Annotated in this window: 39 protein-coding genes, 1 tRNA gene and 1 pseudogene; 27 read left to right on the plus strand and 14 right to left on the minus strand. The window is 41.0% G+C overall.

Annotated features, from left to right (window positions below; all coding sequences use genetic code 11):
* Nucleotides 1-769: 769 nt before the first annotated feature.
* The 6 genes from ychF to lolB form a co-directional block, all read right to left on the minus strand.
* Nucleotides 770-1861: a redox-regulated ATPase YchF gene (ychF, locus tag B2R65_RS13425; RefSeq protein ID WP_004588829.1), complete on the minus strand. Its 1092-nt coding sequence runs from the start codon at nucleotides 1859-1861 to the stop codon at nucleotides 770-772.
* Between the two features lie 33 nt (nucleotides 1862-1894).
* A complete protein-coding gene (gene pth, locus B2R65_RS13430; protein WP_024033868.1) occupies nucleotides 1895-2479 on the minus strand; it encodes an aminoacyl-tRNA hydrolase in 585 nt (194 codons plus the stop codon).
* Between the two features lie 18 nt (nucleotides 2480-2497).
* Nucleotides 2498-3112: a 50S ribosomal protein L25/general stress protein Ctc gene (locus B2R65_RS13435; RefSeq protein WP_004588831.1), complete on the minus strand. Its 615-nt coding sequence runs from the start codon at nucleotides 3110-3112 to the stop codon at nucleotides 2498-2500.
* 151 nt (nucleotides 3113-3263) lie between these two features.
* Nucleotides 3264-4211 (minus strand): ribose-phosphate pyrophosphokinase, encoded by a 948-nt coding sequence (locus tag B2R65_RS13440; RefSeq protein WP_004588832.1) that lies wholly within the window; start codon nucleotides 4209-4211, stop codon nucleotides 3264-3266.
* Between the two features lie 90 nt (nucleotides 4212-4301).
* Nucleotides 4302-5159 (minus strand): 4-(cytidine 5'-diphospho)-2-C-methyl-D-erythritol kinase, encoded by an 858-nt coding sequence (gene ispE, locus B2R65_RS13445; RefSeq protein ID WP_286743424.1) that lies wholly within the window; start codon nucleotides 5157-5159, stop codon nucleotides 4302-4304.
* Nucleotides 5160-5161: 2 nt separating this feature from the next.
* Complete coding sequence (lolB, locus tag B2R65_RS13450; RefSeq protein WP_286743426.1) at nucleotides 5162-5749, minus strand: lipoprotein insertase outer membrane protein LolB; 588 nt, start codon at nucleotides 5747-5749, stop codon at nucleotides 5162-5164.
* Nucleotides 5750-5832: 83 nt separating this feature from the next.
* Between lolB and hemA the strand changes: the two genes are divergently transcribed.
* From hemA to B2R65_RS13520, 14 genes and pseudogenes are all read left to right on the plus strand, one after another.
* Nucleotides 5833-7089 (plus strand): glutamyl-tRNA reductase, encoded by a 1257-nt coding sequence (hemA, locus tag B2R65_RS13455; RefSeq protein WP_004588835.1) that lies wholly within the window; start codon nucleotides 5833-5835, stop codon nucleotides 7087-7089.
* A 7-nt stretch (nucleotides 7090-7096) separates the two neighbouring features.
* Complete coding sequence (gene prfA / locus B2R65_RS13460) at nucleotides 7097-8182, plus strand: peptide chain release factor 1 (protein WP_004588836.1); 1086 nt, start codon at nucleotides 7097-7099, stop codon at nucleotides 8180-8182.
* A gap of 2 nt (nucleotides 8183-8184) precedes the next feature.
* A complete protein-coding gene (prmC, locus tag B2R65_RS13465; protein ID WP_248534271.1) occupies nucleotides 8185-9024 on the plus strand; it encodes a peptide chain release factor N(5)-glutamine methyltransferase in 840 nt (279 codons plus the stop codon).
* Between the two features lie 57 nt (nucleotides 9025-9081).
* Nucleotides 9082-10023, plus strand: a pseudogene (locus B2R65_RS13470) (DUF3369 domain-containing protein); the annotation flags it as partial.
* 315 nt (nucleotides 10024-10338) lie between these two features.
* Nucleotides 10339-10713: a SirB2 family protein gene (locus tag B2R65_RS13475; protein ID WP_064384853.1), complete on the plus strand. Its 375-nt coding sequence runs from the start codon at nucleotides 10339-10341 to the stop codon at nucleotides 10711-10713.
* A 321-nt stretch (nucleotides 10714-11034) separates the two neighbouring features.
* On the plus strand, nucleotides 11035-11862 hold the full coding sequence (locus B2R65_RS13480) for a tetratricopeptide repeat protein (protein WP_286743430.1): 828 nt from the start codon (nucleotides 11035-11037) through the stop codon (nucleotides 11860-11862).
* Nucleotides 11863-11876: 14 nt separating this feature from the next.
* Nucleotides 11877-13130: a DUF819 family protein gene (locus B2R65_RS13485; protein WP_138611405.1), complete on the plus strand. Its 1254-nt coding sequence runs from the start codon at nucleotides 11877-11879 to the stop codon at nucleotides 13128-13130.
* A gap of 9 nt (nucleotides 13131-13139) precedes the next feature.
* Entirely contained in the window at nucleotides 13140-13994 is an 855-nt protein-coding gene (kdsA, locus tag B2R65_RS13490) for a 3-deoxy-8-phosphooctulonate synthase (RefSeq protein ID WP_054983446.1), read from the plus strand.
* A gap of 128 nt (nucleotides 13995-14122) precedes the next feature.
* Nucleotides 14123-15019: a transcriptional regulator GcvA gene (locus tag B2R65_RS13495; protein ID WP_004588843.1), complete on the plus strand. Its 897-nt coding sequence runs from the start codon at nucleotides 14123-14125 to the stop codon at nucleotides 15017-15019.
* A 2-nt stretch (nucleotides 15020-15021) separates the two neighbouring features.
* On the plus strand, nucleotides 15022-15657 hold the full coding sequence (locus tag B2R65_RS13500) for an alpha/beta family hydrolase (protein WP_286743436.1): 636 nt from the start codon (nucleotides 15022-15024) through the stop codon (nucleotides 15655-15657).
* Nucleotides 15654-16022, plus strand: coding sequence for a DUF423 domain-containing protein (locus B2R65_RS13505; protein ID WP_286743438.1), 369 nt, complete (start codon nucleotides 15654-15656; stop codon nucleotides 16020-16022). Before B2R65_RS13500 ends, B2R65_RS13505 begins: the two co-directional genes overlap by 4 nt.
* 17 nt (nucleotides 16023-16039) lie before the next feature.
* Nucleotides 16040-17125 carry a 23S rRNA (cytidine(2498)-2'-O)-methyltransferase RlmM gene (gene rlmM / locus B2R65_RS13510; RefSeq protein ID WP_286743440.1) on the plus strand — a complete coding sequence of 362 codons (1086 nt, stop codon included), beginning with the start codon at nucleotides 16040-16042 and terminating at the stop codon, nucleotides 17123-17125.
* Between the two features lie 17 nt (nucleotides 17126-17142).
* A complete protein-coding gene (locus B2R65_RS13515) occupies nucleotides 17143-20457 on the plus strand; it encodes a PKD domain-containing protein (protein ID WP_286743443.1) in 3315 nt (1104 codons plus the stop codon).
* On the plus strand, nucleotides 20458-20988 hold the full coding sequence (locus B2R65_RS13520) for a hypothetical protein (protein ID WP_286743444.1): 531 nt from the start codon (nucleotides 20458-20460) through the stop codon (nucleotides 20986-20988).
* 49 nt (nucleotides 20989-21037) lie between these two features.
* Here the strand turns inward: B2R65_RS13520 and cysZ are convergent, their stop codons facing one another.
* Nucleotides 21038-21751, minus strand: coding sequence for a sulfate transporter CysZ (gene cysZ / locus B2R65_RS13525; protein WP_004588849.1), 714 nt, complete (start codon nucleotides 21749-21751; stop codon nucleotides 21038-21040).
* A gap of 386 nt (nucleotides 21752-22137) precedes the next feature.
* On the opposite strand from cysZ, the gene B2R65_RS13530 reads away from it, so the two are divergent.
* The 4 genes from B2R65_RS13530 (at nucleotide 22138) to B2R65_RS13545 (ending at nucleotide 26622) form a co-directional block, all read left to right on the plus strand.
* Entirely contained in the window at nucleotides 22138-24402 is a 2265-nt protein-coding gene (locus B2R65_RS13530) for a sensor domain-containing phosphodiesterase (RefSeq protein ID WP_286743447.1), read from the plus strand.
* 158 nt (nucleotides 24403-24560) lie between these two features.
* Entirely contained in the window at nucleotides 24561-25031 is a 471-nt protein-coding gene (locus B2R65_RS13535) for a GNAT family N-acetyltransferase (RefSeq protein ID WP_004588851.1), read from the plus strand.
* 268 nt (nucleotides 25032-25299) lie between these two features.
* Nucleotides 25300-26169, plus strand: a complete 870-nt coding sequence (locus tag B2R65_RS13540) for an MYG1 family protein (RefSeq protein ID WP_024034175.1) — start codon at nucleotides 25300-25302, stop codon at nucleotides 26167-26169.
* A gap of 120 nt (nucleotides 26170-26289) precedes the next feature.
* Complete coding sequence (locus B2R65_RS13545; RefSeq protein ID WP_029772735.1) at nucleotides 26290-26622, plus strand: YnfA family protein; 333 nt, start codon at nucleotides 26290-26292, stop codon at nucleotides 26620-26622.
* 44 nt (nucleotides 26623-26666) lie between these two features.
* Here B2R65_RS13545 and B2R65_RS13550 read toward each other — a convergent pair whose 3' ends face one another.
* Nucleotides 26667-27272 carry a TetR/AcrR family transcriptional regulator gene (locus tag B2R65_RS13550; RefSeq protein WP_064384866.1) on the minus strand — a complete coding sequence of 202 codons (606 nt, stop codon included), beginning with the start codon at nucleotides 27270-27272 and terminating at the stop codon, nucleotides 26667-26669.
* A gap of 2 nt (nucleotides 27273-27274) precedes the next feature.
* A complete protein-coding gene (locus B2R65_RS13555) occupies nucleotides 27275-28138 on the minus strand; it encodes an alpha/beta hydrolase (RefSeq protein WP_029772733.1) in 864 nt (287 codons plus the stop codon).
* Nucleotides 28139-28390: 252 nt separating this feature from the next.
* On the opposite strand from B2R65_RS13555, the gene speA reads away from it, so the two are divergent.
* Both speA and speB read left to right on the plus strand, forming a co-directional pair.
* Nucleotides 28391-30304, plus strand: a complete 1914-nt coding sequence (speA, locus tag B2R65_RS13560) for a biosynthetic arginine decarboxylase (RefSeq protein WP_054983439.1) — start codon at nucleotides 28391-28393, stop codon at nucleotides 30302-30304.
* A gap of 3 nt (nucleotides 30305-30307) precedes the next feature.
* Nucleotides 30308-31231 carry an agmatinase gene (gene speB, locus B2R65_RS13565; protein ID WP_029772730.1) on the plus strand — a complete coding sequence of 308 codons (924 nt, stop codon included), beginning with the start codon at nucleotides 30308-30310 and terminating at the stop codon, nucleotides 31229-31231.
* A 52-nt stretch (nucleotides 31232-31283) separates the two neighbouring features.
* Here speB and B2R65_RS13570 read toward each other — a convergent pair whose 3' ends face one another.
* From B2R65_RS13570 to B2R65_RS13580, 3 genes are all read right to left on the minus strand, one after another.
* Nucleotides 31284-31649 carry a DoxX-like family protein gene (locus tag B2R65_RS13570; protein ID WP_348735728.1) on the minus strand — a complete coding sequence of 122 codons (366 nt, stop codon included), beginning with the start codon at nucleotides 31647-31649 and terminating at the stop codon, nucleotides 31284-31286.
* A 181-nt stretch (nucleotides 31650-31830) separates the two neighbouring features.
* The gene (locus B2R65_RS13575; RefSeq protein WP_029772728.1) at nucleotides 31831-32853 is read right to left on the minus strand and encodes a M48 family metallopeptidase; all 1023 of its coding nucleotides are present in this window, start codon (nucleotides 32851-32853) and stop codon (nucleotides 31831-31833) included.
* A gap of 9 nt (nucleotides 32854-32862) precedes the next feature.
* Nucleotides 32863-33972, minus strand: coding sequence for a YjgN family protein (locus B2R65_RS13580; RefSeq protein ID WP_286743461.1), 1110 nt, complete (start codon nucleotides 33970-33972; stop codon nucleotides 32863-32865).
* A 162-nt stretch (nucleotides 33973-34134) separates the two neighbouring features.
* Here B2R65_RS13580 and B2R65_RS13585 point away from each other — a divergent pair, with 162 nt between their 5' ends.
* The 7 genes from B2R65_RS13585 to msrB all read left to right on the plus strand — a co-directional run bounded on the left by B2R65_RS13585 (nucleotide 34135) and on the right by msrB (nucleotide 42998).
* A complete protein-coding gene (locus tag B2R65_RS13585; protein WP_055253075.1) occupies nucleotides 34135-34866 on the plus strand; it encodes an RNA methyltransferase in 732 nt (243 codons plus the stop codon).
* Between the two features lie 67 nt (nucleotides 34867-34933).
* A complete protein-coding gene (locus B2R65_RS13590) occupies nucleotides 34934-38329 on the plus strand; it encodes a chromosome segregation SMC family protein (RefSeq protein WP_286743464.1) in 3396 nt (1131 codons plus the stop codon).
* A gap of 72 nt (nucleotides 38330-38401) precedes the next feature.
* Complete coding sequence (gene zipA / locus B2R65_RS13595; RefSeq protein ID WP_004588864.1) at nucleotides 38402-39157, plus strand: cell division protein ZipA; 756 nt, start codon at nucleotides 38402-38404, stop codon at nucleotides 39155-39157.
* A 72-nt stretch (nucleotides 39158-39229) separates the two neighbouring features.
* Nucleotides 39230-41248 carry an NAD-dependent DNA ligase LigA gene (gene ligA, locus B2R65_RS13600; RefSeq protein WP_286743468.1) on the plus strand — a complete coding sequence of 673 codons (2019 nt, stop codon included), beginning with the start codon at nucleotides 39230-39232 and terminating at the stop codon, nucleotides 41246-41248.
* 9 nt (nucleotides 41249-41257) lie between these two features.
* Nucleotides 41258-41764 (plus strand): DUF2919 domain-containing protein, encoded by a 507-nt coding sequence (locus B2R65_RS13605; RefSeq protein ID WP_004588866.1) that lies wholly within the window; start codon nucleotides 41258-41260, stop codon nucleotides 41762-41764.
* 11 nt (nucleotides 41765-41775) lie between these two features.
* On the plus strand, nucleotides 41776-42216 hold the full coding sequence (locus B2R65_RS13610) for a hypothetical protein (protein ID WP_024034163.1): 441 nt from the start codon (nucleotides 41776-41778) through the stop codon (nucleotides 42214-42216).
* A 341-nt stretch (nucleotides 42217-42557) separates the two neighbouring features.
* Complete coding sequence (gene msrB / locus B2R65_RS13615) at nucleotides 42558-42998, plus strand: peptide-methionine (R)-S-oxide reductase MsrB (protein ID WP_004588868.1); 441 nt, start codon at nucleotides 42558-42560, stop codon at nucleotides 42996-42998.
* Between the two features lie 55 nt (nucleotides 42999-43053).
* Here msrB and B2R65_RS13620 read toward each other — a convergent pair whose 3' ends face one another.
* Nucleotides 43054-44694, minus strand: coding sequence for a response regulator (locus B2R65_RS13620; RefSeq protein ID WP_024034162.1), 1641 nt, complete (start codon nucleotides 44692-44694; stop codon nucleotides 43054-43056).
* Between the two features lie 381 nt (nucleotides 44695-45075).
* Nucleotides 45076-45168: transfer RNA gene (locus tag B2R65_RS13625), tRNA-Leu, on the minus strand.
* Nucleotides 45169-45595: the final 427 nt, after the last annotated feature.

Genomic DNA, 45595 nt, shown 5'->3' on the forward strand with positions numbered 1-45595 from the left:
TAACCAGCTGAGCTACTTAGCCATCTCTTTTGTTATCACTTCATCGCTGAGTGCGGGGCGTATTATGCTGATATGACCCAAATCCGTCAACACCTTTTTTGCAAAAAAACACTTAACAGGGTTTGTTTGCAGGAAAATTAAGCTAAGAGGCTAAATTTTAATAAATTTGCTGTTTTTTTAGCTGTAAATCAACTGTCAAAGTACACTAAGTAATAACAACTTAAAACCGTTAATATAAAAACTGCTGAGTATTTATGTAGTCGCTTTGTGATCAAGTTGTATTAAAACCGAGTTTATTGAGTATTTTAGCTATTGAATGAAGTTATGATACTTAACAACCAGGCTATGCAATCATTTTAAGTAGGCATAACTTGCGCTAGTTGCGTTAAAAATTACATATTAATCACCGCGTGGGGGTAGTTGTTAGGGCAATTTGCTTATTACTGATGCGTATTTATCACGTTAAATAAAGTATTTAGCTTAGCTCGTGAGTATAATACCAATTCGTAATAATACTTATATCATTTTGCGGGACCAAAGGTGTCGCTATATGTGTGAAAAAATTCTCTTTTAGAACAACTAAATAGCGATTTTTCCTAGCCATCAACAGGTTTTTCCATCCACAAAATAAATCACTTAATTATGCTAATTGCTATAAAAAGCCAAAAGTGATTAAGGCCATTTATCTTTTAGGATGAAACTTACCTGGTTAAAGGCATAAAAAAACCCGCATTAAGCGGGCTTTTATAAACAGATTGTTTAGGCGTAATTATACGTTGAACAAGAAGTTCATTACATCGCCATCTTTAACAATGTACTCTTTACCTTCTTGACGCATTTTACCGGCTTCTTTAGCGCCACCTTCGCCATTAAAGGCAATGTAGTCGTCATAAGCAATGGTTTGTGCGCGAATAAAGCCACGTTCAAAGTCGGTGTGAATTTTACCAGCCGCTTGCGGCGCAGTTGCACCTACTGGAATAGTCCACGCGCGTACTTCTTTTACACCTGCTGTGAAGTAGGTTTGTAAATGCAATAGCTCGTAACCACCGCGAATAACACGGTTTAGGCCTGGTTCTTCTAAACCTAGGTCTGCCATAAATTCAAGCTTGTCTTCTTCATCTAGTTCAGAAAGCTCAGATTCGATTGCAGCACACACCGGAATTACTACAGCATCTTCAGACTCTGCAATAGCACGTACACGGTCAAGGTGTGGGTTATTTTCAAAGCCATCTTCAGCTACGTTAGCAATGTACATAGTAGGCTTAATAGTTAAGAAGTTAATTGAGCTAATTGCTGCTTTTTCTTCTTTAGTAAGCTCTAAAGAGCGAAGTGTTAACCCTTCGTCTAAGTGTACTTTAACTTTTTCAAGTACTGCATTTTGCTCTTTAGCGTCTTTATCGCCGCCTTTCGCTTTTTTAGCGTTACGGAAAATTGCTTTATCAGCGCTGTCCATATCGGCAAGTACTAATTCGGTATTGATAACGTCAATATCGTCAGCAGGGTCAATAGTACCTGCAACGTGAATTACGTTTTCGTCTTCAAAACAGCGAACTACATGGCCAATTGCATCCGTTTCACGAATGTTTGCTAAAAATTGGTTTCCTAAACCTTCACCTTTTGATGCGCCTTTTACTAAACCAGCAATATCAACAAATTCCATACTGGTAGGTAGAATACGTTGAGGATTTACAATTTTTGCTAGCTCGTCTAAGCGAGGATCGGGTACCGGTACTACACCTGTGTTAGGTTCGATGGTACAAAAAGGAAAGTTAGCGGCTTCAATACCCGCTTTAGTTAGTGCATTAAAAAGCGTTGATTTACCAACATTAGGCAAGCCAACGATGCCACATTTAAAACCCATAGTAAGATACCTTGTTAAGATTCGTTTAAACGATTATGGTTTAAAAGAATGTAGTCTGTTTTGTGCTTTTAACACACCATCTTTTGCAAGTATTTCCATACAACGAACTGCTTCATCAACCGCTGCATCCATTTTTTCTTGGTCTTCTTTGGCTGCTTTTCCAAGCACCCAACCGGTAACCATTTCACGATGCCCTGGATGACCGATACCTATGCGTAAACGCATAAAATCTTTTTGGTTTGCCATTTTTGCAATAATGTCTTTTAAGCCATTATGACCGCCATGACCGCCACCTTTTTTAAGTTTGGCAACGCCTGGGTCTAAATCCATTTCGTCATGGGCAACAAGTATGTTTTCCACGGGGATTTTGAAAAAATTGGCTAAACTACCGACCGCTTTACCACTTAAGTTCATGTAGGTGGTGGGGATCAATAACTTGAATTCTTGGCCTTGGATGATCACTTTGCCAGTTAGGCCGTGATATTTAGGATCGTGTTTGAGCGTGCAGTTGTAGCGTGCTGCGAGTTCTTCAATGAACCAAGCACCTGCATTGTGGCGTGTGTTTGCGTATTCGGGGCCTGGATTAGCCAGGCCCACAAGCATTTGAATAGAATTCAAGGTGCAAGACCTTAAATATTATTCAGCAGCGTCTGAAGCTTCTTCTTCAGTAGGAGCTGCTTTGTTAGCTTTGATTGTAACTACTGACAGGTCGTGGCCTTCGCCTTTACCTAGTTCAACAGACTGAACACCTGAAGGAAGTTCAAGGTCAGAAATGTGAACTGAATCACCAACTACTAAATTAGAAACGTTAACTTCAACGAATTCTGGAAGTGCTTTAGGAAGACAAGAAATCTCAACTTCAGTTAACTGGTGAACAACAGTTGCGCCAGCTTTAGTAACTGCTTCTTCACCGATGAAGTGAAGAGGAACTTTAGTTACTAATTTGTGAGTTGCATCTACACGTTGGAAATCAAGGTGAGTGATTTTTGGCTTGAATGGGTGACGTTGAATATCTTTTAAGATAGCTTCAACAGACTCGCCGCCAACATTTAGCGTAAGAATGTGCGTGTAAAAACCTTCGCTTTCTTGTGCTTTGATCATGTCTTTATGAGCAAGAGTAAGCGATACCGCTTCTTTATCTGCACCGTAAAGGATAGCAGGTACTTTGTCTTCGCGACGTAGGCGGCGGCTCGCACCAGTACCAGTTTCTACGCGAAGTTCAGCGTTGTAAGTATAAGTTTCGTTAGACATAATGTCTCCAATAATTAAAAGTGTTAGGGCCTTTGCGACCAAGGTCCCTACCCAAAAGGCGCGCTATCATAACACCGCCCCCTGATAAAATAAACAACACATACAAAAAAAGCGCCAAAAGGCGCTTATATGTTCCAACGAATGTGTGATTTTAGTGTTCAAACATCGCTGAAATAGATTCTTCATTGCTGATGCGACGAATTGTTTCGGCTAACATGTCAGCAAGAGTCAGTACTTTTACTTTATCAAGCGCTTTTAATTCATCAGATAACGGAATTGAGTCAGTTACAATTACTTCATCAATTACTGAGTTACGAATGTTCTCTGCAGCTTTGCCAGATAAAATAGGGTGCGTTGCATAGGCAAATACGCGTTTAGCACCGTGTTCTTTAAGTGCTTCTGCGGCTTTACATAAAGTACCACCGGTATCAATCATATCATCTACGATAATACAGTCGCGGCCTTCAACATCACCAATAATATGCATTACTTGAGAAACGTTAGCTTGAGGGCGACGTTTATCAATAATAGCAAGGTCTGTGTCGTGAAGTAGTTTTGCAATAGCACGGGCACGTACTACACCACCAATATCTGGCGATACTACAACAACGTCTTCAAACTCACGCTCTTCCATATCTTCAAGTAGTACAGGGCTACCAAATACGTTATCTACTGGTACGTCAAAGAAACCTTGTATTTGCTCAGCGTGTAAATCAACCGTAAGAACGCGGTCAACACCTACACTTGATAAGAAATCGGCAACAACTTTAGCGGTAATTGGAACGCGCGCAGAACGTACTCGACGGTCTTGACGTGCATAACCAAAATAAGGAATGACGGCAGTAATACGACCTGCTGATGCACGACGTAGAGCATCAACCATAACGATAAGTTCCATTAGGTTATCGTTAGTAGGGGCACAGGTTGATTGCAAGATAAAAACATCCGAGCCACGAACATTTTCATTTATTTGAACACTGATCTCACCGTCGCTAAAACGGCCAACAACAGCATCGCCTAATTCAATATACAAACGTTTTGCAACTTTTTGAGCTAACTCAGGTGTTGCGTTACCAGCGAAGAGCTTCATGTCAGGCACGGTAGGGTTCCTCAGGCACTGAATTTTTGGACTAACGGGTAAATAGGTAAAACCCACTACGCGTTAACTTATGATTACTTGTACGTTACTTCATTGATCGAATATGGCGGCAAGCTCCGTATGAGCAGGTGAGACATTTGCGCTAGAAGCAACAAAACCCTGCCAAGTATGGGGGAGGTTATCAAGTACATCTTGTGCTTGAACTTGGCTAGCAAATTCGACAAAACAACATGAACCTGTTCCGGTCATCTTCGACGGGGCGTATTTTAGCAACCACTGCAGGGTTTTTTCAACCTCGGGGCAGAGCTTTTTAACTAAAGGCTCACAATCGTTGGTTAATTTATGGGTTCGCCAATCACCTGAAATTTTTGGTGTATCGCGTTTTAAATCTGGGTGAGTGAATATTTTAGCGGTACTGACATGCTGATTAGGGTGCACAACGCAATACCATTTTTGTTCAAGCTCTACGTCAACCAATTGTTCGCCAATACCGTGTGCTATGGCGCTTTTACCACGAATAAATACCGGCACGTCGGCGCCTAATTGCAGGCCTAAGTTTGCTAATTCATCAATATTTAGTTGTGTATTCCACATTTTATTAAGTGCAAGTAACGTGGTGGCTGCATCAGATGAACCGCCTCCCACGCCGCCACCCATAGGTAAACGTTTAGTGAGATTTATTTTTACACCTGATGAAATGCCACAGTGATTTTTAAGCAATAACGCGGCTTTATAGATGAGATTATCGCAATTTGCTATGCCTTTCGTATCACCCGTTATTAAAATAGTGGGCGCTTCGTTAACTGAAAAGTCGAGTGTGTCGCCAAAATTTAAAAAGGTAAATAAGGTTTCTAGTTCGTGATAACCGTCATCACGGCGCGCATTGATGTGTAAAAATAAGTTAAGTTTTGCCGGTGCAATGACCGAAAAAGCTGTTTTAGTATTCATACTTAATTAAATTGCCAATTGTAGAGTTGAATTTTGATTTTAATTTGCTGATGTTTTAGCGTGACATTGCCAGGAACCCAAAAGCCACCTTGTTGTTTATAGTTTGAATACGTTATTTGCCACTTTTTATTGCTGTTATCGTACCAAATAACTTGTTGTGCGCGGCCTAGTTCGTCTACTTTTAATGTTTGCGACGTTAACGTGCCTTTTAACCAGTTATCGGCGTTATCAACAGGCAGGTTAAAACCTGTTAAGCGTTTTAATAATAACGCGGCGTTAGTATCTGTGTATGTTTTATCGTCGTAATCAAGTTCCGCACCTGTGCGGGTTTGTTTAAGCGACAATATACGAGTACCAATAAACGTAGTGAGCACTAAGTTGTTTTGTTTTTCGTCTTGTTGCCAATTTAAGTTTGCAGATTGGCGCTCATCAGGGCTTATAAACGCTAATTTACCTTGTGCTTGCCAGGTTTTTTGCGCTGCTAAGCGTGGTTTCCAATCATCGTAAAGCGTTGTTTTTGTATCAATTTGGTGGGCGCAGCCCGCTAAAAACAAAAAAAGAGTGAATAAAATTAAATAATGTCTAATCAAATGTTGTTCCTTACTTTCCATATTCCGCTGATTTTTGGTAAAATTGCCGCCTTTAAAGTAGGGCGCAGCAATATTTGGCAAATATGACCATCATAGCACTTGGTATAAATCACAAAACCGCATCCGTAGAATTACGTGAAAAAGTGGCTTTTTCGCCTGAGCAAATGTCTGAGGCGCTCCAGCAATTAAGCGGTCATGCCGACTTTAACGAAGCCGTTATTGTATCTACCTGTAACCGTACCGAAATCTATTGTAGCCTTGAGCAGTCAAATTCCCAAGCACTGCTAGCCTGGCTTGCCAGTTTCCATGGCTTGGATGAACACGAACTGAGCAAAAATATATATTGCCACCAAGGTGATGCAGCCATTAATCATTTAATGCGTGTTGCGTGCGGCTTAGATTCATTGGTATTGGGCGAGCCGCAAATTTTAGGGCAAATTAAGCAAGCTTATCATAGCGCCAAAACGCACGATGCCGTAGGCGTTAAGTTTGACAGGTTGTTTCAAAAAACCTTTTCGGTCGCTAAGCAGGTCCGTACCGACACTGATATTGGTGCCAGTGCTGTGTCGGTGGCGTTTGCTGCGGTTAATTTAGCAAAACATATTTATGGCAAGCTTGATAAAACCAATGTGTTATTAATTGGTGCCGGCGAAACAATAGAGCTTGTAGCTAAACATTTATATCAAAATGAGCCGCAACAAATTACGGTTGCCAACAGAACCATTGAACGTGCACGCGGTTTAGCGCAGGAAGTGTCGGCCGATGTGATAGCGCTGGCACAACTACCTGAGCGTTTACACAAAGCCGATATTGTTATTAGCTCAACCGCCAGTACGTTACCAATAATAGGTAAAGGGGTGGTGGAGCAAGCATTAAAACAGCGCCGCCATAAACCTATGCTGTTTATTGATATTGCCGTACCGCGCGATATAGAAAGCCAAGTAGGCGAGCTTGACGCAGCCTATTTATATTCCGTTGATGACTTACAAGCCATTGTAAGCGAGAATATGGCCGCGCGTGAACAGGCGGCAGAGCAAGCACAATTAATAATAAGCGAGCGCGTAAAAGAATTTGAAATGTGGGTTCGCTCTCTCGATTCGGTTGATTTAATTCGCCACTACCGAAACGACGTACAAACCATTAAGTCAGAACTTGTTGAGCGGGCGGTTAGCCAGCTAAATACAGGTAAAGACGCAGAAAAAATTATATTAGAGTTGGCCAATAAATTAACCAACCGCTTAATGCACGCGCCTACCCGTGCAATTCAAGATGCGGCTAAAAAAGGTGAAGTGGCACAACTAACTCAGTTGAAAAAAATGTTAGGTATTGATCAGGAATAACAGTTAAATGAAAGAGTCTGTATATCGTAAATTAGAAACCTTAGTAGAGCGCTACGAAGAAGTACAAGCGCTACTGAGCGATCCGTCGGTCATTAGTGATCAAAACCGCTTTCGTGCTCTTTCAAAAGAATACTCTGAGCTTGAAGAAATTGTAAAAACATTTTTAGCATACCAACAAGCGCAAGACGATGTAGCGACTGCTGAAGAAATGCTAAAAGATTCAGACCCAGATATGCGTGAAATGGCGCAAGAAGAATACAAAGAAGCTAAAGCGCAAATTTTATCATTAGAAGATGAGCTACAAGTGCTTATGCTTCCTAAAGATCCTAAAGATAACAACAATGTATTTTTAGAAGTACGTGCGGGTACCGGTGGTGACGAAGCGGCTATTTTTGCAGGCGATTTATTTAGAATGTACAGCCGTTACGCCGAAACACAAAAATGGAAAGTTGAAGTAGTGAGCACCAACGAAGGTGAACACGGCGGCTACAAAGAAGTTATCGCAAATATTAGCGGTGAAGGTGTGTACGGTAAGCTTAAGTTTGAATCGGGCGCTCACCGCGTACAACGTGTACCAGAGACTGAGTCGCAAGGGCGTGTACATACCTCTGCGTGTACGGTAGCAGTAATGGCCGAAATTCCAGAAGCAGAAGCCATTGAAATAAACACCGCCGATATAAAAGTAGATACCTTTAGAGCCTCGGGCGCCGGTGGTCAGCACGTAAATAAAACCGACTCGGCAATTCGTATTACTCATATTCCAACGGGTGTTGTGGTTGAGTGTCAGGATGAGCGTTCGCAACATAAAAACCGTGCTAAAGCGATGTCGGTACTTGCCGCGCGTTTACAGCAAGCCGAAGATGAAAAACGTCATGCGGCTGAGGCCTCTGAGCGCCGTAACCTAGTGGGCAGTGGCGATCGCTCTGAGCGTATTCGTACTTACAACTACCCGCAAGGGCGTATTACCGATCACCGTATTAATTTAACGCTTTATCGCTTAAACGAAGTGGTAACTGGTGATTTAGGCGCAATTATTGATCCATTAATGCAAGAGCATCAAGCTGATTTACTTGCCGCAATGGGCGATGAGTAATTGTGAGCCACACGCTTGAGCAGGCAATAGCGGTTGGTGCAACTAAACTTGCACCAACTAGCGACAGCGCTAAATTAGACGCACAAGTACTGCTGTTACATATTCTTCAAAAACCCCGCAGTTACTTATTTACCTGGCCAGATAACCTACTTAGCAGCGACGAACAGCGCCAATATGATGAATTTTGTGAACGGCGTTTAAATGGTGAACCCGTAGCGCATATTATTGGCCAGCGCGAATTTTGGAGCTTAGCGCTCGAGGTGAATGCCACGACGCTTATTCCTAGGCCTGATACCGAAACACTCGTTGAGCAAGCTTTAGCACTTACCGTGCCTGAGCAAGCAAAAGTGCTTGATTTAGGCACTGGCACCGGCGCTATTGCACTTGCACTTGGCAGCGAAATGCCAACATGGCAAATTACAGCAGTCGACAAAGTAGCAGATGCGGTGGCCTTAGCGACCCGTAATCAGCAGCGTTTAGCCATTAATAATGTGCAAGTTAAGCAAAGTAACTGGTTTAGCGCGCTGAAAAATGAGCAGTTTAATCTAATTGTGACCAACCCACCGTACATTGAACACGACGATAAACATTTAAAAGAAGGGGATGTGCGCTTTGAGCCTCTTTCTGCGTTAGTGGCCGATGAGGCTGGAATGGCTGATATAAAACAAATAATTACACAATCACGTGACTATTTGCTCCCTAGTGGCTATCTTTTAATAGAACATGGTTTTGAACAGGGTGAAGCTGTTCGGCATTTGTTTAAGCAAATGGCGTATATAAATATTAAAACAGTAAAAGACTTGGGAAATAACGATCGTGTAACGCTCGCACAGTGGCCTTAATTTGATAATAAACAGCCATGATTGTGTGTTCTATAAATGCATTAAGGAACCTTTAATATGATGGGTGATTTTTTATTTTCAGATGAGCCAGATGAGTTAGAAAGTGAAGTAGAGCTTGGCACTTGGAAAGTATTAATCGTTGATGACGAACCTGAAGTTCATGCTGTTACAAAGCTTGCGTTGAGTGATTTTGAATTTCAGAACAAACGTTTAGAATTTTTAAGCGCATACTCGGGCGCTGAAGCAAAAGAATTAATAAATGCGCACCCAGATGCCGCTATTGTACTGCTAGATGTGGTAATGGAAACAGATGACGCTGGGTTACAGGTTGCTAAATTTATTCGCGAAGAAGCTAATAATAATCATATTCGCATTATTTTAAGAACCGGTCAGCCTGGGCAGGCACCTGAGCGCCAAGTCATTATTAATTACGATATTAACGACTATAAATCGAAAACAGAGCTGACAGCGCAAAAGCTGTTTACTGTGATTATGTCGAGCTTACGCTCGTATCGCGATATTATTTCTATTGAGCAATCTCGCGAAGGGCTTGAAAAAATTATTGTTGCCTCGCGCGATATATTTGCCACACGTTCAATAGAGCAGTTTATTGAAGGGGTGATGCAGCAACTTACCTCGTTATTAGGCATTGCCGATCAAGCGGTGTATGCCACTACGTTAGTGGCGCAAAATACGCAAGAAAATAGTAACGATAAGCTAATAGTACGCTCTGGTACCGGTGAGTTTGAGCAAAGCGAAGGTAAAGAGTTAGATGCGGTGCTGCAAAACGAGCAACTAGAGGCGTGTCATCAAGCACTTAAAGATAAAAGCATAATTTATAAAGATAACTATTTATTTGCTTATTGTAGTAGCGAGTACAATCACAATTCGATGTTATTTATATCGGGGATCCCTAAAAATATAACCGATACGCAACGTAATTTAATTGAGATTTTTTCGCAAAATGTACAACTAGCATTTGAGAACGTGCAACGACAACAACGTTAATCGTTACTATAAATTAAAAAAAGCACATAGCCTTGCGACTATGTGCTTTTTAGTTTGTGAGGCATAATAGCCAAAGCAGTGCGTAGGGCTTGGTATTATACCAAGCAGCAATAATACTTAATCATTTTGAGGGGGCTAAACGTGTTGCTATCAGCGTTAAAAAATTCTCATTTAGAACAACTAAATAGCAAATTTTTTGCCTAGCTATCAACACGTTTTTCCATCCTCAAAATAGATCACTTAATTAAGCGGATTGGTATTAAACGCACTTAACTAAATTTAACAAAACAAAAAGTACTGAGGCTTATGGATTATTTAGCAGTAAAACACTCACACATGGCAATTGCTATGCTAAGCGTTATCTTATTTTACATCCGCTCTTTTTCGCGTATGGGCAGTGGCAAGCTTGCCAAAAATAAACTGGTTTTTATTGGCAGTCACAGCATTGACACTTTATTACTTATTTCTGCAATAACATTGGTGTTCATGGCAAAAATAAACCCCTTTGAGCAGCTATGGTTATTAGAAAAAATAGTGCTTGTAGTGATTTATATTGCGATAGGTATTATTAGCGCTAAACAAACTAATACGCTGCCAAAAATTATGTATGTGGTAGTAAACACGGTTGTGATTTTAGCAATAGGGTATTTGGCAACGGCAAAATCGCCGCTACTTTTATAATACCTACTCTGTTGCAAGTTAAGTGTCGGTGCGTGTATATACTTTTTAAACACGCACGATACTTATAAGTAAGGGGCTTATACGTAAGGAGCTAATACGTAAGGAACTTAAACCCCCAAGGAACTTAAGTAACAGTTAATACAGTTAATACACCTCTGCACGCTTTATAGCCTTCACCATTTTTCAGCCAGGCTGGCCACTCCTTTTACTATAAAGTAACCCTCTGGGGTATAATTACGGGTGGGAGCTTCGCTGTATTGGTAACTATCCGTAAAATTAGGTAAACTACGCCTTCGTTTTTTAATAAATGTTGTAGTATTGATGACCACCCTCGGGTATGACGAACACGACGAATCTTATTTAGATGATGCATATGATGAATTTACTCCACCGCCACTGTATCGGTGTATTAATGCAGAGTCGAAATGGGACCCTCAAATAGATTTAGCGCCAACTTTTTCTGTATTAACTGACTTTGAGCAGCAGATCACTGCTATGTGCGCAAAGCAAAAAGACCCACACGATAGATTAGAAGCCCTTCTTGATATTTTTTATAGCAAATGGCTATTTAGCGCCTCTGGGCTAAAGGTGCCAGAGCATAAAATAAATAGCTTAAGCTATACACTCACTATGCGCAGCGGCTCTATAACCACATTAGGTATTTTATTGAGCCATTTGCTTGAGCAAGCGCAATTAGATGCCAGTGTGTGTATTAATCAGGGCGATATTAGCGTGCATGTCGCAATAAGTGATGAAGAAGGCTACATTATTGAGCCTAGCAGTGGGCAACAAAGCTGGTACATCATTCCTGAAAATGCGGATGAAGAAAATGGCCAAGAGCAAGAGCCACTTGAACTTATTTATAACGATGAAGTATATAAATTGTTTTTAGCGCAGCAAAAATGGTCGTTTATTAGCGAAAATAAATTTGGCCACGCGCTGGTATGTGTTGAGTTGCTAATGGAGCTATTAGGCGATGACCCGTACGAGAGACGCGACAGAGGTTACTTACTCAATCAGTTAGATTGTCCTAAAATGGCACGCGATGATTTACAGTTTTTTATTGATGAGTGCCCGGACGATCCGTCAATCGAAATTATTCAGCATCAACTAGAAGAACTTGAAGATAATAATAAAACACACCATTAAGAATAGGAACAAATATGGCTGATACTCACACTGCATTAATTACTAATGATGCTGTTGTACTGGGTTTGCTTGCTGTAATTTTAGGGTTCATTTTTAAAACCTCTAGCAGCGAAAACCCCAAACTAAAAGCATTTTATAAATATGTACCAGCATTATTGCTGTGTTACTTTTTACCTTCTTTACTCAATACGTTTGGCATTGTAGATGGACATAGTTCAAATATTTACTATGTTGCTTCGCGCTATTTGCTGCCAGCATGTTTAATTTTACTTACCATTAGCATTGATTTAAAAGCGATTATTAATTTAGGCCCCAAAGCGTTAATTATGTTTTTAGTGGGTACGTTGGGCATTGTGATTGGTGGGCCTTTATCTATTTTAGTGGTTAGTGTATTTAGCCCTGATTTAGTAGGCGGCCACGGCCCTGATGCTGTTTGGCGTGGTATGACAACGGTTGCCGGCAGCTGGATTGGCGGCGGCGCAAACCAAGCCTCAATGAAAGAAATGTTTGAAGTGGGCGGCGATATATTCTCGGTTATGGTGACCGTTGATGTGATTGTGGCGAATATTTGGATGGCCGTTTTATTACTAATGGCCGCAAACCATAAAAAAATTGATGCCGCAACAGGGGCTGATACAACCGCCATAGAAGATTTAAAAAACCGTGTTGAGCAATACCATGCAGAGCATGCCCGCATGCCGACACTCAATGACTACATGACCATTATTGCCATAGCATTTGGTATAACGGGGCTTGCTCATTTTTGTGCCGACTTTTTAGGGCCGTTTTTTGCAAACAATTACGCGTGGGCTAAAGAGTACAGTTTAAACAGTAAATTCTTTTGGCTAATTGTTATTTCAACCACGATTGGTATTAGTTTATCATTTACTAAAGTAAGGCAAATAGAAGCGTTTGGCGCATCAAAAGTTGCTTCAAGCTTTTTATATATTTTAGTGGCATCAATTGGCTTACATATGAACGTAACCGCTATATTTAGTAACCCTGGGTTATTTTTAATTGGGGCTATTTGGATGCTAACACACGCAAGTTTAATGCTGATTGTAGCCAAACTAATAAAAGCCCCGTTATTTTATATGGCGGTGGGCTCGCAAGCTAACGTTGGCGGCGCTGCGTCGGCGCCTGTGGTGGCTTCTGCGTTTCACCCTTCGCTTGCGCCAGTGGGCGTTTTATTAGCTGTACTAGGGTATGGTGTAGGTACATATATGGCCTACATTTGTGGATTAATGATGCAAGCAGTTGCACCTTAAGGAATTTAAATGAACAACCAAGTAATTAATATTAATAATATTGAGCTGGCAAACGACAAACCATTTGTATTATTTGGTGGTATGAATGTTTTAGAGTCGCGCGATTTAGCAATGCGCATTGCAGAGCACTATGTAGAAGTAACCTCTAAATTAAATATTCCTTATGTATTTAAAGCCTCGTTTGATAAAGCGAATCGCTCATCAATAAATTCATACCGCGGCCCTGGTATGGAAGAAGGCTTAAAAATATTTGAAGAGATTAAAAATACCTTTAATATTCCGCTTATAACCGATGTGCACGAACCACACCAAGCAGCGCCTGTTGCTGAAGTGGTTGATGTAATTCAGTTACCTGCATTTTTAGCACGCCAAACCGATTTAGTGGTAGCTATGGCTAAAACGGGTGCCATTATTAATGTGAAAAAACCACAGTTTTTAGCACCACACGAAATGCGCCATATCATTACTAAATTTAATGAAGCAGGTAATGATAATGTGGCACTGTGCGAGCGTGGTTCAAGCTTTGGCTACAACAACTTAGTTGTTGATATGCTAGGCATGGATGACATGAAAGCAATGGCACCGGTTATTTTTGATGCTACCCATGCACTACAGCGCCCAGGCGGGCGAGCAGACTCTGCTGATGGACGACGTGCACAAGCTGCCGAGCTTGCTCGCAGCGGCATGGCATTGGGCATTGCGGGCCTATTTATTGAGGCTCACCCTAACCCTAATGAAGCAAAGTGTGATGGTCCATGTGCATTGGCACTTAGCAAGCTTGAAGGGTACTTATCGCAAATGAAAGCAGTAGATGATTTAATTAAAAGCTTTGCACCACTGGATACAAGCGCAAGCGATTTATAATTTAACACCTATTTAGGTAATAGTTAAAAAGCGACTTAGGTCGCTTTTTTTATTCCATTAATATACACACACAACGATGCTGTATATAATCTTACGCATAAGAAAAACTAATTCTAAGCTTGGTTACTATGTCAAGACGAGTCCCCCCATTAAACGCACTTAAAGCTTTTGAAGCCGCGGCACGCCATTTAAGCTTTACTAAAGCAGCAGAAGAGCTGTATGTAACGCAAGCGGCAGTGAGCCATCAAATTAAAACACTTGAAGAGCATTTAGGCTTAAAATTGTTTTTACGTAAAAATCGCTCGTTATTATTAACCGAAGAAGGCCAAGGCTACTTTTTAGATATTAAAGAGATTTTTACCCAGCTGATAGATGCCACCGAAAAGCTACTTGCTCGCGGTGCAAAAGGCTCGCTTACCGTAAGTTTAACCCCGAGTTTTGCAATTCAGTGGTTGGTACCTCGATTAAGTTTATTTAACGAACTCCACCCCGAAATAGATGTGCGTATAAAAGCGCAAGACCAAGACGAAAACTCGTTAACCGATGATGTAGATATTGCCATTTACTACGGCCGAGGGCACTGGAGTGGAGTTCAAACTTACAAATTGCACACTGAGTATTTAGTGCCTTTATGTAGCCCACTGTTATTAAGCGGGCATAAACCGCTTAATCAACCGAGTGACTTAGCCCAGCACACCTTGTTACACGATACCACGCGCCGTAACTGGAAAACCTGGATGAAAACGGCGGGTGTACGTAATGTACAAGTGAATCAAGGCCCTATATTTAGCCACTCATCAATGGTGCTCCAAGCCGCGGTGCACGGCCAGGGCGTAGCAATAGGCAATAGTGTGCTTGCCAAACCCGATATTGACGCGGGCCGTTTAGTGATCCCATTTAGCCACAGCTTAGAGAGCAAAAACGCGTATTACTTAGTGATTAGAGAGTCGCAAACAGAGCTGGGTAAAATAGTCTCGTTTAAAGATTGGATGCTGAGCTTAGTTGAACAAGAACAAGAGTATTAATAATGATTGAATGGTTTAAAAGCGCAACGCAGCCGGCTATTGCACAGTTTATATTTGCGCATGGTGCCGGAGCTGGATCAGAATCTGATTTTATGCAGCATATGGCTAAACTCATTAGTGCGCAGGGGATTGATGTAGGTTTATTTGATTTTGAATACATGCAAATTGCTAAACAAACACAAAAACGTAGACCCCCAGATCGAGCCCCTAAACTGTTAGCTTATTACGAGCAAGTACTGACAAATGCGCAACCTAATTTACCGTTATTTATTGGCGGCAAGTCGATGGGCGGGCGTATGGCGTCTATGCTTGCCTGTAGCTCTACACAACCGATTGCAGGTGTATTAGCGTTTGGCTATCCGTTTCATCCGCCCGGTAAGCTAGATAAGCTACGCACCGATCATTTTGCAGACATACCTTGCCCGTTTTTAGTCTTACAAGGCGAGCGAGATACCTTTGGCACCCGTGAAGAGCTTAAAACGCTTTCTATGCCAAAACAGCCAAGCTATGTGTGGCTTAGCGATGGCGACCATTCATTCAATCCACGCAAAAAAAGTGGTGTGAGCGAGCTGCAAAATCGTGAAACTGCAGCGCTTGAAGCAGGTAAATTTATAGCCAATAGAGTGGAGCAATTATGATTAAATTATTTTTACTCACGGGCAGCTTTTTTTGCATGATGTCGGTTATGTTAGGGGCGTTTGCCGCGCATGGCTTAAAAAGCCGTTTAACGGAGTATTCACTCGGGGTATTTAAAACCGCAGCTGAGTATCAAATGGTGCATGGTTTAGCGCTTATAGCCGTGGCGATTCTTATTAAGTGGGGTATTAATTTAACCGTGGCGGGAGGTTTTTTTATTGTCGGTACACTGCTTTTTAGTGGCAGTTTATATTTACTAGCCCTAAGCGGCATGAAGTGGTTAGGCCCAATAACCCCATTAGGTGGGTTATGTTTTATAATTGGTTGGGTTGTTATTTTAGTGCAAGTTGCACGATTTAAGTTTTAAAGAGTTTAAGGGTTAATATGTCTAGTGTTGTGATTTATTGTCGTAGTGGTTTTGAAAACGATGCGGCTGCTGAAATAACGTTTCATGCTGCCGAGCAAGGTTTTGCCGGCTATGTAAAAGCCAAACCAAATACCGGCTACGTGATTTATGAATGTTTTGAAGCGCAACACAGCGACGAAATAATCAAAAAGGTCGACTTTAAAAATATGGTATTTGCGCGCCAGTGGTTTGCTGGCACGTTAATCGAAAATATGCCGGTAGAAGACAGGGTCACTGCATTAAAAGAAGCCGCAAAGGATTTTCCTTTGTGTAGTGAATTGCGCGTAGAAACTCCCGATACTAACGAAGGCAAAGAGCTAATGACCTTTTGTAAAAAAATATCAACGCCGTTAAAAAAAGCACTCGAAAAGCAAAACACGGTATTACGTGAGCCAAAGGCAAACCGCCCGGTAATGCATGTACTATTTTTAGCAAACAATGCCGCGTATGTAGGGTATTCGTATAGTTATAATAATTCGCCGTTTTTTATGGGCATTTTACGTTTACGTATGCCAAGTGACGGACCGAGCCGCTCAACGTTAAAACTTGACGAAGCCTTTAATGTTTTTATCCCTGAAAAAGAGCGAGAAGCGCGAGTACAACCAGGCATGCGAGGGGTTGATTTAGGTGCATGCCCAGGCGGTTGGACCTATCAATTAGTACGCAGAGGCATGTTTGTTAGCGCAATAGATAATGGCCCAATGAACGATAGTTTGATGGAAACAGGCCAAGTTAAACACTTTAGAGCCGATGGTTTTAAATACCGCCCAGAAAAAAGAAATATTAACTGGTTAGTGTGCGATATGGTGGAAAAACCAACCAAAGTGACTAATCTAATGATTGACTGGGCAGTAAACGCATACGCCAAAGAGCTGATATTTAATTTAAAGCTGCCTATGAAAAAACGCTTTGATAGTGTTTATGAATGCCTAACGATGATCAAAGAAGAGCTTACTAAGTACGGTATAACCTATGAGTTGCAAGCTAAGCATTTGTATCATGATCGTGAGGAAATCACCGTTCATTTAAACGTTGTTAAGGTGCCCCAAAATTTGTATAGCTAAATCATAGAGGCATAAAAGTGGTATTAAATAATGTTTATAAATGGCTAGGATTACTTTTTTTATCACTTTTAATAGCCGGTTGCGGCGGCGGTGGCAGCGATAGTGACGCCACCGATAGTGGCTCAACTGGCAATACCGCCCCTACTGTGAGTGTTGATGTAAGCAGCAGCGTTATTGTTGCTAACCAAACCTTTACTATTACGGCTCAGGCAAGCGATAGTGACGGGCAGGTGTCTAGGTATCAATGGCAGCAGCTGTCGGGGCCTGAATTTACTTTTACTGCCAATGGCAACATACTCACAGCAACGGCCCCCAGTGTACAGAGCGACACTGATTTTAGCTTTTCGGTGCTAGTAACCGATAATGACGGCGCCACTACAGAGCAAGTGTTTTCTGGGACTATCACGGTTCAAAACACCCCTCCCACAGTTAATATTACAGGCCCAAGCAGTGCACTGGCTAATACCCAAGTGAGTTTAATTGCTAATGCACAAGACATAGATGGCACAATTAGCACCATAGTGTGGGTACAATCTGCTGGCTCCTCCATCGAATTTAGCCAAATTGAAGGTGAATTAAGCTTTACCGCCCCAAATGTAAGTGAAAATGAAACGCTTGGTTTTAGTGTTACTGTAACCGACAATGCCGGGGGCACTGTACAAAGCAGTGCGACGGTACTTATTACGCAATTAAATAGCGCACCTAGTGTTACCTTAGCTGGGCCTGACGAGGCAATGCAAAATGAGTCAGTGACAATAACAGCTACAGCGCAGGACAGCGATGGCACCATTAGCGAGCTAAGCTGGCAGCAAACAAATGGCCCCGTGGTCGAATTTACGCAAACCGACTCCAGTATTACGTTTAATGCCCCAACGGTTGCTCAAAATACCAATATTACCTTTTTAGCCACCGTTAGAGATAACGACGATGCAACTAATAGCGCCCAAAAAACGGTGATTGTGGTGCCGCCTAACAATCCGCCTGTGGCAGACGATGTAACCGTTGAGGTGCAATATAACTTAAGTGCTGAATTTAATTTGACGGTAAATGATGCCGATGGCGATACGGTACAAATTACTTTTCCAAATGACCTAGAAGGGGCGCAGGTGAGCGTTATTGATGCCCAAGCGCTGCGCTTTAGCTATACACCGCCTGTAAATAGTATTTCTGCAAAAAGCTATACACTGACTGCTAGTGATGGTGAAGACAGCACCAACTTTTTACTTAATACGACAATTATTGATACCAGCGCTGCAACGGTGACAGAAATAACGCCTAATGGGGCAGATGAACCGGTATTGGTTGACACCCCCATTAGCATTACGTTTTCTGATGTGATGCTGAGCAGTTCGTTAACCGTAAATAGTAGCGCGGGGAGCTGTGAAGGCAGTGTTCAGGTATCAAGTGATGATTTTTTAAGCTGTGTTGCACTTAATGTAGAGAGCGTATCTGGTGCGCCTGATGAGACGAGTGACTATTTTAAAAACGTTAACTTAAGCGCTGATTTTTTAGAAAACACGCTTTACAAAGTGCGTGTAAATGACCAATTAGTTAATTTTTCTGGTACTGCTGCGACAGCAGGCCAAGTGAGTGAATTTACCACCTCAACCCAAGATTTAAAAATAACCGAACTCATATCGGTGCAATTTACTAATGATACGCCCTGGGTAGAGATTTATAACGGCACAGGAGAGGCTGTTAATTTACAAAACTATTCATTAAAAACGCGCGCAATTAATATGCTTGATAGCTCAGTGAGTGCAGAGCAAGTATTTACATTACCCAACAAAGTATTAGAAAACGGCAGTTATATTTTACTGCAAAGTCGTTTTGGTGATGAGTTTTTAGCAAGTGCGGCACTTAATAACCCTAAAATTGTGCTGGTGGGTAACCAAAGCGATGCGCTACGTCCTTACTGGTATATAAATGGCTTTGCAGAGTTATTAAATAGCGCCGCCACACAAACAATCGACTTTGTTAAATTTGGTAATTCTACCCAGCAACCGGTTAGTGCCACGCAATGGCAAGGCGATAACGCACCTCAAATGCAGGCCGAACAAGGGTCAAGCTTAAAACGTGCGCTTAATGCAACAGATACTAATCAAGCAAGTGATTGGGTTTACTCAGTGTTTAATACGCCGGCAGGGCAAAATGATATTAGCTGTGATACCGATACAGATTTAGATGGGATCCCTGATTGCAGTGAGCAAGAAGGCACAACATTTGGCGGGCTGCCTTTATATGAATGGGGCGCACGGGAAAATCAAAAAGATATATTTATAGAAATTGATTATATGGACAGTACCGATATAGGTATTACGCCACAGCGTACAGCATTAGAAAAAGTAGTGAGCGTATTTGCAAGTAACGGTTACACAGTGCATTTTGATGTAGGCGATTTGTTTGACCAAAGCACAGGTATTTCCACCGCTAACTTTGATTTAGGAGGCGGTACAACCGTACCGTTTAACAGCTACACGCCCTTTGAATATGACCAAGGTACCGCTAATTTATTTGCCTATAAAATGGAATATGCCGATACAACGCGCCGCCCAATTTTTCATTATTTATTAATGGCAAACAGTGGTAACGAAGATGGCAGCATTAGTGGCTCGGGCATTGCTGAAATAAATGGTAATGACCTAATGCTGACTATGGGCGGATGGGGGTTATCGGTTGATGATCAAACATCACAAAATGTGACGAATAATTACCAAGCGTCTACTATTTTTCATGAGTTGGGACATAATTTAGGGCTTTATCATGGCGGCGACGAAGAAGTGAACTTTAAGCCAAATCATTTAAGCTCTATGAATTATCTATATCAATTAACGGGGCTTGCAAGCATAGGTAATAACGAAGGTGACCGTTATTACGACCGGTTTTATACCAACAACATTAACTGCGACCTTGTGCCAAATACTAATAATCAAACAGGATCAACGGATGATTTTATCATTGATTATTCAAACGGCAGCGCTGCAAATATAAATGAAAGTGCTATTGATGAAAGCGCAGGATTGAACAGGCCTGGCTCTGAGGCGGTCGATTATAATTGTAATGCAATTTTAGGCGATACATTAACTAACTTTGATGCAAACCAAGACTCGCAAATTACTGTATTAACGGATACCGATGAGTGGAGCATGATTAACTTACAGTTTTACTCACAAAGTGCAGGTAACCGATTTGGTGTGGCAAATACGATGAGCCATAAGCTGTATCAACAGCAGCGTGTTCAAGCTGTTTCTACTTCATTGCCTAGCTATATAAAAGAAGCAGCGCCAAGCGAGGCTATAATTAACCAAATTAAAGCTATTAAAGAGCGTTAAATGAGCTACCGATTTATAAAAGCTGCACTTTTACAAGGAGCTATTATTTGTTTAGTTGCTGCCTGTAGCCAAGGCGCTATTAATAAAGCCAGTAGTAGTGAATGGTTACTAACTGATGCGCTTTATTATAATAACAAGCCAGTAAATTGGCAGCAAAGGCGAGTAAACGGGTGTAGCACGTGTTTAATACAAAACGACTCTGTACTTCAGCCCGAGGGCATAACGCGTTTTAATACGCTTTATAAAGATGGGGAGTGGGTTGCTGTAAAGGAGCAAAGCAGTTTAAATGTTATAAGGTTAAAACTGCCTTTGCACACCCCCTATTTGTATGTTGAGCAATTAGCAAACGGTGAACTTAAACTGTTTAATCAGCAACACACTTATAAAACTAAAATAGGCGAAGTCATTAATATTACTTTTAAAAAGCAGTTATTCTCGATAGTGATCACAGCGTTTACTTTACAAGATGAAAAAAATGCAGCACTGCCAAGGCGCGCTAGACTAAATTACACTGCACTTAAGTTGAGATAGATAAAATAAAAGCACCAAAAGGTGCTTTTATTATTTGCCGTAGTGTTATTTAGCCCGCTCGGTATTTAGAGCGATAATTATCTACCCACAAACGAGTAGCGCCACACACAGCAACGGGCATAACAATTAGGTTAATAAATGGGATTGCAGTGAGCAGCATAACAGCAAAGCCAAAGCCATAAGATAAACCTTGTTTAGACTTTAAATCGTCTTTCATTTGTTTAAAGCCTACTTTATGGTTATCGAAGGCAAAATCTTTGTATTGCACAGCATACATCCAACATGTAAATAAAACCCATAACACTTGTCCAATAACGGGTAAAATCCACAACAAAATAAAAAAGCCAATAGCGCGGGGTAAGTAATAGCAAAGCTTTGTCCACTCTCTGCCTACCATGCGTGGAATGTCTTTTACTAAATCAGCAAAACCGTCGTCATTTATTTTTTGACCCGTTAAATAAAGCTCTACTTTTTCGCTGAGTAGTCCGTTAAAAGGGGCCGCAATAAAGTTAGTTATTACCGTAAATAGCATGCTGTAGCTAAATAGCACCACAAGCACGGCAATGGGCCACATTAACCATTCAAGCCAGCTTAGCCATTCAGGTAACATGTTGTTTATATAATTAAAGCTGTCGCTTAACCAACCAAATAAAAAGAATAATGAACTACCAAACAATAAAATATTAAGTAAAAGTGGAATAAGCACAAAGCGCTTAAGGCCTTTTTGGCTAATTAATTTAAAGCCTGAAAAAAAATATTCCATACCTTGTATGATCTGCACAGTAACCTCAAAAAAGACTCATATCTGCATGCAGTATAATTAGACTGATAATTTTGAACAGCCTTTTTAAGTAACAAAGTGTTAAACCTGCAAAATTTTTAAAAAGTTTTAGAGTGTGTTGGCTGGATTGTTTTTGTTATGGATGTTTATTTTTTGTTGCAAAATAATGTAGGCTTAACGCATACTAAAGTTGTTTTTTACCTATTTTATTAAAAAACAATTTCCATAATCGTAATAATAAAACTCGTGCTGTAAGTTTATTAACTATACTCATTTTAAACATATGAACAAAGAGCAGGAATTTGTTGATGCACTGCACTTTTTTAAAGTGCGTAGCAACATAAAAGTACCTAGATGCATGGTGAAGTATGAATACTGCAAAACTAAAACAATTGTTATCTCACCAGCAGGATATATTATCTAAAATCGCGTTAGGCATTGCCTTAGACGATGTTTTACAAGATATTTGTTTAGCTATAGAGCAAGTTATTGAAGACAGCTCTGCAAGATGCTCAATACTGTCTTTAACAGGTAATCAGTTATTTCATCGTGCTGCCCCAAATATTGACGATGAATATTTAAAGGCTATAAATGGTGTGTTTATAGGCCCTAATGTAGGGTCTTGTGGCACCGCAGCCTATAAAAATGAGCGAGTTATTGTGCAAAATATTGACCTTTCGCCCTTGTGGGAAGGTTACAAAGATTTAGCGCACAGCTACGGTTTATATTCTTGTTGGTCAACCCCGATTATTTCAACCACCAGTGAAATATTAGGCACTTTTGCTATTTACCACGGCGCCCCTAAAGCGCCTACACAGCAAGATTTAGAACTCATTGACTATTTTGTACACTTTTCTAGCATAGCACTAGAAAAAAACGCAGAGTCGCTCAAAGCTAGGCAGCTAGTGGCAGACCTGCAAAAAAGTAATGAAAAATTTAAAGCATTTACGCAAGTGATGCCCGATCTTATTTTGATTTTGAACGAAGAGGGCGTCTATACCGATATTTACGGTACCTCGAGTGACTTATTACTTGAATCGCCCACCGATTTAATTGGTCAAAATGTGCAAAATTTGTTCCCAGTTAAAGATGCCGACATGATCATGGGGATTATTAAAAAAACCATTCGCACCAATGAAATGCAAATATTTGAGTACGATTTAGCCGTGCCCAAAGGCCACATAACCTTTGAAGGAAGAGCGGCTGCACTTACTAACTACCAGCCAGAAAAACCAGAACTTAAGCACGTAGTGTGGATGGCAAGAGATGTAACCCTTCGCAAAAAAGCCGAGCAAGAAGTTCAACGGCTTGCGTTTTTTGATCCACTAACAGGGCTCCCTAATAGACGAATGCTCAGCGACAGCCTAGCAAAGTGTGTAGAGCGTATTAAACGCACCAAAAAAACGGGCGCATTACTGTTTTTAGATGTTGATAACTTTAAAAGAATAAATGATTCATTAGGCCACGGCGCCGGAGATCAAGTATTAATAGAATTAGCAAAACGCTTAGGTGGCGTAATACGATCATCTGATACTTTAGCTAGAGTGGGCGGTGACGAATTTATTATTTTACTCGAATACATTGGCGAGCATAACCACCAAGCCTGTATTGAATCCGAAATAGTCGCTAAAAAAGTACAAGGCGTGTTTAATGATAAGTTTGCAATAGGGGAGCTGGCATTTCAAGTTAGTTGCAGTATAGGTATTTGCTTAATTAACGAAGAGCACACAGCTACCGATAACATATTAAAATTTGCAGATACTGCCATGTACCGCTCCAAGGCAAAAGGTGGCAATAGCTGCAGCTTTTATGACCCTAAACTGCAAACTTTACTCGAAAACCAAGCCGAATTAGAAACGGATATTGTAAGAGCAATCGCAAATAACGAATTTTGTGCGTATTTTCAGCCGCAAATTAGTATGCAAGGAAAGATAGTAGGTGCAGAAGCACTGATAAGGTGGATACACCCTAATAAAGGGGTTATTGCGCCTAATCAGTTTATTCCTATTGCAGAGCAATATGGCCTGATTCAAAAACTGCAAAACATAGTGCTTCGCAATATATGCAGCCTTATTAATCAACTCAATGAAAAAAACATGATAGATGAGCACTTTAGCGTATCTATAAATATTAGTCATATACAGTTTAATTCTGCGCAGCTTACCCGTGAGCTCTGCTCTACAATTAAAGAGTTCAACATAAAACCGCAGCATATTAAACTTGAGATCACCGAAACCATGCTATCGGGCGATATTGACAGCACAATAAAGCAAATGACGGAGCTACAAGAACAAGGTTTTGTGTTTTCTATAGACGACTTTGGTACAGGGTATTCCTGTTTAGCCCATTTAAATGCTTTCCCCGTACAGGAAATAAAAATTGATAAAAGCTTTATCGATAAGATTTTAGATAAAGGCAAAGGCTTTAATATTGTTAATACGATTATAAGCCTGGGCAAAAGTTTAGACATTACAGTTGTTGCTGAAGGTGTAGAGCAAGAGGCGCAATTTGAGTTACTAAACTTGCTCAATGCAGATTGTATACAAGGCTATTTAGTCGCAAAACCTATGAATGCCAGTAACTATATTAAGTGGCATGCCCATCAATTTAAAAAGCAAAGCCTAAGTGCTTAGCAGGCTGTGCGTCGTTTTTGTAAATTAAGCTAACGTTTTAATAAAGCTATTTTTACCTTATTAAAACATTTTGTTTAAACAACACTAGGAACACGCGTATTAAGTATATATTATGAAGTCACTATAACGATTCAAAATAATAAAATGGACGACAAGAGATGCAGTTAGTCGAATTAACCCCTAAGGATCCTGATGTAGTTAATGTGTTTGCAGATATAGATAGACTGATAAACTCCTTATACCCCGTGGCTACAGCCCAATCTCTCAAATTAGAAGAATTAAGCAAAGACAACGTTTACGCAATTGGTTTAAAAAACGAAGATGGCATTATTGCCTGTGGCGCTATTGTTAAGCAAAATGACGGCGCGCTATATGGCGAAATAAGGCGTTTATACGTAAAACCAAGTTACCGTGGTAGAGGTTTTTCAAGACGCATAATGCAAAACCTACTGCATTACGCCGGCGAAACAAAAATTCCACTTATCCGATTAGAAACAGGCCCAAAGCAAACCGAATCAATTAGTTTATATGAAGATTTAGGTTTTGCGCGCTGTGCAAGCTTTGGCTCGTATCAAGATAACCCACAAAGTGTATTTATGGAGCTTGCCCTGAGCCCTGAGCCAGAATAAATAAGCTATTTACTACTATGTGCCTATAGCTGACTCTGTAGGCGCAAAAAATACTTCACTGTTTTTCACTGCTATCTTCGTATAAAATTCGCCACGTATATTTAATACCTGTGCACAGTAATACTTAATAATTTTAAGAGGCAAAACCTGGCTATAAACAAGCTTTTTTGCTTCAAAATAAATTACTTGATTAAGCAAACGGGTATAAACCTTTATTTAGCACTTCATAAGTGAGAATTTTATCTTTTTTAAAAGTAGCCCAAAACCAATGAGCGATTTAACAGTAGTAACCCACAGTGGTAATTTCCATGCCGATGACGTGTTTAGTATTGCGGTACTTAAGCATGTATTGCCTGCCTTTAACTTGGTACGAACCCGCGATAAAGCAGTAATAGAAAGTGCCGATATTGTTGTTGATGTTGGTGGTGAATACAACCCTGACACAGGACGCTTTGATCACCACCAACGCGGCGGCGCAGGCGAGCGCGAAAATGGCACGCCATACTCGTCATTTGGCTTAATTTGGAAAAAGTATGGTTTAGCACTGTGTGATAATAACCAAGCGGTGGCTGATAGAGTTGACGCTGGTTTAGTCTCTACAATTGATGCCATAGATTGTGGCTACGTTAAGGGTGTGGTTGAGGGCATAACGCTTAGCCAAACGCTTTCTATGTTTAATCCAACATGGGAAGAGGAAGGCAACTTTGATGAATGCTTTGATGAAGCCGTTGAGTTTGCAGCGCGTTTATTAACCCGTTTTATTGCCTCAGCAAAAGGAAGCATTAACGCCAAAGATATTGTTGCAAAAGCAATAGAGGAGGCAAAAGATCCCCGCGTGATTATTTTAGAAAAATACACACCATGGAAAAAAACAGTACACCATTTATCAAGCGACGCTTTATTTATGGTTTACCCTTCGCAAAACGGCCAATGGATTATTCAAACTGTACCTGTAGAGCCAGGCTCGTTTGAAGACAGAAAGTCACTTCCTAAAGAGTGGGCTGGCTTATCTGATGAAGAGTTCCAAGCTGAAACAGGCTTAGACGACGCTGTATTTTGCCACAATGGTTTATTTATAGCCGGTACTAAATCTTTCGAAAGTACAATGAAGCTGGCCGACGCGGCCCTAGCTGAGTAACCTGTTTTACTTAAATATGGGTAAAAATTTTTTACCCAAATTAGTACAATTTAGCTAAGTAACTAGTTTGCAGTTACTTAGCTTTATTATGCTCTCGTTATTTAAATCACGTGAGGTTTTATGTTTGAAGTAAAAACTATCGCGCTATTTATTATTACCGCACTGGCAGAAATTATTGGCTGTTACTTACCTTATCTTTGGCTTAAAGAAGATAAATCCATATTCCTTTTAATACCTGCAGCAATCAGTTTAGCGCTATTCGCGTGGTTGCTTACGTTACACCCAGCAGCCGCTGGACGGGTGTATGCCGCGTATGGCGGTGTGTACATATGCGTGGCTTTACTGTGGTTATGGGCAGTTGATGGCGTAAAGCTTACAATGTGGGATGTAGTGGGCGGGGCGGTTGCCTTACTGGGCATGGCTATTATTATTTTTGCACCTAAAAGCGCTTAAAAAGTACGCCATATTAAAGGTAAAAAACGCCTTACAGGCCACTGTTAACGCATATATCGCGCAATTAAATTGCCAACTACTTTTTTATAAGTAAGCGTTAAAGCTGGATTATCTATTAAGCTTGTTTGTACAACATGCCCGGTATATAAGCCATAAAACTCATACGCAAAAATGCTCGGTTCTTTGTCTTGGCTAAAGTAGCCTTGTGCTTGGCAGTTAACTGCAAGTTTAGTGAGGTAGTTAATCATTTTTAAGTGTTGGTCTTGCATAAACTGCCTTACCAAACAGTTCGGGCTTGCTTTAAACTCTACCGACGCTTTAATGAGCGGGCAACTTGCCTGCTTACCAGGCGATACCGTATCTAAAAAATTGAGCCACTCAAGCCAGCGTTGCTGAAAATTATTTAAATGAATTAACGCATCTTCATCAACAGATATATCAACAACCTGTTTTCTAAACTCTTCTTCGGTGTAGGCCAAAATAGCCACTTGCATATCTTCTTTATTGGCAAAGTGTGAGATCACCCCAGTACGCGACATGTTAGTCACTGCCGCTATTTTTCCTATCGACAAGCTATATAAACCATGTGCAGCCGCATAGGCCATTCCTTTGTGCAAAATATTGCGTTTAGTGCTCTCACTTTTTTTCATCGTTAATCCATAAAGCGTGTTATTTGGTCGTACACGTATTGGCTTTTTAAAATACGCACGTGCCCCAGCTCTTGTGTGGCCACAAGTGTTGCGGGTGTGTTCTCAGTTAATAATTTTATTGCCTCAAAGCTTGCCACTGAGTCATTTTTATCATGAATAAACAACATGTTTTCGTTAATTTTATCTTTAGAATGATCAGGGTGAAGGTTTTGCCAGTTAATACCATATTTGTCTGACACCTTATTAAGCATATTTTCTAGCATGAGCTCAGAAATACCCACTTGCCTGACCTTAGCAAACATGGCTTCAAATATTTGTGCAGGGGCAGAGATCATCACAATTTTTTTATTCTCTAAATAATGAGGCGCTAAGTTTAACAAAGCAACACCGCCCATAGAGTGTGTAACGACTCTATTAATTGTAATATTTTGCCCATTAAAGTACTCAAAAGCCGCTGTTAGCCCCTGCATATACCCGTATAAGTGCGAGGTATTGCCGTGCGAATAGCCATGGCCTATGTGATCAATTGAGTAAACATTAAAGCCTTTTTCAAGCAATTCATCTATTAAAGCAGTAAACCGATTAGTGCTATCGGCCCAGCCATGAGATAAAAATACCGTTTTAGTGTTTTCGGCTTGGCTAAAATAGTACAGGTTTACAGCGCCAAGCTCGGTAGTAAGTTTAATATTAATTGGCTGTATACATGTTCTAAATTCGTATTGGCGTCGGCTATGCGGGTTACAAAATACCTTCATGGCAAGGCGGGCACTGAGTTTAGGAAATGTTTTGGTCAGACCAAAAGTGGCAGCCTTTGTTATTTTAGAAAATTTAGGTGGCTTGTTTTGATTAAAATAAATTTGTTTCATGTTTATACCAAATAAGTACAGTTGTTCTATTTTATCTTAAAAAAGTACAGCTGTACTTATTTTTTTAGCCGCATAACCAGCTTGCTTTACTAAAGGCGGTTAGCTGTAAAAGCTAAGGTGTAGGTGTTTTTTCTCTCAACACTAAAAATCACTCGTTACGAGTAAAAATACTTGTTGGACTTAAAAGTCTATTTTTCTTTTAATGCGCGCAACTAGCCGAACCGGCATTCATTAAATACAAGAGAAAGATAAATGAAAGAGACAACATCACTAGAACAAGCTCGCACGAGTTACAATGTTCGTCATTGGAGCCAAGGTTTTTTTGGAATTAATGATCAAGGTGATGTGTATGTTGCGCCAAAGGCTCACGCCCCAGAGCAAACTATTGCACTTACAGATATTGCAAAACAACTTCAAGAAAAAGGCTTAAGCTTACCGGCTTTAGTGCGCTTTCCACAAATTTTACATCATCGTGTGCACAGTTTATGTGGCGCGTTTAATACCGCGATTGAAAACTATGGTTATCCAAAAGATTACCTATTAGTTTACCCAATTAAAGTAAACCAACAACGCGAAGTGGTTGAAGAAATAGTAGCAAGCCAAGCCGAATTAGAAAAAAAACAACTAGGCCTTGAGGCGGGCAGCAAACCAGAGCTATTAACTGTTTTGGCAATGGCAGAAAAAACCAGTGCAGTGATTGTATGTAATGGCTACAAAGACAAAGAATATGTGCGTTTAGCACTGATTGGTGAAAAGCTAGGCCACAAAGTATACATAGTGCTTGAAAAACTTTCTGAGCTCGACATGGTACTTAGCCAAGCAAAAGCGCTAAATGTTAAACCACGTATTGGTATTCGCGTTCGTTTAGCATCGCAAGGCAAAGGTAAGTGGCAAGCAAGTGGCGGCGAAAAATCAAAATTTGGTTTATCAGCGTCGCAAGTTTTGCATGTAGTGAATCGTTTAAAAGAGGCAGGCCAACTTGATTTAATGCAACTTGTGCATTTTCACTTAGGCTCGCAAATGGCAAACATTCGTGATGTGCGTTTAGGTGTAAGTGAGGCCGCGCGTTTTTACTGTGAGCTACGCAAATTAGGTGCAAACATTGAGTGCTTAGATGTAGGGGGCGGTTTAGCTATTGATTACGATGGTACCCGCAGCCAATCGCATAACTCAATGAACTACAGCTTAGCTGAGTATGCAAATAATATTGTGTACACCATAGGCGATACCTGTAAGCAGTACGCGCAGCCCATGCCGACGATTATTTCTGAGTCGGGACGTGCACTAACGGCGCACCATGCGGTGCTTATATCAAATGTTATAGGCACAGAAAGCTACACGCCAGAAGAGTTAGTAGCGCCAGCAGCAGATGCACCGCTTTTATTAAATAATATGTGGGCATCGTTTGTGCAGTTAACCGATTTAACGGATGATCGCGCACTGATTGAAATTTACCACGACAGCCAAGGGGATTTAGCGGAGGCGCATAACCAGTTTGCACTTGGGCTTTTAGATTTAACGCAGCGTGCGTGGGCAGAGCAAGTTAACTTACGTATTTGTTATGAGCTTAACAAACACATGGATAACAAAAACCGTTTCCATCGCCCAATTATTGACGAGTTGAACGCACGTTTAGCTGATAAGTTTTTTGTAAACTTTTCGCTTTTTCAATCGCTTCCTGATGCGTGGGGGATTGATCAAGTGTTTCCGGTATTGCCATTAAGTGGTTTAACCGAAGCACCAAAAAAACGTGCTGTATTACTTGATATTACCTGTGATTCAGACGGCGCGCTTGAGCACTATGTTGATGGCCAAGGCATTGAAAGCACATTACCCGTGCCTGAGTACAGTGCAGATAAGCCTTACTTAATGGGCTTTTTCTTAGTGGGTGCGTACCAAGAAATTTTAGGTGATATGCACAATTTATTTGGCGATACGCACAGCGCTATTATCAATATGGATGAGCAAGGCGTTGCCAGTATTAGTGAGATAAACCAAGGTGATACGGTAGCCGATATGATGCGCTATGTACATTTAGATGTTGAGAGTTTTCAACACTCGTACGCGCAGTTAGTGTCTGCAAAAATAGATAAAAATGAACAGCAAAGCGTTTTAGACGAGTTGCAAAGCGGCCTTAATGGCTACACTTATTTAGAAGAGTTATAAGCAATGTCTAGCTTGTTTGGTCATGTTGACCACTCATTGTATTCAAACGGGATGACGTTTTTACGTCGTCCTATGGTGCAAAACATTAATGCCATTGATGCAGATGTCGTTGTACTAGGCTTACCCTTTGACTTAGCAACATCGGGCCGCCCCGGTGCACGCTTAGGGCCCGATGCTATTCGCAGAGCGTCGGTACATTTAGCCTGGGAAGACACTAAATACCCGTGGACATTTCCTTTGTTTGAGCGTTTAACGGTTGCTGATGCGGGGGACTTTACTTATCCGGTAGGCGATCCTGAGTATTTTACGGCACAGCTAGAAATGGCTGCAGAGCAAATACTTCGCCAAGGGGCAACGCTGTTAGGCCTTGGTGGCGATCACTTTGTAACGCTTCCGCTATTGCGCGCGCATGCAAAGATACATGGCAAAATGGCACTGGTTCATTTTGATGCGCACACTGATACATACAGCAATGGCTCGCGTTTTGATCACGGCACTATGTTTTATCATGCACCCATGGAAGGGCTGATTGATGTAGAGCACAGTATCCAAATTGGTATTCGTACCGACTTTGATCAAAGCAAACATGAGTTTGCAGTGATTGATGCAATGCAAGCTAACGATTTGCACGCTAATGAAATAGCAGCGCAAATACGTGAGCGAGTAGGCGACTTACCCGTTTACTTAACGTTTGATATAGATTGTTTAGACCCTGCATTTGCACCAGGTACAGGCACACCTGTATGCGGTGGTTTAACATCTGATAAAGTGCTTAAAATACTGCGCGCACTAAAAGGCATAAATATGGTCGGAATGGATGTGGTAGAGGTTTCACCGTCGTACGACCAAAGCGAGCTTACCGCTATTGCCGCAGCAACAATTGCCAGTGAATTATTGCACCTGTGGACACATAAAAATAAGTATTAACGCTATAAGTTAAGCACTACAAAAAGGTATGCACTGGCATACCTTTTTTATTTTAGAGGTGTCGATTATTTTGCAGCTTAATTTCTTTTAACCAAATAAAACTTAAGCCAATCAGCGGCAGGTTAGTTGTTACTGGATTAAATGCTTCAATGAGTAATTGTGGCTGCATTACTACAACCGCTAACAAAAGCCCTAAAAGCGCTAAAATATTTAAAATAACGATGTGCTTATTTTTATAAAACACTAATAAGCATAATCCAAATATAATTTCGCCAATACCCGCCGAACGTGTAATTAAGTCAGACACTTCTGCTGAAAAACCCGCACTGCCAGTCATTAGTTTTTCAAGCGGGGCAATATGATAAAGCTTTGGAAAAAAGTCGTGAATGATACTAACCCAAATAACTATTTGAACAATTTAACGTACTAAATCAATTACTAACGTCGTTAAAAAATCTCTATTTAGAACCACTAAACACAAAATTTTTTGCCTAGTTACTAAATGATTTATTTATCGTTAAGATAGCTCCTATAGTTAATCGAATTAGTATATCCAACGTAGACTCACTATGTAGCGAGCAATTTGTATATAACCGCGGTTATTTCCTCGCATTGTCTATTCGCTCTTGTGCGCTTGGGTGGCTAGATAAATATTCGAGCAAATTATTTACCTTTTCAAGGTGTTCGTTTTCGCTGGTGTGCGCACCTTGTAATGCTTCAATGGCATCGGCAAAGTCGTTGCTTGAATACCCTAAATGTTCAAGTTGAATGAGCGCATAGCTGTCTGCCTCGCGCTCCATATCACGAGAAAACCCTTGCTGTGCAAAAGATGCCCCCGTACCTAGTACCACTTCTGCTATGCCTTCTAAATCACCAAATATAACTGCAAGTACAATGGTACTGGCTGCCGATTGAGCAGTCATGCGTACGCTATGCTGGTGGACTACGTGGCCAATTTCGTGAAGTAATACGGCTTTTAGTGCGTTGGGTTTATCGGCTAATAAATTTGCTAACTCATCGGTTACGACAATACGCCCGTGGGGCATTGCAAACGCATTCGCTCCAAAGGCCTCTGATTTATAAAACGATAACCTATAAACCGATGGCTCAAGCGAGAGCGCATTAAGCATGGTATTAAAGTGTTGTTGTACTTTAGTTTGTTGCTCATTAGGCAGCTCACTGTCATCAAGCGCGAGCTTTTCAATTAGGGTAAAGCTTTGTTCACCCATTTGCTCTACTACACTTCGCGGCAGAGTATCAACACTGTAAACAGCAATAGCGGGCACAACTTTATAAAGCATTAACCACATAAAAAGCGGTGTAAAAATAACGGCCGCGATAATAGCCCATTTACTTTTTTCAAGGCGCTCTAGTAGGTCATGCTTATTTGCTTTAAAAGGCCAGCGATAATTTACATCAGTAGGAATAAAGCGGCTGCCATCATTAAAATTTAGTTCATCAGCAAGCCCAGCTAGGCCAGAGGTGAGTGTTATATCGCTTATTGCATGGCTTGAAATAAGCTGGTCATCGTAGCTAATCTCAACACAGGTGTCGCTAATGCTAGCGACACCTTGCTGGTAATTGCTTGATGCCTTGGGGAAGTAATGTCCCTGTACGTGCATAATAAGCTCTTAGGTTAGCGATAGGTCAATATCAAATACATTGGCTGCTTCTTCAGCAAACGATGACTGCTCTTGTTGCGCGGTATCCACTAAATTTAGCGCACTAGGGTAAATATTAACGGTTGTAACCTCGGCAAGCATTCTCGATGTACGCACTTTGGTCCACGGGTAGGCAAGCCCTAAAGAAAACACGATTGCCAGCATATTGGTTAATAGTAATATGGCAAAAGGAATAGGCTTAAGCTCTGATTTAAATGATGCTACGTCTTCAAATTGACTGTTATCAAAAATATGGTTACGAATAGCCGCAGCCCACACAGCGGTTACTATCGCAATCATAAATACGTAAGCAATCATTAATCCACCAAACATAATGCCCATTTTGGCTGGATCTTGTGCAGCTTGTTGGTTTTCAACATTCATTAAATCAAGCCCAAATAAGCCTAATACAGCCATAAATATCACCATAGTGATAGAGCTCACCACAAAGCAAATAAGGGCGGTTAAGTAGTAGGTTTCACCTTTAAGGTTTACGGTTAATGGCGTGTCACCGTAGCTAATATTGCTATGTATGTACGTGTCGATACGTTTTAAAACATACGGCATTAATAAATAAAGGGTAAAAATACTGGCAATAGGTAAAAGAATAAAGTTAATGAAAGCTTCGCCGTAATCGCCTTTAAATGCAAAGCGTACATTACGATGACGGGTCATACGCATATTAAAGCGCAGGCCTTGGTTAATAATCCACGGCATTAAAAAGATAAAAGCAACCGCAAATAATAAGCCTACAAGAGGAAAAAAGCTGCTACCAAAGGAGTAAATTAAAAATACAATAACCGCTAAAATACGGCCTTTTAAAATTTGCATCGGGGTGGCTAAGTAGTCAAAGCTGTGTCCGTCAATGCGGGTGTGGCCATAAAAGTATCGCATTGTGCGCACTTTTGCCCAAGCCGAGTAAATACCTAAAGTAAGTACGCTCAGTAAAATATTGACTATCCAAATACCAAAAAACTCACCGCCTTTACCGCTAAACTGTACTTTGCCGCTAAAAATAGGGGCCGTAGGTTCACTTACTGCAGGGGTGGTTTCTGGGGGAGTAGGGTGTATTGATTCCATTAAAATTATATCCATGTTGTTTTTTTGTTAATTTACCTAAATTTGGTGCAAAGCTCAATCTTTAATAGCCTTACAGCCTACAATGGCGCTGCTTTTAATATATGTGGTGCTGCACTTTAAATCATCTCTGGTATACTAGGGCGATAATTTTATGGGGCTGTTATGATTTCAAAAAACCAACTCAAGCTTATTCGCCAACTTGGCCAAAAAAAGTACCGAAAGCAATATAATCAATACCTTGTACAAGGTGAAAAAAACGTACTTGAGTTGTTAAACAGCCCATTAAAGGCGGTTGATATATTTGCAACACAGGCGTTTATAAACACTCACCAAAACCAGTTTCCACATGTAGATTTTACGCCAGCAGAAGAAGAGTCGCTGACTAAAGCCAGTACCTTAGTGAGTAATAACGCGGCCATTGCAGTGGTTGATATGCCAAAGGCTGATTTACCTAATAATACCGGCTTAATATTGGCGCTTGATGGAGTTTCTGATCCGGGCAATTTAGGCACTATTATCAGAGTTGCCGACTGGTATGGCATTAAACATATAGTAACAAGTACCGACAGCGCCGATGCTTACAACCCTAAAACAATTAGCGCTACCATGGGCTCATTTGTCAGAGTGTCGGTAAGCCAAGTAGAGCTACCTGAATACTTACAAACATTAAATATGCCTATTTATGGGGCATTTTTAGATGGGCAAAGCGTACATACAACTGATTTTAGCGCAAAGGGTGTATTGCTTATGGGCAGTGAGTCGCATGGCATACGCGAGCAGTGTGCAAAATTAGTAAGCGACAAAATAACCATACCGGCTTTTGGTGAGGCAGAGTCACTTAATGTGGCAATGGCCACAGGTATTATTTTAGATAACTTTAAACGCCAAGCTTAACTTTTTAACTGTTTATGAGTTAAATTGTTTGTAAGTAATAACAATAATAATCGGTAATAACAATAAGATGCGCTTAAGCACTATTAAATTAGCGGGCTTTAAATCGTTTGTAGAGCCCACTAAAATTCCATTTCCTGATCAAATGACGTGTGTTGTTGGGCCTAACGGCTGTGGCAAATCAAACGTGATTGACGCTGTGCGATGGGTGCTTGGTGAAAGCTCAGCTAAAAACTTACGTGGCGATGCCATGACCGATGTTATTTTTAATGGCTCAACTAATCGTAAACCAATCTCGCAAGCCTCAGTAGAGCTTATTTTTGATAACACCCAAGGTGATTTACCTAATACATTTGCCGACAGAAACCAAATAGCGATTAAGCGTTTAGTAACACGCGATGGCCAATCGTTGTACTTTTTAAATGGGAGCAAATGTCGTAAGCGCGATATTACCGATATATTTTTAGGTACTGGGCTTGGCCCGCGTAGTTACGCAATTATAGAGCAAGGGATGATCTCGCGTTTAATCGAGAGCAAACCTCAAGAGCTACGCGTATTTTTAGAAGAAGCCGCGGGTGTGTCTAAATACAAAGAACGCCGCCGCGAAACGCAAACCCGAATTAAAAGTACCCGCGAAAACCTTGAGCGTTTACTTGATGTGCGCAAAGAATTACAAGCGCAACTAGATAAACTGGCTGTGCAGTCGGTTGATGCGAAAAAATACCGCGATTTAAAAGCGCAAGAGCGCACCTTAAAAGGCCAAGTAGCTGTATTAAAATGGCAAAAGCTGCATCAACAACAGCTTGAAAAAAGTGAGCAAATCAAAAAGCTTAATGAGCAAATCGCCTTTTTTAAAACGGCTCACTCAGGCCACGACGATGTGCTTGCAAGCCTAGAGGCTCAAGTAAATGCAGAGCAAAATGCGCTTAACGATGCGCAGCATAAGCAACACGTTACCCACACAGAGTTGACCCGCGCCGAACAACAACACATTAATATTAAACAGCAAACGCAAACACTTAAACAAAGTGTGGTTAAGCTTGAACAGCGAAAGCTGCAAAGTGAAGCGCTAAAAACACAGCAGCAAAATGTGTGTGAGCAGTTATCTGTGAGCCACCAAGAGATAAGCGAGTACAGTTTAGAGTGCAGCGAACAAGTTGAAGAGCTTACCCTTACACTTGCAGATTTAGCTGATGAAAAAAATAAGCACACAAACGCGTGGCAAAGCCTTAATCAACAACAACACGCGCTTAATAATAAAGTACAGGCGCAGCAAAGTAGTGTTAAGCAAACAGAGCAAGCCTTAACCCATGTAAACGCACAGCTAAGCCAACTAAATAGCCAAATTGACGATATTAAAAGTAGCCAATTAGAGCAGCAACTAGCCGAGCAACAAAAATACAAACAAACCCTAACTCAAGAGCTTGCCAGTAAGCAAACGGCGCAAACACACTGCACCGCAGCGCTTAAAGAGCAAACCGATTTAGTAAATGACGCTGATCAGCAACATCAGCAAAGCTTACAGCACGTTAATGAGCTAAAAGCTCGCATTGCTGGACTTAAAAGCAGTTTAGGGATTGAAGATGACAATAAGCAGCACACTTTATTTAATCAATTACAGGTAAAACCAGGGTTTGAACATGTAGTTGAACAGGCACTGCAAACGCTTGAGCACCTAAACGTAGCCGATGTGCAAAGCAACAATAGTGTGTGGCCGCATAAAAGTGAAATACCAGTCAATAGCGTTGCGGCGTTAGTTACTGAGGGTGTTTATCCAGATTTACTGACCCGTATTGCGTACAGCGAAAACGCTGAACTCGCTGCGTTAAATGATACGTTTTATATTGCGGTTATGGATAAAAGCGGTGCTTTACATGCTCGAAACTGGCACCGTAGCGCAGACAAAAACGCCGAAAACTCACAACTTTTAAAACACACACAGTTAAAGCAAAAAACAGCGAGCTTAGTAGAGGCTGAAAATACCCTTGCAAGGGATTTTGAGAATCTTAATGCGCTAAAAACACAGCAGCAAAAGCTGAGTGATGAGTTAGCAGTACTTAAAAATGCAATTCATCAATTAGCACAAAACATTGCCGTGGCCACTACGCGCAGCGACATGTTAAAAGAGCAAGTAGCACAATTTTTACAGCAACTAGAAAAGTACCAGCAACAAAAGCGTGCATTAACCACTGAGCAATCACAATTATTAAAAACGCGCGATGAGCACAACAGTGCGCTTGAAGTGTTACATCAACAGCAACGTAATTTAGCTGACGAACTGGCAAGCGCCGACGCCGCTTGCACACGCAGTAATACTGCATACAGCCAAGCTGCAGCTACACTTGAGCAATATAAAACACAAGCGCATCAGGCCACGTTAAAAGAGCAAAAAGCACACAGTGAGTGGCAGCTTAGTCAAACAAAGCTTAATCATGCTGAGCAAGAACTCATGAGTGCGCAAGAAGAAGCAAAAGAGCTGCAAGCGCAAATGGAAGCGTTGCTTATACCCGAGCAAGAGCTCACTGAGCAAATAGCACAGCTTTTAATAAAACATCAGCAGGGCGAAGCTAGCTTGGTTGCGTTACAAAAAAAGCTTAACGAGGCAAAGCAAACACTTATAAGTAAACAAGCCAGCCTTAAGCACTCTCAAGGTGAGCTGACAGGTTTGCAAGAACAACATCAAAAGCTAAGTATTGAAGAGCAAAGCCTAATTATAAAAGCGCAGGCAGCACTTGAGCCGCTTGAAGAATTAAAGCAAAGTTTAAAAAGTGTTTTAGATACACTGCCTGATTCACTTAGTTTAAATGCAGCGCAAAATCAGATCAGTGGGCTTGTGCATCAATTAGATAAGCTAGGTCCAGTTAATTTAGCCGCAATAGATGAGTTTGAACAAGCTAAAGAGCGCAGTGATTATCTGAATAATCAACTTGAGGATTTAACCAAAGCGTTAAATACGCTTGAAGGGGCGATTCGTAAAATTGACAGCGAAACCAAAACACGCTTTAAAGCTACCTTCGATCAAGTGAACAACGACTTTGCCGAGCTATTTCCAAAAGTATTTGGCGGTGGTAGCGCGTATTTAGAATTAACCAGTGACGATTTACTCGAAAGTGGTGTTAGTATAATGGCACAGCCGCCAGGCAAGAAAAATTCGACAATTCATCTGTTAAGTGGTGGAGAAAAAGCGCTGAGCGCATTATCATTGGTGTTTTCTATATTCAGGCTCAATCCAGCTCCATTCTGTATGCTGGATGAAGTAGATGCGCCGCTTGATGATGCTAACGTGGTACGCTTTTGCCGTTTGGTTGAAGAAATGTCACAATCGGTGCAGTTTATTTATATTAGTCATAATAAAATTGCGATGGAAATGGCAGGGCGTTTAACTGGCGTTACCATGGCAGAGCCAGGCGTATCACGCATGGTAGCAGTAGATATAGAACAAGCAGTGCAACTTGCACACACATAACAGTTTATTTTAAGCGTATTAGTGTTAATTAATACACGGGTTTAGGCATAACAAATAATAAAAGGTGAGGGGATGGCCGAAGAACTAAGATTGGTTTTAATTGTGATCAGTGTACTTGTCATAGGTGGCTTATTAGTACATGGTTTATGGTCAGTTAGAAAAAAAGACAGCCCAGAGGTAGCGCCTTCAGAGCGGGTTGAGCCAATGCAAGATACACCTTCGCATACACCAGTTGAACCTAAAGAGCCGGTTGTTGCCCAGCGAGATGAGCCGCAATTTGGTGAGCTAAACTTTGATGCAAACGAGCCGCAAATAGATACTAGCGTGGCGCAAACACCCATTGAAGACGACCTGCAAGTAGTTCAAGAGCCAGAGCTAGAACCAGAGCCAGAGAGCGAAAAAGAAGCGCCAGCAGATGTGTCTGACTTTGTTATTGTGCATATTCAAATGCCTGAAGGACTAAGCATGCAAGGCAGTAAGTTATTGCCTGCAGTAAATACCTTAGGATTTAAATATTCAGAAGAAGGCTTTTTTAATCGCCACATAGACCCTGCAGGGCAAGGTCCAGTGTTATTTAGATTAGTAAATATGTATAACCCAGGTACGTTTGATATTGATAATATGGAACAGTTTAGCACCGCAGGGGTTAGCTTATTTATGACTTTACCTTGTGAAGGCGACGGGCTGGCTGCTTTTAATATGTTACATAGCGCAGCTAAGAAAATTGCCGATGAATTTGGTGCACAAATTTTAGATGCCGAGCGTGAAGAAATGACCGTTGAGCGCGTTCGTCAATATGTTGAGCAGGTTCGTGCATTTTCTGCGTAATTTATACGCACACATTATTTTTATTAAGCCACTTACCTAAAAGTGGCTTTTTTTATGTTTTTTGAGGTTTAAATGTCTAGCAGCATTAGTGAGCAAATTAATCATCTTCGTAGTACGTTAGAGCAACACAACTACAATTATTATGTCCTTGATACACCCAGTATTCCTGATGCAGAATACGACAGACTATTGCGCGAGTTAAGCGCTCTTGAAAGAGAAAACCCAGAATTTTTAACGCCAGACTCACCCACTCAAAAGGTCGGAGGTGCTGCGCTGAGTAAATTTGAACAAGTTGCTCACCAAGTGCCTATGTTATCGCTTGATAACGCCTTTAGTGAAGAAGAATTTAGCGCCTTTAACCGCCGTATTAAAGAGCGTTTAATGAGCCAAGATGAGCTCACTTTTTGTTGTGAGCCTAAGTTAGATGGCTTGGCTGTGTCGATTATTTACCGTGACGGCGTGCTTGTGCAGGCCGCAACTCGTGGCGATGGTTTTACTGGCGAGAATATTACACAAAATGTAAAAACAATCCGTAACGTGCCCCTTAAGCTGCGTGGCGATTACCCCGCAGAGCTTGAAGTACGTGGCGAAGTATTTATGGATAGCGCTGGGTTCGAAAAACTAAACAGCGAAGCCGAAAAACGTGGCGAAAAAGTATTTGTAAATCCACGAAATGCAGCCGCAGGTAGTCTACGCCAGCTTGATTCAAAAATCACCGCTAAGCGCCCATTAATGTTTTATGCTTATAGCACTGGGCTGGTGGCCGATGGCACAATCCCTGAGGATCACTACCAACAATTGGCAAAATTAACCGATTGGGGTTTACCGCTGTGCCCAGAAACAAAGTTAGTTGAAGGTACGCAAGCGGCTTTAGATTACTACAGTGATATTTTAACGCGCAGAAGCGAGCTTAAATATGAAATTGATGGCGTAGTAATTAAAATAAACCAAAAAGCCTTACAAGAGCGTTTAGGGTTTGTTGCACGTGCACCGCGCTGGGCAATTGCTTATAAGTTTCCTGCGCAAGAAGAAATAACCCAGTTACTTGATGTAGAATTTCAGGTTGGTCGCACAGGCGCTATAACGCCGGTAGCGCGTTTAGAGCCTGTATTTGTAGGCGGTGTTACGGTATCAAACGCAACGCTGCACAATGGCGATGAAATAGCCCGCTTAGGCGTAAAGGTAGGCGATACAGTAATTATACGCCGCGCCGGCGATGTTATTCCGCAAATTACACAAGTAGTACTTGAGCGCCGCCCAGATGATGCTCGCGACATTGTATTTCCTGCCAGTTGCCCCATTTGTGACTCACACGTTGAAAAAGTAGAAGACGAGGCCGTGGCTCGTTGTACCGGTGGCTTAGTGTGCCAAGCTCAGCGTAAACAAGCGATAAAGCATTTTGCATCACGCAAAGCGCTTGATATAGATGGCTTAGGCGACAAAATAGTTGATCAGCTGGTTGATAGAGAGCTGGTAAAAACCCCCGCAGATTTATTTATATTAAAACAAGGTCACTTTGAGTCACTTGAGCGTATGGGCCCTAAGTCGGCTAAAAACTTAGTGGATGCGCTTGAAGTTGCAAAAACAACGACGCTTGCAAAGTTTTTATATTCGCTGGGTATTCGTGAGGTTGGCGAGGCCACAGCGCAAAACTTAGCAAATCATTTTTTAACACTTGAAAAGGTAACCCAAGCAAGTATTGAAAGCCTTACACAAGTGAGCGATGTAGGCGTTATTGTAGCAACTCATGTTCGAGGCTTTTTTGATGAGCAACATAATGTAGATGTGGTTAATGCTTTAATTGAACAAGGTATTAATTGGCCAGCGCTAACGCCGCCTTCAGAGGATGAGCAACCCTTAGCTGGGCTAACCTATGTATTAACTGGCACTCTTAATACTTTAAACCGAAACGATGCTAAAGCACGCTTACAACAGTTAGGTGCAAAAGTAGCCGGTAGTGTGTCGGCTAAAACAGATGCATTGGTGGCGGGCGAAAAAGCCGGCTCTAAATTAACTAAAGCACAAGATTTAGGCATAGACATACTTAGCGAAGACGACTTAATTGCACTGTTTGATAAGTACAATGCTTAGGGTAATAAAATGAGCCGATATGGACCCGAGTACTGGGATAAATACGGAAGCTACCGTACGCCAATTGCATTTCATCTGAGTTTATTGGTGTTACTACGTGCGTATTTTATTTGGGTTATAGCGGCGCTGAGTCGTCGCCCTGAGCTTGATTTAATGTCGCTATTTTTTAAATCTAAAAACGATTTTTTTATCGCAATTTCGATTGGCGCTATTGCGATAGTGCCCACTTTTTTATTTTGCTTAAGACGCCCGCGCGACTCTCATCAGCAAAGTGCGCGTTTAGCGATGGTGTGGCGCTACATGCGCTGGCCGTTACTTGTGTGTGCAATAACCGACTTAAGCTGGTTAACAATACAAGCTGCACATAGTCATTACAGGTTTTCACTGTTTTTAGCTGTGCAAATGGTGATTGTGTTTTGGGTAATGTGGTACTTGGCAAAGAGTCGTTATTTGCAGGTGTTTTTTAACGATTGGCCAGAGCCTACTGAAAAAGCAGATGATAAAAACGCTAAATAAAAGGGAGCTAAATGGATAACATTAATAAAAAAATTGCCATTGTAGTGCTTGGTATTGGCATTATCTTAGGCGCTTTGGTGTTGTTTACATCGCTAACTGATCATATTTGGTTTTCTGCCGTAATAGGATTATGGTTATTTGTGTTTTGTTCGTGTTGTTACAGGCTGACACCCGCCTTTAAAAAGCGCAATACGCTTGATAATTTTATTCAGCGCGATGCACAGCACTTAATGTTATTTAGCTTGGCAGGTTTTTTTGATAAAAAATTTGGCCCGCAATGGCTTGTTATTGGCAACATTGAACATATAGAAAGTAAGAACGATGAGCTTATTATTCATAGCAATAACGAGCGACAATTTAGTGTAAGTTTACCCGCACAAAAAAATGACATAGACGCCTACATGAAGCGCATACTTTCAGATCACGAAAAGCAAACTATTCGCTTTAGTTAGGGGCTGTTGAACTTTGCGGATTAAAGTTTGTTCAAACTAGGGGCTATTGAATCGCGGCGCGAAGTTTGTAACCTAGTGGGCTAAGTAAAAGCTGAGCAAAGCTTCCGCGTCCTGCTCACGCCCTTTACCTAAATCCATGTAGGCAACAAAGAGTAAATAGCCCCTAGGAAGAACCCGTTGGGCAGCGCCTGTTTGGCATTAATGCTACGTTATCGCCCAATTATGGGGAATAACCACACTGCATAGGCTCTGCCTTGCCTAAATACCAAACAGACTGCTGCAAATTTAACCTTAAAAGATCAACAGACCCTAATCACTTATTAATACCGAAGGAGGCTATTATGCTTACTTGGAATGATGTTATAAATTTTGCCAATAATGGCAATCCTACGCCACGCGAAAAGGTTGTAAAAACAGACGCGCAATGGCAGGCAATGCTAAGTGATGAGCAATACTATGTGACACGTAAAAAGGGCACAGAACGCCCTCATAGCTCACAAAGTTGCACATTACTAGAACCGGGTAAATACGCGTGTGTATGCTGCGATAATTTACTTTTTGATGCCGATGAAAAGTTTGATAGCGGCACAGGCTGGCCATCATTCACGCAGCCTGCAACTGTCGATGCAATTGGTTATGTGAACGATTTAAGCCATGGTATGCAGCGCGTTGAAGTGGTGTGTAATGTGTGTGATGCACACTTAGGGCATATTTTTCCTGATGGGCCAGCACCGTCGGGTTTGCGCTATTGTGTAAATGCCGCTGCAATGAAAAAGCTTTAATTATATAGTTAGCTTTCAATCAAGATAAACAGCTATTTCTAGCCGCTAGTTAGCGCTAGGGGGATTGAATATCGAGTTTCATTTCTTTTGCCATATGCAAAATTTTATCTAATCGCTGCGACTGATCTGGCTGCAGTGTAGAGTTACTCAAAAGGGCGTAACACTTTTTAGCAATAACCAAGTTAAAAGTGCCGCCTTTTTGTTTTGTCGAATCAAACAAACACTGTAATAAATTAAGCGCAATGCTTGGGTTACGCGGCATTACTCTAAATGCTTGCGTAAACGCCTCTAACGCCGTATTTAATTGCCCTCTATTAAATTGAGTTACTGCATGGTTGTTAAGCTCTTTAGGGCCCATTTTAATGTCACGACGCTCACTTTGCTGCTGTTGAATGTAACGCAGGTAAGTTGTATCACTCATATTGGGGTGGCGCTCACAATGGCTAATTATTTGGCTAAATAATGTTTGTGCTTTTTGATGAAAACCCAGCTCGTGAAACGCTTTTGCTTTATCAAGCGCCCCATCTACAGAGCGTATTAACGTATCGTCGTCATCAAGTTGCTCTATAAGGCGCTTGGCTTTTTGGTGCTCGTCTTTTAAATAGTGCAAACGCGCATTAAGTACATCAATTTGAGATTGGTTTGCGTTGTTAGGAAACTGCTTTTTTAAATCATTTATGTATTTATTAGTTTGACGCGAAATACGTTGTATTTGGTCTGTTTGATCTGTGGTTAGAGCAAAGTCTATACCGGCACGGGCTGCATTGAGATAGATGTCGGGGCTGTCATGAATAGAATGACGCGCATAGCTGGCTATGTCTTTTTGGGTTAAGTAGCTTTTTTCGTAATCGTGGTTTATTAACGAAACATTGCTTAACGATTTTTGTCTTTGGATATTACGTGGCGCGATATCGACTGCTTGGCTTAAAAAATCTTGTGCCAATTCAAATTGGTTTAGTTTTATTTCTAATCGGCCGAGTAAATCCAGTGCAACTAAACGTGTTTCATGGCGCTCAAGCATGGTTTTTAACATGCGTTGAGCAAGAATATGCTCATTATTAGCAATCAGGGCTTCTACTAAACCAACTTTGGCCCAGGCAAATTTTTGTATGTCTAGCACCGAGGTAAAAAAGTCTTTAGCTTCTTCACTGCGGTTTAGCCTAAGCAATGCATCTCCTTTTAAGCGAAGGAGGATAGGGCTGTATATATTGTTTTTTTTATTTAAAGCGGCATCGATTACTTTTATTGCTTTAGAGTCGTTGCCATCATCTACTAATGTATAAATGCTCTGAAGCTCATTTTTACGTTTTAGAATACGCTCAATCCGCGTTTTTAACTCTTGTACCGTAAATGGCTTTACCAAAAAGTCGTCGGGTTGAAGCTCTAAAACGCTATGCACTAGCGCACCACTGGTTTCTGCAGAAATAAAAATAAACGCGGTGGAGTTTTTTATCAGTTGCTTAACACGGAGTTCTTCGTAGAGTTGGTAGCCGTCTTGGTGTTTGCTTAAATTAAACGAACATACAATTAAATCAAATTGCTCAGCCAAACATTGCTCTTTTGCTGCAATTGCATGATCGGCAAAGTGCAACTGCCGAAAGCCAAGCCTTTCTAGCGACTGTTTCATATAGCTTTGAGCGAGGGGCTGCTCTTCCACTATCAGTATTTTAGCTTTGGCGTAGATCTTAGTTGGCATTGGCTTACATGTTGTTTGATTTATCACAGACTATAATCAACAGTTTAGCTGCTTACAAGGGAATTTAACTATTAGCCGAGGTTATTAGAAGATTAAGTTATTTTCATACGTTTAGATGGCTTCATATTATCTTGGCCTTAGCGATTTAAAACCAATGCTTAATTAATAGGTAAAAAGCAGCTCTAAATAATAGTTAAAATAATCTAGGTTTTTGTGGAGTGTTTATACGTGGTGGGTGATATTGGACTTGAACCAGTGGCACTCGCCATTATTTGTAAAGGAGGCGATGCTCTCTTTTTCTTACAGCTAGATTAATTACCCAAATAGGATTTTTGTAATAATTATTCAGAAGAGTTTAGATGCTTTAGAAGTCTTTATATGTGGTGGGTGATACTGGACTTAAACCAGTGACCCTCGCCATTATCTGTAAAGGATGGCGATGCTCTCTTTTTCTTACAGCTAGATTAATTACCCAAATAGAATTTTTGTAATAATTATTCAGAAGAGTTTAGATGCTTTAGAAGTCTTTATATGTGGTGGGTGATATTGGACTTGAACCAGTGGCACTCGCCTTTATTTGTAAAGGGCGGCGATGCTCTCTTTTTTGTTACAACTGGATTAATTACCCAAATAGGATTTTTATAATAATTTTTCAGAGGAGTTTAGATGCTTTAGAAGTGTTTATATGTGGTGGGAGATGGTTTGGCTTGATACCGGTAACCCTCGCCATTATTTGTAAAGGACAGCGATGCTCTCTTTTTCTTATAACTGAGTTAATTACCTTTATATAATTTTATAGCATATAGATTAATCGTTTTGCAAAAGACAAATCAAGAGTGATATTTATGGAAATTTTTAACTTAGGTAGTTTGAAGTGTTTATATGTGGTGGGTGATACTGG

This window comes from Pseudoalteromonas sp. UBA2102, from assembly GCF_002331165.1.
Lineage (GTDB): Bacteria > Pseudomonadota > Gammaproteobacteria > Enterobacterales > Alteromonadaceae > Pseudoalteromonas > Pseudoalteromonas atlantica.

Coding starts and splice junctions, on each gene's coding strand:
- ychF (WP_004588829.1), bottom strand. CDS start 1,861: ATGGGTTTTAAATGTGGCATCGTTGGCTTGCCTAATGTTGGTAAATCA.
- B2R65_RS13435 (WP_004588831.1), bottom strand. CDS start 3,112: ATGTCTAACGAAACTTATACTTACAACGCTGAACTTCGCGTAGAAACT.
- ispE (WP_286743424.1), bottom strand. CDS start 5,159: ATGAATACTAAAACAGCTTTTTCGGTCATTGCACCGGCAAAACTTAAC.
- hemA (WP_004588835.1), top strand. CDS start 5,833: ATGACCATCATAGCACTTGGTATAAATCACAAAACCGCATCCGTAGAA.
- prfA (WP_004588836.1), top strand. CDS start 7,097: ATGAAAGAGTCTGTATATCGTAAATTAGAAACCTTAGTAGAGCGCTAC.
- B2R65_RS13475 (WP_064384853.1), top strand. CDS start 10,339: ATGGATTATTTAGCAGTAAAACACTCACACATGGCAATTGCTATGCTA.
- B2R65_RS13480 (WP_286743430.1), top strand. CDS start 11,035: ATGACCACCCTCGGGTATGACGAACACGACGAATCTTATTTAGATGAT.
- B2R65_RS13485 (WP_138611405.1), top strand. CDS start 11,877: ATGGCTGATACTCACACTGCATTAATTACTAATGATGCTGTTGTACTG.
- kdsA (WP_054983446.1), top strand. CDS start 13,140: ATGAACAACCAAGTAATTAATATTAATAATATTGAGCTGGCAAACGAC.
- B2R65_RS13495 (WP_004588843.1), top strand. CDS start 14,123: ATGTCAAGACGAGTCCCCCCATTAAACGCACTTAAAGCTTTTGAAGCC.
- B2R65_RS13500 (WP_286743436.1), top strand. CDS start 15,022: ATGATTGAATGGTTTAAAAGCGCAACGCAGCCGGCTATTGCACAGTTT.
- B2R65_RS13505 (WP_286743438.1), top strand. CDS start 15,654: ATGATTAAATTATTTTTACTCACGGGCAGCTTTTTTTGCATGATGTCG.
- rlmM (WP_286743440.1), top strand. CDS start 16,040: ATGTCTAGTGTTGTGATTTATTGTCGTAGTGGTTTTGAAAACGATGCG.
- B2R65_RS13520 (WP_286743444.1), top strand. CDS start 20,458: ATGAGCTACCGATTTATAAAAGCTGCACTTTTACAAGGAGCTATTATT.
- cysZ (WP_004588849.1), bottom strand. CDS start 21,751: ATGGAATATTTTTTTTCAGGCTTTAAATTAATTAGCCAAAAAGGCCTT.
- B2R65_RS13530 (WP_286743447.1), top strand. CDS start 22,138: ATGAATACTGCAAAACTAAAACAATTGTTATCTCACCAGCAGGATATA.
- B2R65_RS13535 (WP_004588851.1), top strand. CDS start 24,561: ATGCAGTTAGTCGAATTAACCCCTAAGGATCCTGATGTAGTTAATGTG.
- B2R65_RS13540 (WP_024034175.1), top strand. CDS start 25,300: ATGAGCGATTTAACAGTAGTAACCCACAGTGGTAATTTCCATGCCGAT.
- B2R65_RS13545 (WP_029772735.1), top strand. CDS start 26,290: ATGTTTGAAGTAAAAACTATCGCGCTATTTATTATTACCGCACTGGCA.
- B2R65_RS13550 (WP_064384866.1), bottom strand. CDS start 27,272: ATGAAAAAAAGTGAGAGCACTAAACGCAATATTTTGCACAAAGGAATG.
- B2R65_RS13555 (WP_029772733.1), bottom strand. CDS start 28,138: ATGAAACAAATTTATTTTAATCAAAACAAGCCACCTAAATTTTCTAAA.
- speA (WP_054983439.1), top strand. CDS start 28,391: ATGAAAGAGACAACATCACTAGAACAAGCTCGCACGAGTTACAATGTT.
- speB (WP_029772730.1), top strand. CDS start 30,308: ATGTCTAGCTTGTTTGGTCATGTTGACCACTCATTGTATTCAAACGGG.
- B2R65_RS13575 (WP_029772728.1), bottom strand. CDS start 32,853: ATGCACGTACAGGGACATTACTTCCCCAAGGCATCAAGCAATTACCAG.
- B2R65_RS13580 (WP_286743461.1), bottom strand. CDS start 33,972: ATGGAATCAATACACCCTACTCCCCCAGAAACCACCCCTGCAGTAAGT.
- B2R65_RS13585 (WP_055253075.1), top strand. CDS start 34,135: ATGATTTCAAAAAACCAACTCAAGCTTATTCGCCAACTTGGCCAAAAA.
- B2R65_RS13590 (WP_286743464.1), top strand. CDS start 34,934: ATGCGCTTAAGCACTATTAAATTAGCGGGCTTTAAATCGTTTGTAGAG.
- zipA (WP_004588864.1), top strand. CDS start 38,402: ATGGCCGAAGAACTAAGATTGGTTTTAATTGTGATCAGTGTACTTGTC.
- ligA (WP_286743468.1), top strand. CDS start 39,230: ATGTCTAGCAGCATTAGTGAGCAAATTAATCATCTTCGTAGTACGTTA.
- B2R65_RS13605 (WP_004588866.1), top strand. CDS start 41,258: ATGAGCCGATATGGACCCGAGTACTGGGATAAATACGGAAGCTACCGT.
- B2R65_RS13610 (WP_024034163.1), top strand. CDS start 41,776: ATGGATAACATTAATAAAAAAATTGCCATTGTAGTGCTTGGTATTGGC.
- msrB (WP_004588868.1), top strand. CDS start 42,558: ATGCTTACTTGGAATGATGTTATAAATTTTGCCAATAATGGCAATCCT.
- B2R65_RS13620 (WP_024034162.1), bottom strand. CDS start 44,694: ATGCCAACTAAGATCTACGCCAAAGCTAAAATACTGATAGTGGAAGAG.